50 protein-coding genes (2 of these 50 cut by a window edge) are annotated in these 55,828 nt (G+C 70.0%); 36 read left to right on the forward strand and 14 right to left on the reverse strand.

Going from position 1 to position 55,828, the window contains the following annotated elements:
• From ACJ8AN_RS01175 to ACJ8AN_RS01190, 4 genes are all read left to right on the forward strand, one after another.
• Positions 1-1,057: the 3' portion of a mechanosensitive ion channel family protein gene (locus ACJ8AN_RS01175; protein WP_407753313.1), read on the forward strand. 569 nt of this gene lie to the left of the window's left edge; the window shows 1,057 of its 1,626 coding nt (coding positions 570-1,626); the start codon falls outside the window, past its left edge; it ends in the stop codon at positions 1,055-1,057.
• Between the two features lie 43 nt (positions 1,058-1,100).
• Positions 1,101-1,631, forward strand: coding sequence for a penicillin-binding protein activator LpoB (locus tag ACJ8AN_RS01180; protein WP_407753314.1), 531 nt, complete (start codon positions 1,101-1,103; stop codon positions 1,629-1,631).
• A gap of 114 nt (positions 1,632-1,745) precedes the next feature.
• Positions 1,746-2,504: a ZIP family metal transporter gene (locus tag ACJ8AN_RS01185; protein WP_407753315.1), complete on the forward strand. Its 759-nt coding sequence runs from the start codon at positions 1,746-1,748 to the stop codon at positions 2,502-2,504.
• Positions 2,505-2,647: 143 nt separating this feature from the next.
• A complete protein-coding gene (locus ACJ8AN_RS01190) occupies positions 2,648-3,055 on the forward strand; it encodes a CBS domain-containing protein (protein ID WP_407753316.1) in 408 nt (135 codons plus the stop codon).
• Between the two features lies 1 nt (position 3,056).
• Here the strand turns inward: ACJ8AN_RS01190 and ACJ8AN_RS01195 are convergent, their stop codons facing one another.
• Positions 3,057-3,539 (reverse strand): universal stress protein, encoded by a 483-nt coding sequence (locus ACJ8AN_RS01195; protein WP_407753317.1) that lies wholly within the window; start codon positions 3,537-3,539, stop codon positions 3,057-3,059.
• Positions 3,540-3,641: 102 nt separating this feature from the next.
• On the opposite strand from ACJ8AN_RS01195, the gene ACJ8AN_RS01200 reads away from it, so the two are divergent.
• From ACJ8AN_RS01200 to ACJ8AN_RS01210, 3 genes are all read left to right on the forward strand, one after another.
• Entirely contained in the window at positions 3,642-4,436 is a 795-nt protein-coding gene (locus ACJ8AN_RS01200; protein WP_407753318.1) for a class I SAM-dependent methyltransferase, read from the forward strand.
• A 127-nt stretch (positions 4,437-4,563) separates the two neighbouring features.
• Complete coding sequence (locus ACJ8AN_RS01205; RefSeq protein ID WP_407753319.1) at positions 4,564-9,903, forward strand: AAA family ATPase; 5,340 nt, start codon at positions 4,564-4,566, stop codon at positions 9,901-9,903.
• Positions 9,904-10,048: 145 nt separating this feature from the next.
• Complete coding sequence (locus ACJ8AN_RS01210) at positions 10,049-11,431, forward strand: alkaline phosphatase family protein (protein ID WP_407753320.1); 1,383 nt, start codon at positions 10,049-10,051, stop codon at positions 11,429-11,431.
• Between the two features lie 56 nt (positions 11,432-11,487).
• Here the strand turns inward: ACJ8AN_RS01210 and ACJ8AN_RS01215 are convergent, their stop codons facing one another.
• The 3 genes from ACJ8AN_RS01215 to ACJ8AN_RS01225 are packed head-to-tail and all read right to left on the reverse strand — an operon-like array spanning position 11,488 to position 14,059.
• Positions 11,488-11,994 carry a GDYXXLXY domain-containing protein gene (locus tag ACJ8AN_RS01215; protein WP_407753321.1) on the reverse strand — a complete coding sequence of 169 codons (507 nt, stop codon included), beginning with the start codon at positions 11,992-11,994 and terminating at the stop codon, positions 11,488-11,490.
• Entirely contained in the window at positions 11,994-13,067 is a 1,074-nt protein-coding gene (locus ACJ8AN_RS01220) for a DUF4401 domain-containing protein (protein ID WP_407753322.1), read from the reverse strand. Before ACJ8AN_RS01220 ends, ACJ8AN_RS01215 begins: the two co-directional genes overlap by 1 nt.
• A gap of 2 nt (positions 13,068-13,069) precedes the next feature.
• On the reverse strand, positions 13,070-14,059 hold the full coding sequence (locus tag ACJ8AN_RS01225) for a DUF2157 domain-containing protein (RefSeq protein ID WP_407753323.1): 990 nt from the start codon (positions 14,057-14,059) through the stop codon (positions 13,070-13,072).
• 50 nt (positions 14,060-14,109) lie between these two features.
• Between ACJ8AN_RS01225 and ACJ8AN_RS01230 the strand changes: the two genes are divergently transcribed.
• Positions 14,110-14,853: a DNA alkylation repair protein gene (locus tag ACJ8AN_RS01230; protein ID WP_407753324.1), complete on the forward strand. Its 744-nt coding sequence runs from the start codon at positions 14,110-14,112 to the stop codon at positions 14,851-14,853.
• A 36-nt stretch (positions 14,854-14,889) separates the two neighbouring features.
• Here ACJ8AN_RS01230 and ACJ8AN_RS01235 read toward each other — a convergent pair whose 3' ends face one another.
• The 3 genes from ACJ8AN_RS01235 to ACJ8AN_RS01245 all read right to left on the reverse strand — a co-directional run bounded on the left by ACJ8AN_RS01235 (position 14,890) and on the right by ACJ8AN_RS01245 (position 17,513).
• Complete coding sequence (locus ACJ8AN_RS01235) at positions 14,890-15,672, reverse strand: DNA polymerase beta superfamily protein (RefSeq protein ID WP_407753325.1); 783 nt, start codon at positions 15,670-15,672, stop codon at positions 14,890-14,892.
• Positions 15,669-16,973: a DNA polymerase beta superfamily protein gene (locus ACJ8AN_RS01240; RefSeq protein ID WP_407753326.1), complete on the reverse strand. Its 1,305-nt coding sequence runs from the start codon at positions 16,971-16,973 to the stop codon at positions 15,669-15,671. Before ACJ8AN_RS01240 ends, ACJ8AN_RS01235 begins: the two co-directional genes overlap by 4 nt.
• Positions 16,974-17,042: 69 nt before the next feature.
• A complete protein-coding gene (locus ACJ8AN_RS01245) occupies positions 17,043-17,513 on the reverse strand; it encodes a hypothetical protein (RefSeq protein WP_407753327.1) in 471 nt (156 codons plus the stop codon).
• Positions 17,514-17,641: 128 nt separating this feature from the next.
• Here ACJ8AN_RS01245 and ACJ8AN_RS01250 point away from each other — a divergent pair, with 128 nt between their 5' ends.
• Entirely contained in the window at positions 17,642-19,204 is a 1,563-nt protein-coding gene (locus ACJ8AN_RS01250; protein ID WP_407753328.1) for a hypothetical protein, read from the forward strand.
• Positions 19,205-19,215: 11 nt separating this feature from the next.
• A complete protein-coding gene (locus ACJ8AN_RS01255) occupies positions 19,216-19,848 on the forward strand; it encodes a pentapeptide repeat-containing protein (protein ID WP_407753329.1) in 633 nt (210 codons plus the stop codon).
• Between the two features lie 39 nt (positions 19,849-19,887).
• On the opposite strand, the gene ACJ8AN_RS01260 is transcribed toward ACJ8AN_RS01255, so the two are convergent.
• Positions 19,888-20,778, reverse strand: coding sequence for an alpha/beta fold hydrolase (locus ACJ8AN_RS01260; RefSeq protein WP_407753330.1), 891 nt, complete (start codon positions 20,776-20,778; stop codon positions 19,888-19,890).
• Between the two features lie 164 nt (positions 20,779-20,942).
• Between ACJ8AN_RS01260 and ACJ8AN_RS01265 the strand changes: the two genes are divergently transcribed.
• From ACJ8AN_RS01265 to ACJ8AN_RS01315, 11 genes are all read left to right on the forward strand, one after another.
• On the forward strand, positions 20,943-21,932 hold the full coding sequence (locus ACJ8AN_RS01265; protein ID WP_407753331.1) for an AAA family ATPase: 990 nt from the start codon (positions 20,943-20,945) through the stop codon (positions 21,930-21,932).
• A 30-nt stretch (positions 21,933-21,962) separates the two neighbouring features.
• On the forward strand, positions 21,963-22,844 hold the full coding sequence (locus ACJ8AN_RS01270; protein WP_407753332.1) for a DUF58 domain-containing protein: 882 nt from the start codon (positions 21,963-21,965) through the stop codon (positions 22,842-22,844).
• Complete coding sequence (locus tag ACJ8AN_RS01275) at positions 22,841-23,854, forward strand: hypothetical protein (protein WP_407753333.1); 1,014 nt, start codon at positions 22,841-22,843, stop codon at positions 23,852-23,854. Before ACJ8AN_RS01270 ends, ACJ8AN_RS01275 begins: the two co-directional genes overlap by 4 nt.
• Complete coding sequence (locus tag ACJ8AN_RS01280) at positions 23,835-24,848, forward strand: vWA domain-containing protein (RefSeq protein WP_407753334.1); 1,014 nt, start codon at positions 23,835-23,837, stop codon at positions 24,846-24,848. The genes ACJ8AN_RS01275 and ACJ8AN_RS01280 overlap by 20 nt, the downstream gene beginning before the upstream one ends.
• Positions 24,849-24,910: 62 nt before the next feature.
• Positions 24,911-25,924 carry a VWA domain-containing protein gene (locus tag ACJ8AN_RS01285; RefSeq protein ID WP_407753382.1) on the forward strand — a complete coding sequence of 338 codons (1,014 nt, stop codon included), beginning with the start codon at positions 24,911-24,913 and terminating at the stop codon, positions 25,922-25,924.
• The gene (locus ACJ8AN_RS01290; RefSeq protein WP_407753335.1) at positions 25,921-26,979 is read left to right on the forward strand and encodes a tetratricopeptide repeat protein; all 1,059 of its coding nucleotides are present in this window, start codon (positions 25,921-25,923) and stop codon (positions 26,977-26,979) included. Before ACJ8AN_RS01285 ends, ACJ8AN_RS01290 begins: the two co-directional genes overlap by 4 nt.
• Positions 26,963-28,855, forward strand: a complete 1,893-nt coding sequence (locus ACJ8AN_RS01295; protein WP_407753336.1) for a BatD family protein — start codon at positions 26,963-26,965, stop codon at positions 28,853-28,855. The genes ACJ8AN_RS01290 and ACJ8AN_RS01295 overlap by 17 nt, the downstream gene beginning before the upstream one ends.
• Positions 28,852-29,604 carry an SH3 domain-containing protein gene (locus ACJ8AN_RS01300; protein WP_407753337.1) on the forward strand — a complete coding sequence of 251 codons (753 nt, stop codon included), beginning with the start codon at positions 28,852-28,854 and terminating at the stop codon, positions 29,602-29,604. The genes ACJ8AN_RS01295 and ACJ8AN_RS01300 overlap by 4 nt, the downstream gene beginning before the upstream one ends.
• Positions 29,601-30,293, forward strand: coding sequence for an ABC transporter ATP-binding protein (locus tag ACJ8AN_RS01305; RefSeq protein WP_407753338.1), 693 nt, complete (start codon positions 29,601-29,603; stop codon positions 30,291-30,293). Before ACJ8AN_RS01300 ends, ACJ8AN_RS01305 begins: the two co-directional genes overlap by 4 nt.
• A gap of 15 nt (positions 30,294-30,308) precedes the next feature.
• Positions 30,309-30,797 carry a hypothetical protein gene (locus ACJ8AN_RS01310; RefSeq protein WP_407753339.1) on the forward strand — a complete coding sequence of 163 codons (489 nt, stop codon included), beginning with the start codon at positions 30,309-30,311 and terminating at the stop codon, positions 30,795-30,797.
• A 136-nt stretch (positions 30,798-30,933) separates the two neighbouring features.
• Positions 30,934-34,092, forward strand: a complete 3,159-nt coding sequence (locus ACJ8AN_RS01315; protein WP_407753340.1) for a poly(A) polymerase — start codon at positions 30,934-30,936, stop codon at positions 34,090-34,092.
• A 21-nt stretch (positions 34,093-34,113) separates the two neighbouring features.
• On the opposite strand, the gene fliB is transcribed toward ACJ8AN_RS01315, so the two are convergent.
• Positions 34,114-35,415 (reverse strand): flagellin lysine-N-methylase, encoded by a 1,302-nt coding sequence (gene fliB, locus ACJ8AN_RS01320; protein WP_407753341.1) that lies wholly within the window; start codon positions 35,413-35,415, stop codon positions 34,114-34,116.
• Between the two features lie 81 nt (positions 35,416-35,496).
• On the opposite strand from fliB, the gene ACJ8AN_RS01325 reads away from it, so the two are divergent.
• Positions 35,497-37,308: a DUF885 domain-containing protein gene (locus ACJ8AN_RS01325; protein ID WP_407753342.1), complete on the forward strand. Its 1,812-nt coding sequence runs from the start codon at positions 35,497-35,499 to the stop codon at positions 37,306-37,308.
• A gap of 24 nt (positions 37,309-37,332) precedes the next feature.
• On the opposite strand, the gene ACJ8AN_RS01330 is transcribed toward ACJ8AN_RS01325, so the two are convergent.
• Positions 37,333-39,060, reverse strand: coding sequence for a S8 family serine peptidase (locus tag ACJ8AN_RS01330; protein ID WP_407753343.1), 1,728 nt, complete (start codon positions 39,058-39,060; stop codon positions 37,333-37,335).
• Positions 39,061-39,314: 254 nt separating this feature from the next.
• On the opposite strand from ACJ8AN_RS01330, the gene ACJ8AN_RS01335 reads away from it, so the two are divergent.
• Entirely contained in the window at positions 39,315-39,764 is a 450-nt protein-coding gene (locus tag ACJ8AN_RS01335) for an inorganic diphosphatase (protein WP_407753344.1), read from the forward strand.
• Here ACJ8AN_RS01335 and ACJ8AN_RS01340 read toward each other — a convergent pair.
• Positions 39,745-41,439 carry a DUF885 domain-containing protein gene (locus ACJ8AN_RS01340; RefSeq protein WP_407753345.1) on the reverse strand — a complete coding sequence of 565 codons (1,695 nt, stop codon included), beginning with the start codon at positions 41,437-41,439 and terminating at the stop codon, positions 39,745-39,747. The genes ACJ8AN_RS01335 and ACJ8AN_RS01340 overlap by 20 nt on opposite strands.
• A gap of 95 nt (positions 41,440-41,534) precedes the next feature.
• Between ACJ8AN_RS01340 and ACJ8AN_RS01345 the strand changes: the two genes are divergently transcribed.
• Both ACJ8AN_RS01345 and ACJ8AN_RS01350 read left to right on the forward strand, forming a co-directional pair.
• Complete coding sequence (locus ACJ8AN_RS01345; protein WP_407753346.1) at positions 41,535-44,096, forward strand: ABC transporter permease; 2,562 nt, start codon at positions 41,535-41,537, stop codon at positions 44,094-44,096.
• A gap of 5 nt (positions 44,097-44,101) precedes the next feature.
• The gene (locus ACJ8AN_RS01350) at positions 44,102-44,491 is read left to right on the forward strand and encodes a PleD family two-component system response regulator (RefSeq protein WP_407753347.1); all 390 of its coding nucleotides are present in this window, start codon (positions 44,102-44,104) and stop codon (positions 44,489-44,491) included.
• A 37-nt stretch (positions 44,492-44,528) separates the two neighbouring features.
• Here the strand turns inward: ACJ8AN_RS01350 and ACJ8AN_RS01355 are convergent, their stop codons facing one another.
• Positions 44,529-44,855 carry a PilZ domain-containing protein gene (locus ACJ8AN_RS01355; protein ID WP_407753348.1) on the reverse strand — a complete coding sequence of 109 codons (327 nt, stop codon included), beginning with the start codon at positions 44,853-44,855 and terminating at the stop codon, positions 44,529-44,531.
• A 220-nt stretch (positions 44,856-45,075) separates the two neighbouring features.
• On the opposite strand from ACJ8AN_RS01355, the gene ACJ8AN_RS01360 reads away from it, so the two are divergent.
• The 11 genes from ACJ8AN_RS01360 to sctV all read left to right on the forward strand — a co-directional run bounded on the left by ACJ8AN_RS01360 (position 45,076) and on the right by sctV (position 54,078).
• Entirely contained in the window at positions 45,076-45,558 is a 483-nt protein-coding gene (locus ACJ8AN_RS01360) for a hypothetical protein (RefSeq protein WP_407753349.1), read from the forward strand.
• Between the two features lie 9 nt (positions 45,559-45,567).
• The gene (locus ACJ8AN_RS01365) at positions 45,568-46,065 is read left to right on the forward strand and encodes an ATP-dependent helicase HrpB (protein WP_407753350.1); all 498 of its coding nucleotides are present in this window, start codon (positions 45,568-45,570) and stop codon (positions 46,063-46,065) included.
• 10 nt (positions 46,066-46,075) lie between these two features.
• Positions 46,076-46,870 (forward strand): flagellar M-ring protein FliF, encoded by a 795-nt coding sequence (locus tag ACJ8AN_RS01370; protein WP_407753351.1) that lies wholly within the window; start codon positions 46,076-46,078, stop codon positions 46,868-46,870.
• A 20-nt stretch (positions 46,871-46,890) separates the two neighbouring features.
• Complete coding sequence (locus ACJ8AN_RS01375) at positions 46,891-47,475, forward strand: hypothetical protein (RefSeq protein WP_407753352.1); 585 nt, start codon at positions 46,891-46,893, stop codon at positions 47,473-47,475.
• A 115-nt stretch (positions 47,476-47,590) separates the two neighbouring features.
• Positions 47,591-48,745 carry a FliM/FliN family flagellar motor switch protein gene (locus tag ACJ8AN_RS01380; protein WP_407753353.1) on the forward strand — a complete coding sequence of 385 codons (1,155 nt, stop codon included), beginning with the start codon at positions 47,591-47,593 and terminating at the stop codon, positions 48,743-48,745.
• 8 nt (positions 48,746-48,753) lie between these two features.
• Positions 48,754-49,158 (forward strand): flagellar biosynthetic protein FliO, encoded by a 405-nt coding sequence (locus tag ACJ8AN_RS01385; protein WP_407753354.1) that lies wholly within the window; start codon positions 48,754-48,756, stop codon positions 49,156-49,158.
• On the forward strand, positions 49,155-49,880 hold the full coding sequence (gene sctR, locus ACJ8AN_RS01390; RefSeq protein ID WP_407753355.1) for a type III secretion system export apparatus subunit SctR: 726 nt from the start codon (positions 49,155-49,157) through the stop codon (positions 49,878-49,880). Before ACJ8AN_RS01385 ends, sctR begins: the two co-directional genes overlap by 4 nt.
• 4 nt (positions 49,881-49,884) lie before the next feature.
• On the forward strand, positions 49,885-50,154 hold the full coding sequence (locus tag ACJ8AN_RS01395) for a flagellar biosynthetic protein FliQ (RefSeq protein ID WP_407753356.1): 270 nt from the start codon (positions 49,885-49,887) through the stop codon (positions 50,152-50,154).
• On the forward strand, positions 50,151-50,945 hold the full coding sequence (locus ACJ8AN_RS01400; protein ID WP_407753357.1) for an EscT/YscT/HrcT family type III secretion system export apparatus protein: 795 nt from the start codon (positions 50,151-50,153) through the stop codon (positions 50,943-50,945). Before ACJ8AN_RS01395 ends, ACJ8AN_RS01400 begins: the two co-directional genes overlap by 4 nt.
• Complete coding sequence (locus ACJ8AN_RS01405; RefSeq protein WP_407753358.1) at positions 50,942-51,988, forward strand: flagellar biosynthesis protein FlhB; 1,047 nt, start codon at positions 50,942-50,944, stop codon at positions 51,986-51,988. Before ACJ8AN_RS01400 ends, ACJ8AN_RS01405 begins: the two co-directional genes overlap by 4 nt.
• Entirely contained in the window at positions 51,985-54,078 is a 2,094-nt protein-coding gene (sctV, locus tag ACJ8AN_RS01410; RefSeq protein ID WP_407753359.1) for a type III secretion system export apparatus subunit SctV, read from the forward strand. Before ACJ8AN_RS01405 ends, sctV begins: the two co-directional genes overlap by 4 nt.
• Positions 54,079-54,085: 7 nt before the next feature.
• Here the strand turns inward: sctV and ACJ8AN_RS01415 are convergent, their stop codons facing one another.
• Positions 54,086-54,427, reverse strand: coding sequence for an HU family DNA-binding protein (locus ACJ8AN_RS01415; protein WP_407753360.1), 342 nt, complete (start codon positions 54,425-54,427; stop codon positions 54,086-54,088).
• 125 nt (positions 54,428-54,552) lie between these two features.
• Positions 54,553-55,828, reverse strand: the 3' portion of a protein-coding gene (locus tag ACJ8AN_RS01420) for a YhjD/YihY/BrkB family envelope integrity protein (protein ID WP_407753361.1). It continues 128 nt past the right edge of the window; 1,276 of the gene's 1,404 nt are visible here — the last part of the coding sequence; its start codon lies beyond the right edge, outside the window — the gene reads right to left on this strand; the stop codon is at positions 54,553-54,555.

Here is a 55,828-nt window from a genome sequence, read left to right on the forward strand (position 1 = left end):
GGTGGGGGCGGTGCTGCTGAGCGTGGTGCTCGAGCGGCTGACGCTGGCGCTGACGGGGCGGCTGGCGAGGTGGACGGGGGTGACGTGGGACGACGCGCTGGTGTCGGCGGGGAAGGGGCCGCTGCGGCTGCTGTACTTCACGCTGCTGGGGGCGCTGGGGACGTCGGTGCTGCTGCTGCCGCCCACCATGAGGTTCCTGTCGACGCACCTCTTCACCACGCTCACGGTGGTGAGCGTGGCGTGGTTCGTCCTGCGCTTCCTGCGGGTGACGTCGCATGTCGTCCAGCAGTCGGTGACGAAGGGGACGAAGGACGCCGTGCGCGCCCGGGGGCTGCACACCCAGCTGGCGGTGCTGCGCTCGGTGTTCGAGGCGGCCACCTACATCATCGCGGCCGCGCTGCTGCTCATGCAGTTCGAGACGGTGCGCAACGTGGGCGTGTCGCTGCTGGCCTCGGCGGGCATCGCGGGCCTCGTCATCGGTCTGGCGGCGCAGAAGTCCATCTCCTCGCTGCTGGCCGGCATCCAGCTGTCCATCACCCAGCCCATCCGGATTGGGGACCAGGTGGTGGTGGAGAACGAGTTCGGCACGGTGGAGGAAATCACCCTCACGTACGTGGTGGTGAGGGTGTGGGACGAGCGGCGGATGGTCATCCCCATCGCGCAGTTCCTCGACAAGCCCTTCCAGAACTGGAGCAAGGGCGGGCAGTCGATGCTGGGCCCGGTGCGGCTGCTGGTGGACTTCTCCACGGACATGGACGCGCTGCGCGCGGAGCTGCGGCGCATCCTGGAGAACGAGGGCAAGGCGCTGTGGGACGCGAAGGTGGCCACCATCGTGGTGGAGGAGGTGCTGGACCGGACGCTGCAGGTGCGCGTGCTGCTGAGCGCCACGCCGGGAGACCTCTTCGACCTGCGGTGCCTCGTGCGCGAGAAGATGATGGAGTACCTGCGCACCCGGCCCCAGTGGCTGCCCACCACCCGCACCGAGTCCCGTCCGGCGGTGCCTCCCAAGGCGGGCGAGGAGTCAGGGCCCCCACCACCCACTCCTCCCCGGGCCTGAGCACCGGTCTCGATTGCGAAGGGAAGCCGGAGGGCGCTCCACCATGAAGACCCGTCTCATCGTGTCCGTCTTGCTCGCCGGGCTGCTCGCGGCCTGTGGAGCGCCGCGTGTCCTCTTCGGCGGCACCCACGGGGCCCCGGACACCCCCGAGACACCGCCAGCTCAGCTCGACGAGCACGGCCTGCGGCTCCTCGCCAGGAAGCTGGTGCGCTCGCTGGCCAACGTGCCGCGCTTCGCCCGGCCGGGCCCGCGGCTGCCGGTGGTGCGGGTGGGCCAGCTCGAGAACAGGACGTCCGAGTCCATCGACCTGGCCGCGCTGGGAGACGAGCTCCAGACGGGTCTGGCGCAGACGGGCCGCTTCTCCCTCTCCGCCGCCGGGGAGCCGGGCTCACAGGCCAGCGCGGACTACCTGCTCACGGGGGGGCTCACCTCCAGCGTCCAGCGGACCGGCAGCGATACGCTCGTCTATTACAGGGTGACCGCGACGCTGAACGACGTGCGCACGGGCCGCGTGGCGTGGAGGGACGAGAAGGAAGTGCGCAGGAAGTCCGAGAACGTGCCCGTCACCTGGTAGCGGCGCGTGGGGCGCGGCTGCGACTGGGAGTCCATCCGCCCGAGACTGCCGGGAGAGGATGACTTCCGCTGGCGCCAATCTGTGCTAGGTGTCCGGTCCCCAATCCGGACCCCCATGTCTTTCGCGGTAGCCCTCTCCTCCTATTCGCTGATCATCCTGCTGGGTGCCCTGGTGGGCGCGCTGGCGGTGGTGTTCACCCAGACGCCGACGAAGCTGGTGACGTTCCTGGCGTTCGCGGCGGGGGTGATGTTCGGAGCGGCCTTCTTCCACATGCTGCCCGAGGCCTACCACGGGGGCGGCTTCTGGGCCTTCGCGCTGGTGCCGGCGGGCTTCGTCTTCCTGATGGTGCTCGAGCGCTACGTGCTGACGCACGCGTGCGAGGAGCCGCCGGAGTGCGAGGAGCACGTGCACGGGCACGCGCTGGGGCTCACCGCGTTCCTGGGGCTGTCGGCGCACACGCTGTTCGACGGCATCGCGTTGGGCTCGGCGGTGAAGGAGGGCGTGGGGCTGATGGCGCTGCTGGCCATCACCTCGCACAAGATTCCCTCGTCGCTGTCGCTGGCCTCCATCCTCAAGGCCGAGGGGAAGAGCTCGGGCCGCATCCTGGGCTTTTCGATGCTCTACGGGCTGATGGTGCCGGTGGGCGCGGTGCTCTACTTCGCCTTCGACGCGGTGCTGGCCTTCGAGTCACTGGCCTCGAAGGCGCTGGCCTTCTCCGCGGGCACCTTCCTCTACGTGGCGGTGTCGGATCTGCTGCCGCACGTGAACCGGCACGGCAAGGACAACCGGGGGCGCAACCTGCTGGCGCTCGCGGCGGGCCTGCTGCTGATGCTCGCGCTGGCGCGGGTGATGGAGATGCCGGGGCACACCTGAGGCGCGTCCGTCGAGCGGACGGACGGCCACGCGGTGAGCAGCCGGCGGGAGCAGCCCCGGGTACGCCGGGCGTCGCGTGGGTGCAGGGAAGGCGCCGAAGGCCCACCCTGAGTCATGGACCCAGGAGCGAGCCGGAGGAGTCCATGCTCACCGTCGAGGAACTGATGACCCGGGACCTGGTCACCCTGAGCGAGGACGATGACCTCGTCCGCGGGGATGACCTGCTGGCCGAATACGACATCCGCCACCTGCCGGTGGTGAAGGAAGGGAAGCTCGTGGGGCTGGTGAGCCAGCGGGACCTGATTCGAGCGCTCGCCCGCCAGGAGAGGCTCCCCGGCAAGCCGCCGGTGCAGGTGCGGGAGATCATGACGCACGCGCCGGAGACGCTGCGGCCGAAGAGCTCGGTGCACGAGGCCATCCACAAGATGCTCGATCACAAGTTCGGCTGCGTCCCGGTGGTGGAGGACGGGGACCGGTTGGTGGGCATCCTCACGGAGACGGACCTCATCCGGCTCGCGGACCGCCTGCTGGAGAAGGAGATGCGCCACTGACTCACCCCACGGGCCGCGCCGCCTCCGGGGCCTGCGTCCCATGCACCGTGAGCACGGGACACGAGGCCCGGGCGGCCACCTTCTGGGCGACGCTGCCCATGAAGAGCCGGGCGAGCCCGGTGCGTCCGTGCGTGCCCATCACCACCAGGTCATACCCGCCCTCGGCGAAACGGACGATGGTGTCCGCCGCGGGCCCGCGCTCCAGATGCACGCGCATCGGCACGGGGCTGGACTGAAAACGCCCGGCCCAGGCATGCAGGAGGCGGCCCGCCTGCGCGAGCCCCGCCACTTCCAGCTGAGTCCCCAGGTCCCCGGGCACCAGGATGAGGGTCTCCGGCTCCATGTGGGCCGGGGGCTCCCAGACGTGGAGCACGTCGAGCGAGGCTCCCATCCGCTCGGCGAGGGAGAGGGCGTACTCGGTGGCGCGCTGCGAATGCTCCGAGAAGTCGGTGGGGACCAGGATGCGGTGGATGAGTGTGGCCATGGCGTCCTCCTCGCGGGCATGCCCAAGGAGAAGCTATGCACCGCTTGCTTTTCAGGCCGCAGCGCCGAGGATGCGCGCCGCCGCGAGCGCGGCACCCTGGCCATGCAAAAGCTCTCCGACTGGTACGACCATCCCGAGTATTACGAGGCCATCTTCGGCACGGACACCGCGAAGGAGCTGGACTTCCTGCTGGAGGTGGGGCGCCGGTACGGCACGGGCGGCAAGCAACTGCTGGAGCCCGCGTGCGGGGCGGGGCGGCTCGTGGCCGAGGCCGCGCGCCGGGGCTACCCGGTGGTGGGCTACGACATCTCCGAGAAGATGCTGGCCCATGCGCGGCGGCGGCTCACTCCGGCACAGCGCCGGAGGGTGAGCCTCCACGAGGCTCGCATGGAAACCTTCCACCGGCCCGAGCTGGAGGGGAAGGTGGACCTGGCCTTCAACCTGGTGTCCACGTTCCGCTACCTCGACAGCGAGCAGGCGGCGCTCGCGCACCTGGAGAGCACGCGGCGGCTGCTGCGTCCCGAGGGCCTCTACGTGCTCGGCTTCCACCTCACGGACTACGGGCGGAAGAAGCCGGAGCACGAGCGCTGGGTGGAGAAGCTCGGGAAGGACACGGTGGTGTGCAACACCCACGAGGGACTGCCGGATTCGCGCCTGAGGCGCTCGGAGATGCGCAACCGGCTGCGAATCACGGGGCCGGGGAAGGACCTGCTCATCGAGACGCACTGGTACTTCCGCACCTACGACCTGGCGCAGACGCGGCGCCTGTTCCGCCGGGCCGGGCTCGAGGTGCGGGCCATCTACGACTTCGACTACCAGGTGGACGTGCCGCGCAAGCGGGGCGAGGTCCGGCTCGACAGCATCTTCGTGCTGCGGCCCGTCAAGAACGCCGCGTGAGGCGGGCGCCACGCGCTGGAGGGGCCTCGATTCCTGCCGCTGTGGGGACCGGCTAGATTGACGCGCTGAGCTTCGGATGGCCTCCAGCGCCACCGGTTCCAGCAAGAGCGACAGGGGAGAACCCGACATGGTCACGTTCATGCCCGGCTATCGGGTGACGGAGCAACTCCACACAGGTCAGGGCTCGAACGTCTACCGGGGCATACGGGATTCGGACGGACGGGCGGTGGTGCTCAAGGAGCTCAAGCCCGCCTATCCACCTCCGGAGAAGATCGCCTGGTTCAAGCGCGAGTACGAGCTGCTCCGCGCGCTGGACACCCACGGAGTGGTGAAGGCCCACGAGCTGGGGACGAGCCAGTACCGCTGGGTGATGGTGCTGGAGGACTTCGGGGGCGAGTCGCTCGACCGCATCCTGCGGCGGCGCCGGTTGTCCCTGGAGGAAGTGCTCTCGCTGGCGATCGAGCTCGTGAACGCGCTGGGCCAGGTGCACCAGCGCGGCTTGATCCACAAGAACATCAACCCCGGCAACATCGTCTGGAACCCGGAGCGCCACGAGCTCAAGCTCATCGACTTCGGGATCGCGACGGAGCTCCCACGGCAGAGCGCGCCTCCGAGGAACCCAGAAGTCATCGAGGGAGTGCTCGCGTACATCTCGCCCGAGCAGACGGGGCGGATGAACAGGACCCTCGACTTCCGCTCCGACTTCTACTCGCTCGGCGTGACGCTCCACGAGCTGCTCACCGGCCAGCTGCCCTTCCAGGCCTCGGATCCGTTGGAGCTCGTCCACAGCCACATCGCCCGGCAACCCACGCCGCCCCACGAGCTCGACCCGTCCATCCCCAGGCCCGTCTCGCTGCTGGTGATGAAGCTGATGGCCAAGACCGCCGAGTCCCGCTACCAGAGCGCCTACGGCATCAAGGCCGACCTTCACGAGTGCCTGAACCCGCTCCGGGCGCGTGGGACGGTGGAGGACTTCCCCCTCGGGCGGCAGGACACCCGCGAGCGTTTCCAGCTTCCGCAGAAGCTCTATGGCCGCGAGAAGGAGCTGGAGCGGTTGCTCGCCACCTTCGACCGGGTCGCGGCGGCCCCGGGACGCGCCGGGCTGATGCGGGTGACGGGCCACCCTGGCATTGGCAAGTCGGTGCTCGTGCGGGAGCTCTACAAGCCGCTCACGGCCCGGCGGGGTTACCTCAGCTCGGGGAAGTTCGAGCAGCTCCAGCGGAACACGCCGTACTCCGCCGTGGCGGATGCGTTCCGGTCGCTGGTGAAACAGCTGCTCGGTGAGAGCGAGGCCCAGGTCAATCAGTGGCGGGAGCAGCTCCTGGCCGCGCTCGGCCCCAACGGGCGCGTCCTCATCGAGCTCATCCCAGAGGTGGAGCTCCTCATCGGCGCGCAGCCTCCTGTCGAGCAGCTCGGAGCGGCCGAGGCGCAGAACCGCTTCAACCTGGTCTTCCAGCGCGCCATGCGGGTGTTCGCCCAGCCTCAACACCCGCTCGTGCTCTTCCTCGACGATCTCCAGTGGGCGGACTCCGCCAGCCTGCAATTGATCGGGCTGGTGATGCGTGACGACGAGCTCCGCCACCTCTTCCTTATCGGTGCGTACCGGGACAACGAGGTGGGCCCCGCCCACCCACTGACGATGCTCCTCGACTCGCTGGATAAGGGGGGAACCGTTCTCGAGGAGCTGCACCTCGGACCGCTGAGCCTCGCCCAGACCGCGGAGCTGCTCGCCGACACGGTGGGGCAGACACCGGAGACGGTGAGCCCACTGGCGGAGCTCGTCCACCGCAAGACCGAGGGCAATCCCCTGTTCGTCGGTGAGCTGCTCAAGCAGGTCCATCAGGAGGGGCTGCTCACCTTCGACGCACGGGAAGGCCGCTGGCGCTGGGACATCGCCCTCATCGAGGAGAAGGGCCTGACCGACAACGTCGTGGAGCTGCTGGCCGGCAACCTGAAGCGGCTGGCAGTGCCGACGCAACAGGCGTTGACGCTCGCGGCATGCCTCGGACACACCTTCGACCTGCGCACGCTGGCCATCATCCAGGAGCGGACGCTCGTGGACACGGCGGAGCTGCTCGCCCCGGCGCTCCAGGCAGGCTTCCTCCTCATGGCTTCCGAGCCCGAGGTGCGGACCGGGCAGGACGGTGAGCCCTCCCTGCTCGTCCACGACTACAAATTCGTGCACGACCGGGTGCAGCAGGCGGCATACGCGCTCATCGGTGAGGACGAGCGCAAGGCGGTCCATCTGCGGATCGGCCGGTTGATGCTCGCGAACCCGGCGCGGCGGGAGCGCCGTGAGCAGGTCTTCGAAACCGTGCGCCAGTTGAACCTGGGGCGCACGCTGATGACCGATGAAGGGGAACGGCTCGCGCTGGTGCGGTTGAACAGGGAGGCCGCGATGAATGCCCGGGCCGCGATCGCCTATGCCTCGGCACGGGAGTACCTCACCGTGGCCATGGAACTGCTACCCGGCCGGGCCTGGGAAGAGCAATTCGAGCTGACGCTCCACCTGCACCAGGAGCTCGGCGACATCGAGTACCTCAACGGCAACCGCGACAAGTCCGAGCCCCTCCTCCGGCTGGCATTGGAACGTGCCCAGACGCCGCTCGACAAGGCCAACATCCACAACCTGCTGGTGCTCCAGCTTTCGATATGGGCCAGGTATCAGGAGGCGCTCCAGGATGCCCGGAAGGGCCTCGCGCTGCTGGGAATGGACCTCCCGGAGGGGGACGCGACAGCGGCCATGCAGGCGGAGTTCGCCCAGGTCCAGAAGCGCCTGGGAGGGTGTGACCCCTCCTCGCTGTTGCACCTGCCTCCGATGTCAGATCCCCATGCCCGACGCATGACGCGGCTCATCGGTGACGCCCTGCTCCCCGCGCTCATCGTGGATCAGCCGCTGTACAGGCTGATGATCTTCAAAGCCGTCAATTTGATGCTCCAGCACGGGCCCCATCCGGAGTCCCTGGAATTGTTCGCCGGCTATGGGTACTTGCTGGGCGCCATGACGGGCCAGCACCGCGCCGGTCACGAGTTCGGATTGCTGGGGCTGAAGCTGAGCGAGCGGTTCGGCAACCTCGCGAGCAAGTGCAGGGTCATCCGCTTCCTCGTCAACAACCTGGCCCCCTGGGTGGAGCACCTCCGGGACGCTTATCCCTTGCACGACGTCGGCTACCAGGCGGGGCTCGAATCGGGGGAACTGGGGTGCGCGAGTGCCATCCTCTTCTCCAAGCTGTTCTACCAGCTCTACGAGGGCATGCCGCTCTCCCAGGTGCGAGCGGACCTGCAACAGTTCATTCTCTTCGCGCAGAAGGTCAAGCATCAGTTCGGTGGGGACGTGATGCTGGGGATGAAGCTCATCGTGGCCAACCTGAGCGGTACAACGGCGGGCCGGCTCGACTTCAGCGCGGACGGTCTGACCGAGGAGACGTTCCTCGCACAATGCCAGACGAAAAAGAGCTTTCCAGCCATCAGCGCATTCTACGTCTTCAAGACCCTGGTGCTCTGTCACCACGGGGAGACCGCCGCCGCGCTCGAGGCCGCGAATCATGCGGAGAAACACATCCGTAACATCGCGGGCGCGGCGGTGGCCCAGCACAACTTCTACACCTCCCTGTGCCTCGCCGCGGAGTCCGCGAAGCAGTCAGGAGAGGAGCAGCGGAAGTCCTGGGCCCGGCTCGAGGCCAATCAGAAACAGATGAAGCAATGGGCGGAGCTCTGCCCCGCGAACTACGCCCACATGCATGCCCTGGTGGCGGCGGAGATGGCGCGTCTGTCTGGCGAGCACTCCGAGGCGATGGGGCTGTATGAGCAGGCCATCGCGCTGGCCAACCAGCACGGTTTTCCCCACCAGGAGGCATTGGCCAACGAGCTGGCCGCGCGCTTCTGCCGGGAGCGAGGCCAGGAACAGCGCGCCCGCGAGCTGCTGGAGGCCGCCTGTTACCGCTACCGGCTGTGGGGGGCCGTTCACAAGGTGAAGGACCTGGCCGCGCAGCATCCCCATCTCCGCGGAGACCCGGTGCAAACCCGGACTGGCGGTGCTCCTTCCAGCAACGCGGGGCCGGGGGCTTCCGGTGCGCTCGATCTCATCAGCATCGTCAAGGCCTGCCAGGCGATCTCCAGTGAGATCGTGCTCGACAAGCTCCTCTCCAAGCTGATGGGCCTCGTGATTGAGAACGCCGGAGCCCAGCGGGGTGTCCTCCTCCTGGAGGAAGACGGGCAATGGATGGTTCACCTCGACGCGGGCCTGGAGGCGGGGAGCCCTCCCGGCGCCCAGACGATCCCCACGGCGGCCGAGGGCTACCCGTCCATCGCGCGGGGCCTCATCAACTACGTCGCTCGGACGAGGGAGAGCATCATCCTCAACGACGCGCTCCACGAGGGAGCTTTCACGCGGGACCCGTACGTCACCCGCGCCGAGCCCCGCTCCATCCTCGGCACGCCCCTCATCAACCAGGGGCAGATGGTGGGCATCCTGTACCTGGAGAACAACCTCACCACCGGCGCCTTCACGCCCGAGCGGCTCGAGTTCTTGCGGCTGCTGTCGCATCAGATCGCCATCTCCATCCAGAACGCGCTGCTCTACGACGAGATGGAGAAGAAGGTGGAGAAGCGGACCGAGGAGCTACGGGCCCGCAACACGGATCTGCAGTCCGCGCTCCAGCACCTCCGGGAGACGCAGCTCCAGCTCGTCCAGGCGGAGAAGCTGGCGTCGCTGGGGCAACTGGCCGCTGGCATCGCGCACGAAATCAAGAACCCACTCAACTTCATCAACAACTTCGCCGAGCTCAATGTCGAGCTCATCCGGGAACTGTTCGATGAGCTGAAGAACAATTCCTCGCTCTCTTCGAGAGACATCGAAAGCCTGCTCACGGATGTGAGGACCAATGAGGAGCGGATCCTCCAGCACGGCAAACGCGCCGACGACATCGTCCGCGGCATGATGCAGCACGCGAGAGGGGCCTCCGGCGAGCGCCAGCTCACGGGCGTCAACGCGCTGGTGGACGAGTACGTCGAGCTGGCGCGGCACGGCCTCAAGGGGCTGGAGGCGAAAGGCGGCGTGGTGCTCGAGCGGGCCTATGACGGGGCCGCCGGCAAGGCCGAGCTGGTTCCGCAGGACATCGGGCGTGTGCTCGTCAACCTGCTCAACAACGCCTTCTATGCCGTTCGCGAGCGCCAGCTCTCCTCGCCCCATGGACAGTACGTCCCCCAGGTCGCCGTCCGCACCCGCGGGCAGGGCCAGAACGTGGAGATCCTCGTCGAGGACAACGGTGTGGGTATCCCGGCCGCCTCGAAGAGCAGGATCTTCGAGCCCTTCTTCACGACGAAGCCTCCCGGCGCCGGGACGGGGCTGGGCCTGTCCCTGAGCTACGACATCGTGGTGCAGGGGCATCGCGGGATGCTCCGTGTCGAGAGCCAGGAGGGCCAGGGGGCGACCTTCATCGTCTCCCTGCCGTCCGCCGGCGAATAGGGCGCAGAGGCGGCTGGCGCCTGTTCAGCCGTCAGCGTTCCGCCGTGCTCCCGTCACGTCTGGTGTTGAGGTGGCCCCCCGGGTCCTGCTCACGTAGGCCAGGCGGAGCACGGGTGCGCGTGCTCCGCCGAAAGGCTCCTCCGCGATGACTCTCTCCGTTCCCATCCGCCGGCTCACGCTGCTCACGCTCTCCGTTGCTTCCCTGGGATTGCTCTCCTGCGACGACGAGCCCACCCCCCAGGAGCAGTTGAGGAAGAAGATCAACCACGTGGTGGTGCTCTTCCTGGAGAACCGCAGCTTCGACAACCTGTATGGCGAGTTCCCTGGCGCCGACGGGCTGGCGAACGCGGTCAACGCGCCTCCCCAGGTGGGCCCGGATGGCAGCCCGTACGCGGTGCTGCCGCAGCCCATGAACACGTCCGTGAGCCCCGCCGTTCCTGACAGCCGCTTCCCGGCGGACCTGCCCAACGCGCCCTTCAACATCGACCAATACGTCCCGGCGGACCAGGCCACGGGCGACCTCGTGCACCGCTTCTACCAGGAGCAGCGGCAGATCAACGGCGGCAGGATGGACAGGTTCGCCCAGGTCAGCGACGCGAAGGGTCTGGTGATGGGCTACTACCACACCGAGGGCCTGCCCGTGGCCGCCGAGGCCCGGAAGTACACGCTCTGCGATCGCTTCTTCCACGCCGCTTTCGGGGGCTCGTTCCTCAATCACATCTGGCTCATCGCCGCGGCGAGCCCCGTGTTCCCCGGCGCGCCGGCCAGCATGGTCGCCCAGCTCGACGCCCAGGGGAACCTGGTGAAGGACGGCGCCGTCACCCCCGATGGGTACGTCGTCAACACCGCGTTCACGGTGAATGCACCACACCCCTCGACCACGGCCGCCGAGCAGCTCGTGCCCAACCAGACGCTACCAACGATTGGTGACAGGCTTTCGGAGGCGGGCCAGTCCTGGGCCTGGTACTCGGGTGGCTGGAATGACGCCATCGCGGGGAAGCCGGATCCCAAGTTCCAGTTCCACCACCAGCCCTTCGCCTACTTCGCGCCCTACGCGGATGGCACGCCGGGCCGGGCCGAGCACCTCGAGGATGAGCAGGACTTCCTGGCCGCCGCCCACGCGGGGACCCTGCCCGCGGTGTCCTTCGTGAAGCCGCTCGGTCCCGAAAACGAGCACCCCGGCTACGCCAACATCATCGACGGCGAGCAGCATGTGATTGAGCTCATCAACGCGGTGCGCTCGGGGCCGCAATGGAACGACACGGCCATCATCATCACCTACGACGAGAACGGCGGCCTCTGGGACCACGTGGCGCCTCCCACCACGGACCCGTGGGGCCCCGGCACGCGCATCCCGGCCATCGTCATCTCGCCGTACGCGCGCAAGGGATTCGTGGACCACACCCCGTATGACACGACCTCTGTCCTCGCGTTCATCGAGCATCGCTGGGACTTGAAGCCGCTCGGCACCCGGGACGCCGCCGCGGCTGATTTGACCGCCGCCTTCGACTTCGACCAGAAGCCCTGACGGAGGCCCGAGAAGGGGCCTCCCAGCAGGGGGGCTGCTGAATCAGGAGCGGTGCTTCACGGCACCGCGCGGCCGAGCGGCTGACGCGCGGCGTTGCGCAGGCCCACGAGCACGCTGGAGCCATCACCGGCCACGCGCAGCTCGCCGTACTTCGCTCCAGCGTAGAGGTCCGACTGGCCTTCCTGGAAGAAGAAGGACTCGGCGCCCAGGCGGACGCGATACTTGCGGACCTTGTAGCGCAGCAGCAGCTCGCCCGGAGCGAGCGGGGTGCCGGGCGTGTCGAAGCGGACGAAGCGTCCCACGCCGTTCTCGTCGCGCCGGAGCACCAGCCGCCCGTCTTCCGCCTCCGCGCCAGCGCTCGCGGAATCGAAGGAACGCACCTCGCGGCTGACGGCGTAGTCGAGCACCATGTAATCGCCCTGCATGAGCGAGCGCGGATCCACCGGGGCGAGCTCCAGCAGCACGGGCGTGCCCTGGGCCAGCACCTGCTCCTTGCGGACGACGAGCACCACCAGGGCCACCACCACGAGGGCCAGTCCGCCGAAGATGACGCGGGCGCGCATCAGCGCACCTCCTCGGCCGCGGGGAAGCGGCGCAGGATGAAGAATCGCAGGCCGAGCAGCACCAGCCCACTGCCCAGCAGCGCGAGCGACTTGGCCAGCAGCGACAGCTGGAGGTCGTAGTAGTAGCCCACGCCGAACACGAGGATGAAGACCACGGCCATGCCGAGCAGCACCACGCTGCGCCGGTGGAAGCCGAGCAGCAGCACGCCCGTGGCGGCGATGACTCCGGGCGTCTGGAGCGTGAGGACGGCGAGGAGCCCGAGCGCGGCGAAGGCCGTCACGCCCGTGGCGCCTCCGGGGTTGGAGTCCGTCTCCTGCAGCACGCGCCAGGCCGAGTACAGCGTCACCACGGCGAGCCCCAGCGTCAGCACACCGGGCGGCAGCTCGGCGGTGCCTTCGCGGAAGAGGCTCACGTAGGCATCATGGAGCCACGAGCGCATCAGCAGCGAATACAGGAGCGTGGTGACGAGCCCGAAGGCCGCGGGCGTCACGAGCTCGCCCCGGGCCCCTCGCTGGAGCCGGCCCTGGTTGAGGAAGAGCAGGTGCGCGAGCACGGTGAGGCCCACCAGCGCCACGTCCATCAGCACCCCGGCGTCGAGCAGGCGCAGCAATATCAGCAGCGCGAGGCCGCCGAACAGCGAGGACAGGAAGCGTTGAGTGGTATCCGGGTAGACGAAGAGAAGCACCGCCTGGAGGACGAGGGTGGCCATGGCCGCTACCTCCGGGCTCTCGGAGAGGACGCCCACGCCGCCGATGAAGAGCCCCTGTCCCGCTAGGCCGGTGGCCAGGGCGAGCTGGGTGAGGAACACGTTGTTCCCCAGGCGCCGTACGGTGATGGCACCTCCGATGATGAGCAGGCCGAGGATGATGGCCCCCGCCTCCTGGCCCACCAACATCCCGAGCGACAGGAAGGCAATGAGGAACAGGGAGGCCACCCAGGCGCCGAATCCGGTGAGGATGCGCACGAACCAGGGAGTGCCCGCGGCCGCGTCTTGGAGGGAGACGAGCGTGGCACGTGCCGGGTCATGGGTCGCGGCGGGCAGGACGTCGCGGAGCGAGGGTTTGAGCGCCATGGCTATGCCTCCTCCGCGCCACGGGCCTCGGCGCGCAGCCACCAGACGGAGAGCCCCACCTCGCCGATGATGAGCGCGGCCATCACGAAGAAGATGCCCACCTCGAAGCCGTCCAACTCGAAGAGGGCGCGGCCGATGAAGGTGGTGAGCAGCGTCATCACGCACACCGCGTCCAGGGTGAGGAGGAAGAGCTCGCTGTGCACCCGGTGGTGGAAGACATACGCCGCCACCATAACTCCCCCGAGCAGCCCGAGCGCCACGAGGTTCTCGGGGTCCGCGTTTCCGGGCGACAGCATCAGGTCCTCCGCCAGCACGAGCAGCGGCCCGAGCGTCATCACCGCCAGCACCCGGGGCAGCCACCGGCCGTTCAGCCACGAGACGCGCCTCGCGAGGAGCTCGTGCGCCAGCCAGGCCCCGCCGTTCACCAGCGCGAGCATGAGTAACAGCATGGTGTCCCGGCCCTCGGCGACCTGCTCCCCGTAGAGAGCCAGGCCAGTGTCCACGAGCAGCAGGAGGAGCAGCCACAGGGGCCCGAAGCGCGCGAGCGCCACCCAGGGCAGCACGAGCAGGCTCCACCCGAGGAACAGCTCATAGGGGTCCGCGCCCGTCTGGTACGCCTGTCCGTAGACGGCGAGCAGCGGGCCCACGAGCACCGCCGCGAAGAGAAGGGCGAACTGTCCGGCGAGTCCCTCGCCCAGGCGCCAGGCCGCGACGCAGGCCCCGACGAGGGCCACCAGCAGCAGTCCCATCTTCCCGAAGCGGTGGAGGGCCGCCCAGTTGTAGGCGAAGAAGTAGATGACGCCGGAGAGCACCAGCAGCGAGCCGAAGCCCAGCAGCACGGCGGACAGGAAGCGCCGCCAGGCGGGCCTCCCGGGCGTGGCGACCGCGAGCTCCAGGGCGAGCTCGAGGCCGGCGGGGGTCAGGACACCGGCATCGGCGAGCGCGCGGAGGCGCTCGGGCGTGGCGGCGAGGTCGAGGAGATCTTGGGACACGGCGGGCGAGGCTATCCTCTCGGGCCCCGTTCCGGCCAGACTCCCCCCCCGTGAGCACCCCTTCCGCCCAGAGCATCCAGGACGAGCTGGCCCGCGCGGCCGACCCCGAGAAGGCCACCTTCTATCCCAAGTTCTTCAAGACGGGCCCGGGGGAGTACGCCGAGGGGGACGTGTTCCTCGGGGTGACGGTCCCGGAGCAGCGGAGGATCGCCCGGAGGAACAAGGCCCTGCCCCTGGAGCAGGTGCGCGAGCTGGTGCACAGCCAGGTGCACGAGCACCGGTTCACCGGCTTCGTCATCCTCGTGGAGCAGTTCGAGCGCGCGGACACGCCCGGACGTGAGCGCCTCTTCGCCTTCTGCCGCGAGCACCTGGCGAGGCTGAACAACTGGGACCTGGTGGACACGGTGGCGCCGAAGCTGATCGGCCCGTACCTGCTCGAGCACCCCGGGCTCGAGCCGCTGCTCCACGAGCTCGCGCGCTCGCCGGTGCTCTGGGAGCGGCGCATCGCCATCCTCTCGACGCTGGCCTTCATCCGGAAGGGCCGATTCGCGGACACGCTGAAGCTGGCGGAGGTGCTGCTCCACGACGAGCACGACCTCATCCACAAGGCGGTGGGGTGGATGCTGCGCGAGGTGGGCAACAAGGACCTGGCGAGCGAGGAGTCCTTCCTCGACCGCCATGCCTGGGAGATGCCGAGGACGATGCTGCGCTACGCCATCGAGAAGTTCCCGAAGGCGAGGCGCGAGCACTACATGAAACCCTCTCCCTCGCCCTCCGGGAGAGGGACGGGGTGAGGGGAGCGAGGACCCCGATTTCCCCTCCGTGCTGCCTCAGAACCGCGAGCGCCGCAGCTCGAGCAGCCACGCCTCCAGCTCCTCGGTGCCCACGGGATCCTCGGGCAGCACCGAGTGCTCACGCGCCGCATCGAGCCGCTCGAAGGCCCGCTCCACCTCACCGCGCCAGTGCTCGGAAAGCCCCTCGGGCAGCTCGCTGCGCTCTCCGCGCCGCTTCCAAGCCACGAGCTCGCCCGCCGCGCTGAAGCCATACCGGTCCATCAGCGCGGTGAGGTCCATCACCACCTCGCCAGTGAGGAGTGCATGCGTGCCGGTGAGCGTCGTGCGCAGCACGTAGAGGAGCTTCTTGGTGGAGCGGAAGCCCGTCTTCTCCCACTCGCGCAGCTGGCCGTGGGCGAAGCCGCGGTAGTGCCGGTGCAACCGCCGCGAGAGCACACCGCGCACCACGGGACGCAGGGACTCCAGCTCGGCCGAGCCGCGCAGCGTGTTCGCCCCGAGCAGCCGCTCCAGGTAGTTGCCATTGCCCTGCAGCACGCCGAACAGCACGGGGCCGACCTCGTTGGACGAGTAGTCCACCTCGACGCCGTCCACCATCTCCAGCCGCTCGGCGTTGGCGCCGCCGCGCTGCTCCAACCGGAGCAACTGCGTGGTGGGGGTGATGTGGATGCACTTGAGGTCCAGGTCGCTGTCGGGCGAGGGAAAACCATACGCGTGCGCGCCCGAGAGGGACACGACGAGGTGCTCGCGCCTGGCGGACTCCTCGTCGAGCGCACGGTGGGCCACGCGCCGCTGGTGCTCCGTCATCAGATGGTCCGTCATGACTCTTCTTCCTTCCATTCGACGGCGGGAGGCGCCGGGGCCTCATTGCCGAAAGGCCCGGGCACCTGGTGCACCCAGCGCCGCGCGAGCTCCTCGCCCACGCGCCGCAGCAGCCGGTCCGCGCGCCCGTAGTCCGGGAGCTGCGGCAGTGTGCTGGTGCGGTGGGCCTCTTCCAGTTCCGGTGCGAGCGCCTCGGCGTCCCGCAGCACCTCCTCCAGCGGGACGCGTCCGGCCTTGATCTCCAACATGCGCGCCTTGTAGGTGCCGGTGACCTCGAAGGTGGGCACCCCCTCGCGCAGCCACCCGGTGGCGAGCACCACCAGGCGCAAGAGGTTGTAGGCGTTCTTTGGCCGCAGCTCGCGAGCGCTGGGCGGACGCTGGCCGCCTCCGCGCGCATAGCGGGTGAGGGCGGCGAAGTCGTTGGCCTCGATGAGGCCCTGGTCCCACAGCGAGCGGTAGAGCTGCTTGAGGTACGTCTTGGCCGCGAGCAGCGCGTCCTCGGGCGAGGGCGCCTGGCGCGGGGAGATGGCCGCGAGCCGCCGGGCCACCTCGTCCAGGTTCGGCGCGGGCTCCTCGCACAGCCACTCGAGCACCAGGTCACGGTGCTCGGCGAGCCGCTGGCTGCGCGTGAGCTTGTCGAGCTGGCTCATGGCGTACCGGCCGAAGCTGCCGAAGATGGCCTTGGACACGAAGGCGTCGCGCTCGGAGAGCAACCACTCGCCCAGCTCGTCCGAGGCGCGGGCACTGGGGACGAAGAGCATCTCCAGGGTATTGGGGTCGGCGCGCAGGGCCTGCTCCACGGCCTTGGAGAGCTCCCAGTACGTGTGGCTGCCATCGGCGCTGACGAGGTCGCGCGCCTTGTCGGCGAGGCCGAAGTGCCAGGGGAGGGGCAGGCCGAAGACGCCGCGCAGGTCGACGTCGGAGGCCTCGTTGGCGAGGCCCCAGGCCTGCGAGCCCACCACGGTCTCCAGCACCACGCAGGGGCGCAGGGCGTCCCAGGTGGCGGCGCGCCGGAGCGCGAACTGGAGCTGGCCCGGCTTGCGAGGCACGAGCTCGTCGCGGGCGTACCAGAGCTCGCCCACGCCGACCACCTGCACGTCGAAGCCACCGCCGCGGGCGCGCACCACGCGGCCCACCACGCCCTGGGGGACGCGCCGGTCACCGGCCACGCGCTCCACGCGCGTCGTCACCTCGGTACCGTGGGGCAGGGGGACGGAGAGCCGGTCCACCTGCTCGTAGCCACGAAGACGGGCCGTTCCCTCGGTCGAGTCCTGCTCGGGAGTCTTGTGTCCGCGGGTCATGGGCGTCTCCGGGTGGGGAGTACAGGATTCCCATGGACGTTACTGGCGGGGACTCCTGACGGCCATCCGTCAGAAGGTCGCGAGCGACAGCACCGGGCTGCGGCGGACCACGGCCTTGTGTGCGAAGGACACGAGGTTGGAGAGGGTTTCGCGCAGCTGCTCCGGCTCGAGGTTCTCCTCATCGATGCGCTCCTCCCAGGCGTCGGCGAGGCCGGGCAGGTTCTGGTCCGTGACCTGGGCAAGCGCCTGGATGAAGGAATCCGTGACGCGCGCGATGATGAGACCGTCCTCCTCGCGGAAGATGAGCGGTTTCTCCAAGGTGCGCTCTGACGTGAGGTCTTCGGTTTTCCGGAGCGCGGCGGAGAGCGCCATCAATTCCATCTCGATGAGTGGAAGCTCGATGTATGTCCAATCCTCAGGCGAGTGCTCCTCGGTCGTGACGATGGACTCGATCGCCTCCGCCTCGTCTTCTTTCGCGATGAACCAGGTCGTGATCTGCACGATGGGCTCCGATGCGCTTGTCCGGCGCGACCCTATCATCCCATGACCTCTTGAGTAGACAGCTGACCTGGAAGTGAGGGGCGCGGGGAGAGACCGCGAGCATCGTTCCTCGTGGCGGCGTGCTTCTCTACTCTGTCAGGTCGGCCATTCCACACGGGAGGTGGGCCATGGCATTGCGCCAAGCTGGAGCCGCGCTGCTGATCTTGCTGACCGCCTGCGCGAGTGCTCCCCGAGTGCACTCTCGTGGCTCGCCTCCGAGCGATGCCGTGGATGCCCGGCAGTACGACGTAGCGGTCATCGAGCCGGGAATGGTGGCCACCCGGCCGGTGCCGGTGGACAAGGCCGCATTCCAGCGCACCTTCCAGCGGCTCGTTCGTGAGGTGCAGTTGAATGGGAAGACACCCCGGCAGGCCGCGCTCGATTTGTTGAAGGAGCAGATGGCGCAGCAGGGTACGAGCCTGGAACTGAGTGGCACCTGGCTGGCGGAGGTGAGCCGGGGTCGAGTTCTCACCCTGGTGCCCGTGGACGAGAGCAACCTCCTCACGCCCCAGGCGGATGCTGCATTACGTGCCAGGTACGAAGACTGGTGCAGGCCCTGGGGCGGGGGTGACTGCCTGGGTTTCTTCGACGACGGGCCCTACCTGCACGCGGACGACCGATACACGCTGGCGCTCGCGCTGGCCTTTGGCTCGGTGCTGGACGAGACGCGCGAGGCGCTGGGGCGGGAGCTCAATCCCCGCGCGCTGATGGCCATGTGCGTGTGGACCGTCGGTTTGTACCTGACGTCCTGGCTGGTGCCCGAGCCGACCACCAAGCTGCTTGCCGCAGGACTGACGGTGATTCTCGTGGCGTGGTTGGGCGTGGACACGCTGTGGGGGTTGCTGGATGGGTGGGCTCTCCTGGTCACCCGGGCGCATGAGGCCACCACCTTCGCGGAGTTGCGTGAGGCGGGCGCGCGGTTCGCCAAGGTTCTGGGCACGGACGCGGCGAGGGCGATGATTCTGGCGGTGGGGGCGCTCACGGGACGCACGCTGGGCGAAGTGGCCGTGCGGGTGAAGTTACTGCCGGGCTTCAGTCTGGCGGGAACTCAGTGGGAGGCACAGGGCGGGGCTGCCGTGTTGGCGCCCGAGGTCGCAATGGAGGGCGTACTGGCCCAGGAGAGCGCACTTGCGCGGGCAGTGGCGGCAGTGGAAACGGTAACGGTCTCGCCCCAAGGCCCGCTCGCGGTGGTGATGCTCAAGAAGGGTGGGGTTGGTGGGCCGACTTCGGGAGGACGCGGCTCCACCATTGTCATGCGCCATCGGGGTGGCAACATGCAAGTGGAGCTTGCCAATGGACAACGCTGGCACCTCCCACGCGGGAAGTCCCTCGCGGACATCCCGGTCGAGGACAAGGTGGGGGACATGCTCCAGGAAGCTGTCACCCGCGCAGCCAACGAATGGGGGCCCGACAAGCTCTCGCGTAATGAGCGCAAGGCCATCGACGAGGCCGTCAAGAAGGGCGAATACTGGCTGGCTCGGTTGTTGGAGCGCGAGGCCCGGGGGCGCTACGTACAAGTCAGGGTGAAAGAGCAGTTCGAGCTCCTCTACGACTTCAGCCTGAGCAAGGGCGTCGACGTGGTTGACCCGGCAACGGGCACCCGGTACGAGATTCTCTCCGGATCGGCGTCGAATCTGGCGCGGCATGGTCGGCGCATGGCGGGCGAGTTCTTCCGGATGCTCACCTTCTGAAAGGGGCAGCGATGGACTGGCTCGGTAACGTCGTCTTCAAGGACCGGGAAATCGAAAACGAGCGGCTGGAGCTGACGGACAAGAAGGCGAACTACATCCTCGGCCCCAACCTGACGCTGAAGAACTGTACCCTCGTGCTGAAGGTGTCCGCTCGGCACCTGAGTCTCAAGCAGCCCCGCTTCATCGACTGCACCTTCGAGGTGAGGCAGGAGTTGAAGAATTACCAGAGCTGGGTGGCCGCGTCCCTGAAAGGCTGCCGGTTCAAGGGTCGGCTGTCAGGGTGTGACTTCGGCCACTGGCCCGAATACAGCAGCCTGCCGTGGTATCAGCACGGTTTCATCGAGGGCTGCGACTTCACCGAGGCCCGCCTCGACGGCTGCCGCTTCATGGGTTGCGACCCCACGACCCTGCGCTTTCCCAAGTGGCCCGGCTTCACCTTCTTGGACCCCATTGGCAGGAGCCAGGAACTCGACCGCATCCAGTGGCCGGGAAGCTTTCGCCCCATCGTAGTGGAGGGCCAGTACAGGGACCCGCCCTCCACGATGGCCGTGTCGCTCTTCGCTCCGATGGAGGCGAAGCGGTGCGGAACCACCGAGGATGAACTCAAGGCCGCTATCGAGAAGTGCGAAGGCGTTGTCTACTGACGCATTGTCTTGATGGGGCTGTGAAAGTGATGGAAACCTTTACGCAATCGCTTGCGTTTCGAGTACAGCCTTCAACTCCGTGAGGGTGCGGTCCAGTTGCTCCAGGTGAGGGCTGTGCCCGGCCGGCACCCTCACGAGCCTCGCCTCCGGCATGACCTTCACCGCGGCCTTGGCCAGTGACACGGGCAGCACCGTGTCGTGCTCGCCCCAGTAGAGCAGGGTGGGCAGTTTCACCTCGCCCAGCCGCTCGAAGCGGTGGAACACGCCGCCCGTGAGCGGCACCAGCGTGTTGAAGGCCCGCGTGGCTTCGGGTCTGCCTCCGGGCACCGTCAGCAGCTCGTAGGCCAGCGCCTCCAGCCTCCGGTTCTCCGGCGTGTCCGGCAGCGGCGCGAGGCGCCGGAAGCGCTTCGGCCCCAGCACTCGCGCCACACGTTCGGGACCCACGCGGAAGAACAGGCGCGCATCCCATGCCATCTCCGGGCCCAGGCCCATCGCGTCCACCAGCACCAGCCGCTTCACCGGCACCCGGCGTCGCAGCGCCAGTTCCAGCGCCACCAGCCCGCCCAGCGAGTGCCCCACCAGCGTCATCGGCCCCGGCGCCAGCCCGGACAGCAGCGCCTCCACCGGCTCGACGAAGAAGCGCAGCCCGTCCTCGGCCGTCCTCAGTGTCCCTTGGGGTACCGAGGAGCACCCGAAGCCCGGCAGGTCCACCGCCAGCACCCGGTGCCTCCGGGCCAGCTCCGGGAGGAGTGGCAACCACATGCTCGCCGCGTTCCCCCGCCCGTGTAGCAGCACCACCGGCGAGCCCTCTCCCCCCTCGAGCAGCCGCAGCTCCCCGCCTCCCGGCACGGGGCACCTCCGGGCGGCCAGCTCGGGGGCCCACGCCTCCAGCATCTGCCACTCCACCGGCCCCGGCTCGCGAGGGCTCACGGGGCTACCCCGTGCGGGTTTCTCGTTCCGGCCATTCCGCCTCCCTCCGAGGGGTGGTACAGACTCCCGAAATTACAGGAATGCGCGGCGTACTGCGTTGTTGAGCCGCGTACCTACACCCCCTAGGCTGCCCGCCTCCTCCAGGGACAGTCGAGACGGCACATATGAACACGGACATCCGGGCGCTCACCGAGCGCGTCCAGCAGGAGAGCAGCTTCGTCGAGGTCCTCAACCACGAGGTCGGCAAGGTCATCGTCGGCCAGCGCTACATGCTGGAGCGCATCCTCATCGGCCTGTTGTGCAACGGCCACGTCCTGCTCGAGGGCGTGCCCGGCCTGGCCAAGACGCTCACGGTGCGCACCATCGCCGACAGCATCAATGCCTCGTTCATGCGCATCCAGTTCACGCCGGATCTGCTGCCGGCGGACGTGGTCGGCACGATGATCTACAACCAGCAGGCGGCCAACTTCACCGTCCGCAAGGGTCCCGTCTTCGCCAACGTGGTGCTCGCGGACGAAATCAACCGCGCCCCCGCCAAGGTGCAGTCCGCGCTGCTCGAGGCCATGCAGGAGCGCCAGGTCACCATCGGCGACCAGTCCTTCCCGCTGCCCTCGCCCTTCCTCGTGCTGGCCACGCAGAACCCCATCGAGCAGGAGGGCACCTACCCGCTGCCCGAGGCCCAGGTGGACCGCTTCATGCTCAAGGTGAAGGTCGGCTACCCCACGCGCGAGGAGGAGAAGGTCATCATGGACCGCATGAGCGGCGGCAAGCCCCCGCAGGCTCAGAAGGTCATCGGCCTGGAGAACCTCGTGCGCGCCCGCGAGCTCGTCCACTCCATCTACATGGACGAGAAGGTGAAGGACTACATCCTCAACGTCGTCTTCGCCACGCGCGAGCCGGGGCGCTACGGCCTCAAGGACCAGGCGGACTACATCCAGTTCGGCGCGAGCCCTCGCGCCACCATCGCGCTGAGCCAGGCGTCCCGGGCCCACGCCTTCCTGCGCCATCGCGGCTTCGTGACGCCCGAGGACGTGAAGGCCGTGGCCTTCGATGTGCTCCGCCACCGCATCGCCCTCACCTACGAGGCCGAGGCGGAGGAGCTCACCACCGAGAAGCTCATCCAGCGCGTCTTCGACCGCGTCGAGGTTCCATAACCGGGTAGGGGAGAGGCCAGGGGGCGCGCCGTGCTCGCCAAGGACATCATCCGCCGCATCCGCAAGCTCGAAATCCGCACCCGCAAGGTGGTGTCGGACATGCTCGCGGGCCAATACCACTCGGTCTTCAAGGGCCGGGGCATGGCCTTCTCCGAGGTGCGCCAGTACCAGCCCGGTGACGAAATCCGCATCATCGACTGGAACGTCACCGCGCGCATGAACGAGGCCTACGTCAAGGTCTTCACCGAGGAGCGCGAGCTCACGGTGATGCTCCTGGTGGACGTGTCGGCCTCGGAGGAGTTCGGCTCGCGCGAGCGCTCGAAGGCCGAGGTGTCCGCCGAGGTGGCCGCGCAAATCGCCTTCAGCGCCATCGCCAACAACGACCGGGTGGGGCTCATCCTCTTCTCGGACCGGGTGGAGAAGGTGGTGCCGCCGCGCAAGGGCCGCTCGCACGTGATGCGGCTGGTGAGCGACATCCTCACCTTCCAGCCCAAGGGCAAGGGGACGGACCTGGCCGCGGGCCTCACGTACCTCAACCGCGTGGCGCGCCGCAAGACGGTGACGTTCCTCATCTCGGACTTCCTCACCCAGGGCTACGAGCAGCCGCTGCGCCTGGTGGGCCGCAAGCACGACCTGGTGCCCGTGGTCGTCGCGGATCCGCTCGAGCAGGAGTTTCCCCGCCTGGGGCTGGTGGAGCTGGAGGACCCGGAGACGGGCGAGCGCTTCGTGGTGGATACGAGTGATCCGCTCGTCCGGGGCCGTTTCGCCCGCGCCATGCAGGCGCAGCGCGAGGAGCGGCGCAAGCTCTTCAAGAAGCTGGAGTTGGACCACGTGGAGCTGAGCACGGGCGATGACCATGGCATGGCCCTGGTGCGCTTCTTCCGCGCCCGCTCCCGGAGGATGGCGGCATGAGGTGGCTGGCTCTTTCCGCGTTGCTCCTCGTGCCGCCGGCCCTCGCCCAGGCCCCGGCCGCGCCGGCTCCCGCCGCGGCTCCGTCGAGCGCGAAGCTGCCAGACGTGGAGCCCCAGGGCTTCCAGGCCAGCGTGCAGCCCGAGCGCGTCGTGGTGGGCGAGCCCTTCGTCTACGAGCTCGTCATCACCCACCCCTCCGAGCAGCGCTACGAGCTGGAGCTGCCCTCGGAGCTGGGGGACTTCGAGGTGCTGTCGCAGTCGCGCACGCCGCCTCAGACGGGCAAGGAGCCGGCCGTCACCGTGTTCCGGCTGAAGATGTCCGCCTTCAACCTGGGCATGCTCACGCTGCCCAACCTCTCCTTCCTCGTGTCCTCGCCGACGGAAGGCCCCAAGCGCTTCGTGGCCCCGGGCCGCACGCTCGAGGTGGGCTCCACCCTGCCCGATGACGCCGACGCCAAGGGCGAGGACCTGCACGACATCCAGCCGCCCACCGAGGTGGCCATCCGCTCCTGGGCGCTCGTGTTCTGGGTGCTGGGGCTCGTGGCCGCCGCGCTGCTGGCCGTGGCGGCGGTGCTGCTCTTCAAGAAGTACCGAGACCGTCCCAGGGCGCTGGTGCAGCCGCTGCAGCCGCTGGACGTGCGCACCCGCCGGGCGCTGGACACCCTCATGTCCGAGAACCTTCCCGCCCAGGGCAAGGTGAAGGACTTCTACTTCCGGCTGTCGGAGGTCGTCCGCGGCTACCTCGGCGAGCGCTATGGCTTCGACGCGCTCGAGTGCACCAGCTCGGAGCTGATGGCGCAGCTGCGGCGCCTCAATCCCCCCGGCCTGCCCGAGGACGCGCTCATGCGCTTCATCTCCGAGTCGGACCTGGTGAAGTACGCCCGGGCCGAGTCCTCACCGGACATGTGCAGCCAGTCGCTGTCCTTTGGTTACGAGTTGCTGGCGAAGACCTGGCCCCCTCCACCGCCTCCCGAGGCGGCCCCCGTGTCCCATGTTTCTGGACCTCGATAAATACAACAACCCCGAGTACCTCTGGGGGCTGCTGATCGTGCCGGTCCTCTTCGTGTGGGCCTGGCTGGAGCGGCGCTCCCGGGCCGCGCTGCGCTTCTCCGCGGCGACCCTGCTCGCCCGGCAGGGCCGCGGGGCGCGCACGTACATGCTGCCCCTGCTGCCCCTCATGCGCGCCTTCGCCGTGGCCGCCGCCATCTTCGCCATCGCCCGGCCCCAGTCGCGCGACGCGCGCGTGCGGGACATGAGCGTGGAGGGCATCGACATCGTCGTGGCGCTCGACCTGTCCACCTCCATGGAGGCCGGCGACTTCCGCCCGCAGAACCGCCTCCACGTGGCCAAGGAGGTGCTCAGCGAGTTCATCACCAACCGCGTCAACGACCGCATCGGCCTGGTGGTGTTCGCCGGCGCGGCCTACACGCAGGCGCCGCTGACGCTCGACTACGGCGTGCTCAAGGAGGTGCTGCGGCAGCTGCGCACCCGCGTGCTCGAGGACGGCACCGCCATCGGCGACGCGCTCGCCACCGCGCTCAACCGCCTGCGCGACTCGGAGGCCAAGAGCCGCGTGGTGGTGCTCATCACCGACGGCGACAACAACGCCGGGAAGATTTCCCCCCTGGACGCGGCCAGCATGGCGAAGTCGTTGCACATCCCCATCTACACCATCCTCGTGGGCAAGGGCGGCAAGGTGCCCTTCCCCCAGGGCACGGACCTGTTCGGCAACACCGTCTGGCGCGAGACGGAGATTCCCATCAACCCCGAGCTCCTCCAGGACATCGCCGACTCCACCGGCGGCGAGTACTACCGCGCCACCGACCCCGAGGGCCTCAAGCGGGGCCTACAGAAGGTGCTCGACTCGCTGGAGCGCTCCAAGCTGATGGAGGGCGGGGCCTCGGCCAACTACCACGAGGACTACCAGCCGCTCCTGCTGGCGGCGTTCGCACTCGCGGCGCTGGAGCTCCTCCTGCGCTCCACCTTCCTGAGGGTGTTCCCGTGATACTGGCGGACCTCTGGAAGACGCTGTCGGAGCCCTGGCGCTTCACCCTGCTCGGCTACCAGATGGGGTTCGCGACGCCCCTCTACCTCGCGCTGGGCGTGGTGGGCGCGCTGGTGGGTACCCTGGCCCTGGTGTCGGCGCTGCGCCGGCGCACCCGCGTGGGCGCGCTGCTCCACGCGCGGCTCGTGGACAAGCTCGCCCCCGGCACCTCGCGCTGGCGCCCGGCGGTGCAGGGCGGCCTCCAGGGACTCGGGCTGCTCCTCTTCGGGCTGGCGCTGGCCCAGCCCCAGTGCGGCACCAAGAGCGAGCTGACGAAGCGCCGCGGCATCGACGTGGTGGTGGTGCTGGATGCCTCCAAGTCCATGCTCGCCAAGGACGTGCAGCCCAGCCGCCTGGAGCGCGCCAAGCTGGAGCTCACCGCGCTGCTCGACGAGCTGAAGGGAGACCGGGTGGGCCTGGTGGCCTTCGCGGGCGATGCCTTCGTGCAGTCGCCCCTCACCTCGGACTACTCGGCGGTGAAGCTCTTCCTGCGCGCGGTGGACCCCGAGCAGATGCCCCAGGGCGGCAGCAACATCGGCGAGGCGCTCATTCTGGCCAAGCAGGTGCTGGAGAACGCGGACCGCGGCGCCAAGGAGCGCGTGGTGGTGCTGCTCTCGGACGGCGAGGACCTGGTGGGCGAGGTGGACGAGGCCGTGGGCGCGCTCAAGGAGGCCAACGTCCAGGTGCTCACCGTGGGCGTGGGCTCGGAGCAGGGCGAGCCCATCCCCGTCTACAACCGCCGCGGCGAGTTCGTGGACTACAAGAAGGACAGCAGTGGCGAGACGGTGATTACCCGCCTGGATCGCGCGGGCCTCACCCGCATCGCCGAGGCCACGGGCGGCGCCTTCTTCTACCAGCCGCGCGGCGTGGCCATGGCCGAGGTGCTCGAGCGCGTCGAGAGCATGCAGAAGAGCGAGCTGGAGAGCCGCGTCACCGTCCGCTACGACGAGCGCTACCAGTGGTTCGCCATGCCGGGGCTCGCGCTGCTGGTGCTGGGCATGTTGTTGCTGCCATCCTCGCGCCGGAGGTCGTCGTGAGCAGGGGAGTCATGGGCATGCGCGTGGGTGCGCTGGTGCTGCTGGCCCTGGGTCTGGTGCTGCCGTCCGGGGCCCGGGCCGCGGGGCTGCTGGAGAAGGAGCACCCGCTGATTCAGCAGGGGCGCCAGGCGTTCGACGCCGGCCGTTACGAGGACGCGCTCTCCGCCTTCGAGCAGGCGAAGAAGGAGCGCCCGAGCGACCCCGCGGTGGAGTTCAACCGCGGCGATGCGCTGATGAAGATGGGCCGCCTCGATGAGGCGAAGCAGGCCTTCCAGAGCGTGGCGGACGCCAACAGCCGGCCGGACCTGCGCGAGAAGGCCACGTACAACCTGGGCAACCTCCACGCGCAGCTGGGCGACACGCGCGAGGCGCTCAAGGCCTACCGCCGCGCGCTCACCATGGACCCCTCGGACGAGCAGGCCCGGCACAACTACGAGGTGCTGCTGCGCAACCTGCCTCCGCCGAAGGGCGGGACGGATGGTGGCACCGATGGAGGCCAGGACGCCGGGCAGGACGGGGGCCAGGATGGCGGCCGCCCGGACGCTGGCCCGGATGCGGGTCCGGATGCGGGTCAGAAGGATGGGGGTACGCCAGCGGATGCGGGCCAGGACGGCGGCACCGATGGGGGTTCCGATGGGGGCCAGGACGGTGGGCAGGATGGAGGCCAGGACGGTGGGCAGGATGGCGGCCAGGGCGACGGCGGCCAGCAGGATGGAGGCCCGGGTGACGGAGGCCCGGGTGATGGCGGCCAGGACGACGGAGGCCAGCAGGATGGGGGCGCCGACGCGGGACAGGATGGCGGGCCGGGCGACGGTGGCGGCCAGGGGGACGGGGGCCAGAGCGACGCGGGTGAGGGCGAGGACCAGGGCCACGAGTCGGACGGTGGCACCGAGGGCGAGGCCGACGAGGTGGATGCCGGTGTCAACCCCGCGGACCTCAATCGCCAGGAGGCCGAGCGCCTGCTGGATGCGATGAAGCAGAACGAGAAGAATCTCCAGCTGTGGCGTTTCCAGCAGAAGAAGCGGCAGAGGAATCCCAATGAGAAGGACTGGTAGCGGCCTCGCGGCACTGGCCGCGCTTGCCCTGCTGATGGCGGCCCTGCCGGTGTGGGCGGCGGGCATCGAGTTCTACCAGACGGCGGATCGCACCGAGGTGGGCACGGAGGACGTCTTCCAGCTCACCGTGGTGGTGGTGGATCCGCCGGACACCGCGCAGGTGCAGTTCCCCGCGCCCGAGGACTTCGAGGTGCTGTCGTCCTCGCAGAGCACCCAGCGCTCCATCGAGATGAGCGGGGGCGGGCCTCCCGTCATCCAGACGGTGCGCAAGCACGTGCTGCTGATGCGGGCCAACCGCCCCGGCGCCCTCACCATCCCCCCGGCCGTGCTCACCGCCGGAGGCCGCACCTGGCGCACCGAGCCCGTCAAGCTGTCGGTGCGCAAGGGCCACGTCGGCGGCGCCGCGCAGGCCCAGCGCCAGCCTCCGCCCGACCCCTTCCGCAACTTCCCGGGCCTCGGCGGCATGCAGGACCCGTTCGCCGACGAGGAGGACGACGAGCCGGGGGGCCGCACGCAGGAGGACATCCGCATTCCCCGAGGGGACTCGGACCTGTTCCTGCGCGCCACCATCGACAAGAAGCAGGTGTACGTGGGCGAGCAGGTGACGCTCTCGCTCTACATCTACTCGCGCGTGGACCTCTCCAGCGTGGACGCCGTCACCATGCCCAAGCTGGAGGGCTTCTGGAGCGAGGACGTGGAGAGCCCCACCCAGCTCTCGGGCGAGCAGCGCATCGTCAACGGCATCCCCTACCGCACCTACCTGCTGCGGCGGCGCGCGCTCTTCCCCATGAAGGGCGGCACCCTGCCCATCACCGCCGCCGAGGCGGACATCACCACCGGCTTCCTCTTCGCCGGCCACCGCGTGCACCGCGTCTCCAACACCCTGGAGGTCGAGGTGAAGCCGCTGCCGCCCGGCGGGCCCAAGGGCCTGTCGAGCGCCAACGTGGGCGACTGGAAGCTGTCCATGGAGGTGTCCCAGACGAAGGTGGAGCTGGGCCAGCCCGTCACCGTGCGCGTCATCCTCGACGGCTCGGGCAACGTGAAGAACGTCACCCCGCCCCGGCTCGAGGCCCCCGCCGCGCTCAAGGTGTATGACCCGACCACCACCGACAAGGTGGTGCCCAACAAGTGGCGCATTCAGGGCCGCCGGGTGCAGGAGTACCTGGTGATGCCGCAGCGCACGGGCTCGTTCACGCTGCCCGCGCTCGAGTTCCCCTACTTCGACCCGAAGGTGGGCCGCTACGAGGTGTCCCGCACCGAGCCCGTGGAAATCCTCGTGGAGCCGGGAGCGGGTGGGGTGGCGTCCTCCTCGGGGTCCACGGCCTCGCCCTCGGGGCTGACGGACGCCGCGTCCGAGCAGAAGAACGTCCTCACCGCGAGCGGCCTGCGCCCGCTGCGCTACCAGGCACGCTTCGAGGAGCCCACGGCCGCGGTGTGGCAGCGTCCCTTCTTCGTGCCGGCGGTGCTGACGCCGGTGGGGCTGCTGATGGCGCTGGGCCTGGTGGGGCTGGTGCGCGGGCGGCTGTCCACCGAGGACGAGGGCAGCCGCAACCGGCAGCGGGCCAAGGCGGCGCGCAAGCGGCTGGCCGAGGCGGAGAAGCTGCGCGGAGGCAGCTCCAGCGCCTTCTACGGCGAGGTGGAGAAGGCCGTGCTGAACTTCCTGGAGGCCCGGCTGCACGCGCCGGTGGGTGGCCTCACGCGCGACGCGCTGGACGCGAAGCTGGCCGAGGCCCGGGTGGATGCCGAGCGCCGCCAGCGCGTGCGCTTCGTGCTCGAGGCCTGTGACGCCGGACGCTTCGCCCCCGGTGCCGAGCCGGCCGCCCGCGAGCGCATCCTGGATGACGCCGAGGCCGTGATGGAGGGTTGGGACAAGTGAGCGCCGCCGTTACCGCCATCCTCGTGGCCACGCTGCTGGGGCAGGGGTACTACTCGCCCGAGGAGGCGCAGACCCTCTTCCAGCAGGCCAACGAGGCCTTCCTCGAGCAGGACTACACCGCCGCGCGCGAGGGCTACGAGAAGCTGCTCTCGCACGGCTTCAGCGGCCCGGACATCCAGTACAACCTGGGCACCACGTACCTGGCGCAGGGAGACCTGGGGCGCGCGGTGCTCGCCTTCGAGCGCTCGCGCCGGGCCGGTGGCGAGGGCCCGGACCTGGAAGCGAACCTCTCGCTGGCGCGGGCGAAGCAGCTCGACAAGGTGGTGGGCAACGCGCCCGAGGAGCCCTTCCAGCACCGGATTGTCGCCGCCACGAGCGGCAACCTGGTGGCGTGGCTGTTCCTCGGGACGTGGGGGGCGGCCTTCGCCTTCCTGCTGCTCTTCCGCGTGCTGCGCCCGGGCCGGCGCGCCTGGGCAGCGGTGGTGGGCGTCCTGCTGCTGGTGGCGTCGGTGCCGTCCGGCGCGCTGCTGGCGTTGCACATCTGGGTGCACGAGACGCTGCACGAGGCCGTGGTGGTGGCGCCCACCCTGCGCGCACGCGAGTTCCCCAAGGAAGAGGCCAAGGTGTCCTTCGAGGTGCACCCGGGTCTGAAGGTGCGCGTGATGGAGGAGACGGGGCGTTACGTGCGCATCCGCCTGCCCAACGGCCTCGAGGGCTGGGCCGAGCGCGACGGCGTGGCGGAGATATGATCGAAGCGCTCGAGGTGATGAAGGTGTACCGGCGTGGGCGCTCGGAGGTGCGGGCGCTCGCGGGGGTGTCGCTGAGCGTGCCGAGGGGCGAGTTCCTCTCGGTGATGGGGCCGTCGGGCTCGGGGAAGAGCACGCTGCTCAACCTGCTGGGCGCGCTGGATGTGCCGGGCTCGGGATCGCTGCGCATTGACGGGCGCGAGCTGTCGAAGATGAAGGACGACGAGCTGTCCGCCTTCCGGCGCGAGCGGTTGGGCTTCGTGTTCCAGTTCTTCAACCTGATGCCCACGCTGACGGCGCTGGAGAACGTGATGCTGCCGGGCCTCTTGTCGGGGCGGGCGCAGGCGGAGCTGCGGCGGCGGGCCGAGGTGTTGCTGGAGATGGTGGGCCTGGGAGGACGGGCGCACCACCGGCCGGACGAGCTGAGCGGTGGAGAGATGCAGCGCGTGGCGGTGGCGAGGGCGCTGCTGATGGAGCCGGCGGTGCTGCTGGCGGACGAGCCCACGGGGAACCTGGACTCGCGCACGGGTGCCGAGGTGCTGCGGATGTTGCGCGAGGCCACGCGGGAGCGCGGGCTGACGGTGGTGATGGTGACGCACGATCCAAAGGCCGCGGCGGTGGGAGACCGCATCGTGCGCCTGGCGGACGGGCGCATCGTCGGCGACGAACGGGTGCAGGATCAGGCCGCCTGAAAACGAGCCGAGTACATGTCAGGGCCAACTCAGGAGTACGGTTTCTCCTTCTCGTCCGACCTTCGAGCGCCGCCCGAAGAGGTCTGGTCCCATGCGACCGACATGCGGGGCGTCAATCGGGAGTTCTTCCCGCTGGTCCGCATGAGCTGTCCCGTGCCGGATGGCCGGCTGCCTTCGTCCCCGCCACTTGGCCAGCGGTTGTTCCGGAGTTGGATCCTGCTCTTCGGACTGCTGCCCATCGACTACGACGACCTCTCTTTCGCCGAGTTCGAATCCGGCCGCCGCTTCCTCGAGCGCTCGGTGATGCTCTCGCAGAAGCAGTGGGTCCACGAGCGCATCCTCACCCCCACCGCGACGGGGTGCCGGCTCACGGACTCGGTCCGGTTCATCCCGAGGCTGCGCCTGCTCGGGGCACTGCACCTCGCTGTCTTCCGGTTGGCCTTCCGCTGGAGGCATCGCAACCTGCGGCGGTTGTTCTCTCGTGGCCAGGAGCAGGCGGCCTGAGCCTCTTGTCAGGCCCGGCACGGGCGTCGCGTCAGGTGGGGCGCGCGAGGTCCACAACACTCGTGCTTACTCGGCTGCTCCCGCCCTGAATCCGAGGGCCCTCCGAGTCTCCATTCGTTTCGCGAGGGCCACCGCCATGTCTCAGGACAGATTCCAGACCAGCCGCGAGGTGTACCACCGCATCCGGTGGGACTCGCGGCTCGACGCCCACGAGTTCGTCATCGGCTACGACGCCCGGGGCGAGCAGATGGAGGAGGTTCCCTTCGCGGCCTTCGTCCCCGATGGGGACATTCCCTGGCACCGCGTCTGGTACTTCCGGCGCGGCCACCAGAAGGTGTGGGACCGCCGCGAGCGCATCGACCGGACGGACTCGCTCACGCTCGAATCCCCGGTGGCGTCCGTGAAGCCGCCGCCGCCGCCGCCTCCTCCTCCTCCTCCGTCTCCGTCTCCGTCTCCGTCTCCCTCTCCCTCTCCCTCTGCCGAGGGCACTCCGCGCTTCACGCCCCTGCCTGTCTACCGGTACGACGCGCGGACCCATGCCTGGGTCGAGGCGGAACGGCCGGCCCGTGGCTCCGAAATCCATCCCGCTCCCGCGGAGCTCTCGGTCGCCACGTTCAACGTCCTGTTCGACCTGTACGACCCGGAGTTGCTCGCCACCCGGAGGCGCACCGCCGCGGCGCTCTCCCTGCTGCGTTCGGTGGATGCCGACGTCATCGCCCTGCAGGAGGTCACCGAGCCCTTCCTCCACGCGCTGCTCGAGAAACAGTGGGTGCGCGAGCACTACTTCGTCTCGGAGGGGCCGGCCGCCTCCACCGTCGAGCCCTATGGCCAGGTGCTCCTGTCCCGCTTCCCGTTCGCCTCGCTGAGTCAATGCGTCTTCACCCGGGACAAGCGCATCATCGCGGGCGAGCTCGCGCTTCCGGGCGGCTCGCTGTGGGTCGCCACGCTCCACCTGACGAGCAATCGGGTGGCTTCAGGCGGTGCGGCTCGCGCCACCCAGGTCCAGACACTCCTCGATTGGGCCCGGTCTCTCGAAGGGCAGGGGAGTGGTTCGCCCGAGGTCGCGCTCGTGGGGGACTTCAACTTCGGCGACGACGCGCCCGAGCTCCAACTCTTCCAGCGCGCCGGTTTCGTCGATGCCTGGGCGGCGCTGAAGCCCGGTGACGCGGGGTATACGTTCGACCCCTCGCGCAATGCTCTCGCCGCGTTCACGACGACCTCCGGTAAGCGCCAGCGGCTCGATCGCGTCCTCGTGCGCTCGGCTTCGGGACGGTTCGTTCCGCACCAGGTGGGCCTCTTCGCCGAGGAGCCCCTCCCAGGTGCCCCAGCCCCTGGCGGGGATGCGCTCTTCGCCTCGGACCACTTCGGGCTGAGTTGTGTGCTGCGCCGTGGCACTTCGTCCCTCCGAGCCCCGGCGCCCAGGCCCGTCGAGGCCGCGCCCCGGGAGCTCACGGCGCCGCTCGTCCACCAGTCGGTCGTGGTGCTCATCCCTCCCGAGGAGCTGTGGGCTCCCATCCAGGCCCTGCGCTCGGTGCACGACTCGAAGTTCGAGCGCTGGATGCCCCACGTGACGCTGCTCTACCCCTTCGTGCCCGAGGAGCACTTCGCCGAGGCGGAGGTGCTCATCACCGAGGCACTCCGGGACCTCGAGCCCTTCGAGGTAACGCTCTCGGGTTTCGGCTACTTCGAGCACCGCTCGGAGGTGACGGCGTGGCTCCGCCCGGATGCCCACCCGCATGGCGCGGTGAAGGCACTGCACGCCGCGCTCGAGGGAATCCTCCCAGGCCAGGGCAGGCATGGCCGCGAGTTCGTCCACGACTTCATTCCGCATCTGACGGTCGGGCAGCTCCCGCGCGCGGCGGCCGCGGACCTCCGGCGCACGCTGGCCGCCTGGGAGCGGGATTGGCGTCCGCTCCGCTTCGAGGTGGGCGAGGTGTGTCTCGTCAGCCGGCGCGGTGATGGGCCCTTCGAGGTACGTCGGCGCGTGCCGCTCGGAGGACGGCCACGCCGGCCGACTCCCGAGAAGCTCGAGAAGAAGGACGCGCTCCGGGCCGTGCTGTCGGCTCGCGGAGAGTGTTCCTCCGAGGAGACCCGTGCCGCGCGCGAGGCGGTGGTGGGCCGGCTCGGAGCCCTCTGTGCCCGGCTCGGAGCGGAGCTCCACCCGTATGGCTCGTACCTGCTCGGTACGGACACTGCCAGAAGCGACGTGGACGCGGTGGCTGTCGGGCCCGCGAGCCTGTCCCGCGAGGACTTCGCTCGGGCGCTCATCGGCCTCCTTTCCGAGCAGCGGGGACCCGCGAGTGGGCGCTTCGTGGCGGATGCCGCGCTTCCCATGGTGAAGCTGTCGCTCGAGGGCGTGTCTTTCGACCTGTCCTATGCGAGCCGTCCGGAAGGCGTGGAGCCCTGTCCTCCGGCGGAGTTGCTGGCGCGCCATGGCGAGCGGCTGGACACCGCCAGTTTCCGAGCGCTCAACGGCTGGACGGACACGCGGGCGCTGCTCGACTGCGTGGAGCGGGAGGGGCCGGGGCCCGAGCGCTTCCGCACCGTGCTGCGTGCCGTGCGCTCGTGGGCGAAGGCTCGCGGCGTGTACTCGCACGCGCTCGGGTACCTGGGCGGGTTGTCCTGGGCCGTGATGGCGGCCTGGGCGTGTACGCGCGCTCCCCGGGAGGCGGCGGGCTCCGAGGGCGGGTTGCTCGCGCACTTCTTCGAGACCTTCTCCGCCTGGTCCTGGCCCAAGCCCCTGACGTTGACCGCGGAGACGGCGCACTACCCGCTCGGCAACAAGCGGGACGTCATGCCGGTGGTGGCGCCCACGCTGCCCATGCGCAACTCGGCTCGCAACGTGTCGCGCTCGACGCTCCGGGTGCTGCGCGAGGAGCTCGCCCGGGCTCGCGAGGTGGTGCGGAGGGCTCGTGCCGAGGGCTCGGTGGCGGCCTGGGAGGCGCTCTTCGAGCCCGCGGACCTCGAGCGCGAGCTACCCGTGCGGCTGGTGATCTCCGTCGAGGCACCTTCGCCCGAGGCGCGCGAGAGGGCCTCGGGTTGGGTGCTCGGGCATCTCACGGCGTTGGTGTACCGGATGGAGGCCGACCGCGGGCTCTTCGCCCGGCCCTTCCCGGGCACGGAGAGCCCCTTCGTCATTGGCCTCGCCTCACTGGGGGCGGGGGGCGGCGAGGCGCTCTCGATGCGGCCGGGGAGCGCGCTCGCGCGGACGGTGGAGGAGTTCCGCGCGTCCTTCCTGGAGTGGAGCCACCGCCCGCCGGGCACGGCGCTCTCCGTCGAGCGCGTCTCTCGCTGACGGCGGTACGCGCCCCGGCGCTCAGAACGTGGCGAACACGAGCACCTTGCCCAGCGTGTCCGCGCCGCGTCCCGTGCCCGAGAGGCCCTCGGCGAGCGAGAGGAATTCCGGCGCCTGCTCCACGTGCTTCGCCACGAGCTGGAAGGTCTCCACCGCCGCGAGGTCCAGTTGCTCCCGGGCCTCACTGGTGGAAGCGGGCTCGGGGCAGAGCGCGGCCACCCGGGGATGGCCCGCGAGCGTCAGGCGTAGCAGCCCCACCTTCAGGGCCAGGCGGAGCACGTAGGCGAGCAGGCTCGGCGAGTCGGTGAACGGGCTGCGCCAGAGGTGGTGGAGGGCGGCGTTGTGGAAGTATTGGCGCACCCGCTCGCCGTGGTGGGTCTCCAGGTGTTGCCACCGCTCCACGTAGATTCGCCAGGCCGCCTCCGGGCCGCTCGCGCCACCGTCCTCGAGCTGGAGTGATTCCAGGACGCCCCGCACCCACGTGGTGAAGCGCTCGCCCCGGCCCGTCGCCCCCCGCGCCTTCAGCACCGCGCTGAACAGGCCCACGCAGGGCCCTCCCGGGAGCGACAGCCCGGTGAAGTCCTCGTGCACCGCGTCCAGCACTTCTGGGATGTCGAAGCGCTGGAGCTCCTCTTTCAACCGGGCCCGGGCACTGGCGCGCTCCGCTCCCCGGAAGGACTCCGTGCCCCGGAAGTAGAAGCCGTCCAGTCCGTAGGCCAGTTGCCCGAGCATGGCGAGCCGCGAGGCGAGCGGGTATTGGCTCTGTCTCAGCAGCCGGAGCATGGCGTCGCGGAGCGTCTCCGCATGCAGGCAGTAGGCGTCCTCCGAGTTCACGGGAATGGGCCTCGCCACTTCCGGCCGGGGCACGAACGTGGACGTCGAGTCCACGGGCACTGGCTCCAGTGCGTCCTCCGCCAGCAGGCACAGGCGCGCCACCTCCGGGCAGGCCAGCGTCCCCGAGACCTCCAGCCGCTCGCCCCACCGCGTGAGGATGCGCGGGAAGTTGGCGCAGATGTCCGGCAGCACGGCCTCCCCGTGGCGGCGCTGGAGTGAGCAGAGCCGCTCCGTGTCCAGGAAGGGGCAGTCTGCGTGCAGGGGAACCTCGATGAAGGCTCGCTCCGACGAGGCTCCGCCAGGATTGAGGGAGACGTGCTGGCGCAGGCGCTCGGCGTGCTCCGGGCTCCCCGACTCCGCCGCCTGTAGCCGCTGCCACTGGGACTCGCTCACCGGCACCTTCATCCCCGAGCAGCAGGAGTCCTCACAGCGCTCCGCGATGCAGCGGAAGCGCGTCATGTAGCGCGGCAGGGTGGGCAGGGAAGGCATGGCTCATCGGGACACTACCCTCATCCGTCCCCTCCTCGGGAGGGTGGGGGTATGCTGGCCGCCACACAGAGAGGACGGTCCATGCTGCAAGCAGTCCGGCGACTCGCCGTGGGGCTCATCGCGACGCTCCCCCTCACCGCCGAGGCGAACAAGAAGAACACCGCCACGGCCACGCTCCACGCCCTGATGGATCGCGAGTGGCAGTACCAGCTCGAGCACAGCCCCACCTATGCATCGGTGCTGGGTGACCGCCGCTGGAACGGCCGCTGGGACGACCGGAGCCTCACCGCCATCGAGGCGGACCACCAGCACAACCTCCAGATTCTCGCGCAGCTCCAGAAGCTGGAGCGCACGCAGCTCCCGCCCGCGGACCAGCTCAATTACGACCTGTTCCGCCACGACTACGAGCTGTGGATCGAAGAGCACCGGTTCAAGTGGTATCTGCTGCCCACGAACCAGTCGGGCGGGCTCCCGGAGGGCGTCAAGCAGCCTCCGGGCATCCAGACGGCCTACCAGCTCGCCGATACGCTGCGCTTCTCGACGGCGAAGGACTACGAGGAGTGGATTGCCCGGCTCGAGGGCTTCGGCACCTACGTGGACCAGGTGATGGCGCTCATGCGCGAGGGCATGCGTGAGCGGCTCATGCATCCCAAGGTCGTCCTGCAGCGCATTCCGCCCCAAATCGCGAAGCAGCTCGTGGACGATCCCACGCAGAGCGGCTTCTACAGCCCCTTCACGCGCTTCCCCGCCAGCATCCCCCCGGCCGAGCAGCAGCGGCTGTCCGAGGCCGGCCGTGCCGCCATCGCGCGAGGCGTGCTGCCCGCGCTCACGCGCTTCCATCAATTCCTGTCAGCCGAGTACCTCCCCGCCGCGCCCGAGCAGGTGGGCATCTGGCAGTTGCAGCAGGGGCAGGAGCTGTATGGCTTCTTCGCTCGCAAGTACACGACGACGAACCTGACGCCGGACCAGATTCACGAGCTCGGCCTGTCCGAGGTCCAGCGCCTCCGCGCCGAGATGGAAGCGGTGAAGGCGAAGACGGGCTTCCAGGGCTCGCTCCACGAGTTCTTCCAATTCCTGCGCACGGACTCCCGCTTCTATTGCAAGAGCGGCGAGGAGCTGCTGCTGCGCTACCGCGGTCTCGCCAAGCAGATAGACCCGCGCCTGGTGAAGCTATTCAAGACCCTGCCGCGGCAGCCCTACGGCGTCGAGCCGACCCCGGATGCCATGGCCCCGGATGTCACCACCGGCTTCTACTACCCCGCCGCGTCCGACGGTTCCCGCCCCGGCACGTACCTGGTGAATCTCTATCGTCCCGAGACGCGGCCCGTCTGGGAGATGGTGCCCCTCACTCTGCACGAGGCCGTGCCCGGGCATCACCTGCAGACGTCGCTCGCCGCCGAGCAGAGCCAGCTCCCCGACTTCCGGCGCTACGGCTACCACGTGGCCTATGGCGAGGGCTGGGCCCTGTATTGTGAGACGCTCGGGGACGAGCTCGGCCTGTACGACGACCCGTACGACAAGTTTGGCCAGCTCGCCTACGACATGTGGCGCGCCGTCCGGCTCGTGGTGGACACCGGCATGCACGCCCGGCGCTGGAGCCGGCAGCAGGCCATCGACTACTTCCTGGAGAACTCGCCGCGCCAGCAACTGGACGTCGTCAACGAGGTCGACCGTTACATCGCCTGGCCCGGCCAGGCCCTGGCCTACAAGGTGGGGCAGCTCAAGATTCGCGAGCTGCGCACCCGCGCCGAGCGCGAGCTGGGGGCGCGCTTCGACGTCCGCGAGTTCCACGACGTGGTGTTGCTCGACGGCTCGCTCCCGTTGGAGCTCCTCGAGCGGCGCGTCGACGCGTGGATTGTCAGGACGCGCGCCTCTCCACCGCCAAGGCAGTAGGACCCGGAGCCGGCCCGGGGGTGATTACGGCGCGGGCGCCTGGACCGGCGGGAGCGCGTCGAGCGCCGCCTTGGCCTGCACCAGCCCGTAGCCGTAGCGGGGGTCATGTCCCGACTCGCCCAGGTCCTTCGCGGTGCTCTCCAGCACCGTGCGCACCTCGGTGGCCGTCATCGACGGGCGCGCGCTCCACACCAGCGCCGCCACTCCCGTCACATGCGGCGTGGCCATCGAGGTGCCCGGGAACCACGCGTAGTCCACCCCGCGCAGGTTCACGTGCACCTGCTGGCCCAGGGTCTGGAGCACGGCCGCCCGCGACTCCCGGCCCACCGCCACCGTGGGCACCCACTTGCGCCCCGGTCCGTCCAGGCCGATCAGCCACGGCTCCGTCTCCGACTTTTCGATGCCGAAGATGATGGCCCGCGCTCCCTGCTTCATCACGTTCTGCGCGATGGCGTTGAGCCGGTACGTGTCGGACAGCCGCACGTAGGCCACGAAGCCCGCGCACGTGCCGCCCTTGCACGCTCCGGACTCGCCCTGGCCGCAGTCGATCAGCTCGCCGGTGAAATCACCCGCCGGCGCGAAGAGCAGCGAGCGCGAGGTGAAGTGCTGCCCGCCCGCTTCGATGTCCGGCGTGGTGGCCCCCTGCATGCTGATGGTCGAGTACACGTTGGCGCCGGGCGCCACCAGGCTCAATCCCGCGCCGCGGTTGGAGAAGAAGGCCAACTGGCCGCCCGTGTCCACGGCGCCCACCGCCAGCACGGACGGGTAGGCCGCCGGGAAGCTCAGCGGGGCCTCGTGGCCCACTTCGCTGTCGTTGCCCGCCGCCGCGACGATGAGCATTCCCCCGTCCCGGGCCGCCTGGAAGGCATCTCGCGCGGTGCGCCCCATGTCCATCGACGTGCCCAGCGACAGCGAGGCGATGTTCGCGCCCTGGCTCTGGCACCACTCGAGCCCGGAGAGCACGTCGCTGATGCTGGCCGTCTCGTGCACGTTGAGCACCCGGGCGATGAGCAGCTCCGCGCCGGGCGCCACGCCCACCATGCCGCCCCGGCTCATGTTCGGCCAGGACGCGCCGCCCGAGCCGAGCTGCGCCGCGATGATGCCCGCCACGTGCGTGCCGTGGCCAATGCCCCTCACGCCGTTGGTCTCGTCGCTCGGGTCCTCGTCGTTGTCCACGAAGTCGTGGCCGGCCGCGTAGGGAATGGCGAGCTCGGGGTGACGCCGGTCGAGGCCACTGTCGATGATGCACACGCGGATGCCCGCGCCGGTGGGCGCTCCCGTGTCGAGCACGCCGTCCTCGTTGGCGTCCCACACCTTGGGGGCCTGCACCATGCGCACCGCGTCCGTGTACTCGTCCACGGAGCCGGCCGCCACCGGCATGCCGAGCGCGTGCACCTCCACGTCCGGCTCGATGCTCTCCACGTCGGGATCCGCGGCGAGCCGGGCCCGCTCCTCGGGCGTCACGCGCGCGGCCACGGCCGGGACGAGGTGGTACTGGGCCTTCACCTGGCCCCCGAGGCGCTGTACCGCCGCCGCGCTCACCCGGCCCTTGGCGCGGTAGCGCACGAGCACGGCCTCGCGGCCCTCCGTGGCCTGGGCGCGCTGGATGTCGAACGGACTGCGCTGTGCTTGCTCGGGAAGGGCGCCCGCTTCCACACCGTCACATTCTTCGTGCTGCTGCTCCTCGACGGAGTCCTTACCGCCCGAACACGCCGCCAGGGCCAGGAGCCCGAGTTGTGCCCACCGCCGCATCGTCGCCCTCCTTCTTCCACCTGCGGGCAGAGGTGCGCAGGCAGAACGCGAGAAGCCAGGGGAAGCCGAATTTTCCAGACGTGGGGACGTGCCCGGGTGCACAGAGCCCGGCGGCTTGTGTGGAGCACTCCCCAGCACGAGCGTCCCCTCGCGGACGGTGGTGGGAAGGCGCTGTGGGAGAGCCGGGGTGCGCAGGAGTGCCGCTCCCCTGGTTGCTGGACGAGCGGGGGTGCACTTCGTGCTACACAGGCCGGGTGTCCGAGTTCTCCCTTCCGCCCGAGCTTCCGAGCGAGCCCGAAGTCCTGGTCGAGTTCCCGCGCTGGTCCGTGGTGAAGCGGCGCGCGGACGGGAGCGTGGACTTCATCTCCCCGCTGCCGTGTCCCTACAACTATGGCTGCATTCCCGGGCTGGGCTCGGGGGATGGGGACCCCTTGGACGTGGTGGTGCTGGGCCCGCGGCTGCGCCGGGGCGAGCGGGTGCGGATGCCGGTGGTGGGCGTGCTGGCCTTCCTCGACGCGGGCAGCGAGGACCCCAAGGTCATCTGCAGCACGCGGCCGATGCGCGCGGTGGACCGGGTGGGGCTGGAGACCTTCTTCCGCGTCTACGCGCTCTTCAAGCGGGTGCTGCACCTGCTGCGCGGCAAGCGGGGCGGGGCCACGCGCTTCGTGGGGTGGTTGCCCGGCTTCACGCGTCCGCCAGCATGAAGCGGCGCAGGAGCGCGGGCGGCACCGGGCCGTAGGAGAAGAGCTCGTCGTGGAAGGCGGGCTCGTCGAAGCGGCTTCCGCGCTCGCGCCGGCAGTCCTCTTCCAGTTGCTCGAGCTCGAGCGCGCCGAGCAGGTAGGTGATGGCCTGCATGGGGATGCGCTTGTAGCGGAGGATTTCGCGGCGCGCGTTGGGCTCGGGCATGCAGGCGTGGCGCATGAGGTAGCGCACGGCGGCCTCGTCATCCATGCGCCGGGTGTGCAGGCCGAGGTCCACCACCACGCGCACGGCGCGCAGGGCGCGGGCCATGAGTGCGGTGAGGGCCTCGGCGGGCGAGTAGAAGCCGGCGCGGCGCATGCGCTCCTCGGCGTAGGTGGCGTAGCCCTCGATGTTGAGCATGGGGCCGAAGTGGCCACGGGCCATGGCGACGTGGTCCGTGACGAGGAGGAAGCGCACGGGGGCGGGGTGCTGGGAGAAGGCGCGCTGCCAGGCGACGCTCTGGAGGAAGTGGCCGGGGATGCCCTCGTGCACGGCGAGCAGCGCGGCCCAGACGGTGGGGTGCGCGGGGGCCATGGGGGCCAGGACGAACCAGCCGGGCTTGCGTGGGTCCAACAGGGGCGCGGGCCAGTTGGTGCCGCGCACGTCCACCATGCCCGGAGGCAGTGGCTTGAGGCCCAGGCGGCAGCCCTCGGGGACGTTGAAGAGCCCATGCTCGTGGACGAAGGCGTCGGCGCGGGCGATGAGCTGGCGGTAGAGGGGGATGACGTCCTCGTCCCGGGCGGGGTGCTCCGTCTCCATCCGCGCGAGCAGGTCGCGGGCCTCGGCGAGGTTGGAGAGGGGCGCGGAGAGCTGCGCGGCGAGCAGCACGATGGAGCCCTCGGTGCGGGCGAGCACCTCCTCGGCCTGGCGCACGAGCTCCTCGGGGGAGGCGGTGAGGCCGAACATGTGGCGCAGCCGCCAGCGGTACTCGTCGTCGCCGAGCACCCTGCCGGGGCGCGCGCGGGGCAGCACGCGCTCGCGCAGGAAGCGGTGGTGGGCGGCGAAGGCCTCGCGGGCGGCGTGGGCGGCGTGCTGGAGGGCGCGGGCCTCGGCGTGGGAGAGCGTCACCCCGTGCGCGTCGGGGAGGGCCGGGAGGTGCTCGTAGTAGCGGACGATGACGGGGAGCTGGTCCTCGGCGAAGTCCTGGACGACGTGCACGTCCGGCACCTCGCCGGTGGCGAGTCCCTCGGTGAGCAGCGCCTCCTGCTGCTGGAGGAAGGTGGGGATGCGCGCGGCGCGGCTGGCGAGGGCGGACCAGTCCCCGGCCGTCTCGGCCTGGCCGATTTGGTACTGCAGCATGGTGTGCGGATAGGTCGACAGCTCGACATTGCTGCGGAGGCCGCGCAGGTCCTCGTGGGCGTGGACGTGGAAGCGGGAGACGCCGAGCATGGCCAGCCGGTCGAGCTGGGCATCGGGAGGGAGGGCGTCGTGGGGGAGGCTCTCCAGCCAGGCGAGGGTGTCGCGGTGGAGGGCGTACTCGTCGCCGAGGGCGGACGGGGAGAGGTCCTTGAGCCGGTCGTCGAAGTCGTGGCGGCCGAGCGTGGTGGCCTCCTCGGGCTGGGTCTGGAGGTAGCGCTCGAAGAACGAGGCGCGGAGCCGGACGAAGGCGTCGAGGGTGGGGGGGGAGGCCTTGCTCATGTCCCTCGGAAGGTAGTCATCGCCCCTTGGGAGGGCTTGCCTGCCCGGCATCCAGGCCCCCCAGGTCACCTCGGAGGGGATAAGGTGCGCGCGTCATGCTCGCGCTGCTCCGGCTCGTCTCCCTGAGGCACCTGTTGGGTGCGCCGCTGCGCACCGGTCTCACGGTGCTCGGCGTGGCCGTGGGCGTGGCGACGATGGTGGGCGTGATGTCCATCAACGGCTCGGTGCTGGAGGCGTTCCGTTCCACGGTGGATGCCATCTCCGGGAAGGCGGACCTCACGGTGGCGGGCGCGCAGACGGGCTTCGACGAGTCCGTGCTCGAGCGGGTGCGGGCGGTACCCGGGGTGGCGCATGCCTCGGGGGCGATGACGGTGATTGCCCCGGTGCGGGGCGCGCCGGGCGAGCGCCTCTACGTGATGGGGGTGGACCTGCTGGATGACGGCCACTTCCGCACGTACCAGGGGGTGGACCGGGACGTGGGCTCGCTCGCGGACGACCTGGAGTTCCTCAACTCGACGGACCGGATGCTGGTGTCGGAGCGCTTCGCGCGCGAGCACGGGCTGAAGGTGGGGGACGGCTTCCAGCTCATCACCGGCGGCGGGCCACGGGACTTCGTGGTGCACGCCCTCATTCGCGAGGCGGGGCCGGTGAAGGCCTTTGGCGGCTCGGTGGGAGTGATGGACGTGGCGTCGGCGCAGGCGGCCTTCGGGCGCGAGCGGACGCTGGACCGGATCGACGTGGCGGTGGACCCGGCGGTGGGCGTGGACGCGGTGCGGGAGCGGCTGCGAGCGGCCCTGGGCGGAGCCTTCGAGGTGGAGCTTCCCTCTCGCCGGGGCGGCACGGTGACCACCATGGTGCGCAGCTTCCAGATGGGGCTGAACCTGGGCTCCGGGGTGGCGCTGCTGGTGGGGGTGTTCCTCGTCTACAACACCATCGCCATCAGCGTGGTACAGCGGCGGCGGGAGATTGGAACGCTGCGAGCGCTGGGGGCGACGCGCCTGCGCCTGCGAGCCCTCTTCACGCTGGAGGCGCTGCTGTTGGGCGGGGTGGGCACGGTGCTGGGGCTGCCGCTGGGCGTGCTCATCGGCCGGGGGGCCATCCTCTGGGTGTCCCGGGCCATCTCCAGCCTCTACGTGCAGGTGAACGCGCGGGACGTGACGGTGGGCCCGCTGGAATTGGGATTGGGCGTGGCGCTCGGGGTGCTGGGCAGTGGCCTGGCGGCGCTGCGTCCGGCGATGCGGGCCTCGAGCGTGGCCCCGGTGGAGGCGCTGCGCCGGGACGCGGCCCAGGGCGCGGAGGTGGGGGGCTCGCGCCTGCCCACGGTGCTCGGGGTGGGGTGCCTGCTGCTCGTCTACCCGGCCTCGTGGCTGCCGCCGCCGCTGGAGAACCTGCCGGTGGGGGGCTACCTCTCCGTCTTCCTGGTGCTGATGGGGACGACGCTGCTCGCCCCGCCAGTGCTGCGGGTGCTGTGGCGCCTGTACCAGCGCCCGGGCGAGGCACTGCTGGGGGTGAGCGGCCGGCTGGCGGCGGACAACTTCGCGCGAGCCCCGGGGCGTACGGCGGTGCCGGTGTCCGCGCTGGCCATCGGCGTGGCCATGTCGGTGTGCCTCGCGGGCTTCGTGGGCTCCTTCCAGGCGGCCGCGCACCGGTGGCTGGACCAATCGGTGCCGGCGGACCTCTTCCTCACCTCGGCGGCGCGCATCGCGGGCAGCCGCAACCAGCCCATGGGGCCGGAGCTGGCGGACGAGCTCGCGGCGCTGCCCGGGGTGGCCGAGGTGGACCGGGTGCGGGTGCTGCCCCATGACGTGCTCGGCCTGCGCGCCTACGTCATCTCGCTCATCCCGGAAATCTACGAGCGCTACGGCCGGCCCGAGCTCCTCGAGGGCCGCCTGCCCACGCGCGAGGAGCGGCTGGCCGGGCGGGTCATCATCTCGGAGAACCTCTCGCGTCGGAGGACCCTGCACGTCGGGGACACCTTCGAGATGTCCACGCCCACGGGGGCGCGCACCTACACGGTGGGGGCGGTGGCGGTGGACTACACCTCGGACCAGGGGGTCGTCTTCCTGGCGCGCGAGGTGTACCAGGCGCACTTCCAGGACGACCGGGTGGACACCTTCGAGCTGTACCTGGCGGACCGCTCGCGCCTGGACGAGCTGCGCCGGACCATCACCGAGCGGTGGGGTGAGCGCCACCAGCTCTACGTGCTGAGCAACGCGGACCTGCGCCAGGAGGCCACGGCGCTGATCGACGACGCCTTCGCCATCTCCTACGCCATGGAGGTGGTGGCGGTGCTGCTGGCGCTGCTGGGGGTGGTGAACACGCTGCTGGCGGCGGTGCTGGACCGGACGCGGGAGATTGGCCTGCTCCGGGCGGTGGGCGCGGCCCGGTCCCACATCGTCCGACTCTTCGTCGGCGAGGCGGCCTTCATCGGGCTGTCAGGAGGGCTCATCGGCGGGCTGGCGGGCCTTTGGATGGGAGTCCTCATCACGGACGTGGTAGGGGGTCAAGCCACGGGGTGGAGCTTCCCCTACATCTTTCCCGTCCGGCTGGCAGTGTCGATGGGGGTCGCTTCGACCCTGTGCGCCATCCTGGCCGGGCTGTATCCTGCGCGTCGTGCCGCCGCCTTGAACGTGGTGGAGGCGCTCGCCTACGAGTGAGTCCCATGGGTGCCAACCTGCAGAATCCCTTCCACATCCTCCTGGTCGAGGACGAGCCCGTCATCCGGGAGCTCGTGCGTTCCATGTTGAGTGACGGGGCGGTGGAGGTGGTGTGCGCCGCCAATGGCATCGAGGGCCTGAAGCTGGCCAAGAGCCGCCCCTTCCAGCTCGTGCTGATGGACGTGGTGCTGCCCCAGCTCGATGGCATCTCGGTGTGCCGGATGCTCAAGAGTGATCCGACGACGTCGAAGGTGCCCGTGTACATGCTCACGGCCAAGTCCAAGAAGTCGGACATGGAGAGCGCCACGATGGCGGGAGCGGATGGCTACATCCAGAAGCCCTTCAAGGGCGCGGAGCTGATGGCGCTGGTGGACCGGTTGCGCCAGGTGGCCTGAGCCGTCGCCGGGGCGCGGAAGGCTCGCGAGGCCCGGCTCAGGGCAGGCGCGGGTGGAGGTAGCGCGCCAGCAGCAGGAAGTGGTCCCAGTCCAGGCCCACGAACTCGAGCGCCACGCCGTGCGCTTCGCGGCGGACGATGGCGCACGTCGTGGTGAGCTCGCCGATGCCGGGCAGGGGCAGCGTGAGGGTGAGCTGCTTGGTGGAGTCGGGCGGGTGGCCGAGCAGGAAGAGGCCAGCCATGGACAGGTCGTGCGCCTTGACGAGCACGATGCGCTCGCCAACGTGGACCTTGACCATCCAATTGGCCTCGACGCGCGGGTGGTAGCGCCCTGGGTTACGGGTGGGGCCGGTGGACGGCGTCATACGAGAGCTCCTCGGGGTGCGACAGGGAGCTACGAGTGTGGAGCAGGCCCGGGGGGTCGCAACTTTTCGTCCGGGACCGTCCACGCGCGTGGATGCGAGCTCCACCGGCGTGGAGGGTAGCCCGGGGGGAGTGGTGGCCAAGTGCCCGGGATGACTGCGCGAGCCGGCTGGCACGAGGGCTGAAGAAGCCCCGGCACATCCCAAGCGCAGGAGGCTTCACGTGGAGAACGGCAATCGGATTGGCACGCTGTCCATCACCCCGACGGTGGCGAGGCAGACGCCGCGGAACGATTTCGGCACGGTGTTGGCGCGCACGGCGCAGGAGGTGGTGAGGACGGGAGCGGGAGTGGTGGCGGCGATCGTGCCGGGGGGGCCGGCGGTGAGCGCGGCGGTGGCGAGCGTCAGCGCGGTGGTGTCGACGGCGGCTTCGTCGGCCCCATCGGTGCGGGGCGCCTCGGTGACGGCGGGGGGCACGGGCGGGACGGGGAGCGCGTCGGCCACGCTGGGCAGCACGGGGCAGGGGGAGCAGTGGGACTTGCTCGCGGCGCAGAAGGAGATGCAGGCCGAGGGGGCGAAGATGAACCTGGCCTACATGAACCTGCAGAACGAGATGCAGGCGGAGAGCCGGGCGCACAACGCCATCTCCAACATCATGAAGGTCCGCCACGACTCGGCGAAGGCCGCCATCAACAACATCCGATAGGGGCGCGCCATGGCCATCGACAAGGTGGGGGCGATTGGCGGGGCGGGAGCGACGCCCGCGCTGGAGCCCTCGGGGAAGGCGCGGTTCGGCGAGGTCCTGGAGGGGGTGAAGGGGCCGGCGAAGCAGCCGGGGCCCCGGGTGGCGACCGAGGGCGCCCCGCAGCTGGCCTCCGCGGAGCGGACGGAGGCGGCGCGCGGGACGTGCAGGGCGGAGGGGGTGGGGAAGGCTCCGGCGGGGACGTCGGAGGTGCAGGCGGGGGGACGGGTGGACTCGGTGCGGGGCGCGCGGTCGCAGCAGGCGGTGCAGATGCTGGACCGGGTGAGCGAGGCGCAGAAGCGGTTGGACCACGTCATGGCGCTGGCCGAGTCGGGCAGGTCGTTCTCGCCGACCGAGCTGCTCGCGCTCCAGGCGCACGTGTACCGGGCGACCCAGGAGCTCGATCTCGCCGGGAAGGTCGTCGAGAAGGCGACCGGCGGCATCAAGCAGGTTCTCCAGACCCAGGTGTGAGGAGTCACCCATGGACATCAGACGCTGTCTCTTCGTGCTGCTCCTGTGCGCCACCGGCTGCGGCGAGCGCATCCAACACGGCCTGGACGAGCGCCAGGCCAACGAGCTGCAGACGGTGCTCGTCGAGCGGGGGCTCGACGCGCGCAAGGTGCCCGAGACGGGCAAGAAGCCCACGTGGGCCATCGAGGTGAGCGAGGAGCAGTCCTCGGACGCGGTGCGCATCCTGGCCGAGCTGGGGTTGCCGAGGCCGGCGGAGGACGAGGGCTGCGACGTCTTCGGAGGAGGCGGGCTGGTGAGGACGCCGGTGGAGGAGCAGCTCTGCCGGGTGAGGGTGATGGAGCAGGGGCTGGAGAAGACGCTGCAGACGGTGGACGGGGTGCTGCTGGCGCGAGTGCACCTGGTGGTGCCACCGGCGCCGAGGCCCGGGCAGCAGCCGGTACCGGCGAAGGCCTCGGCGATGCTGCGCGTGGCGCCGGGCTACGCGGACACCATCAAGGGTTCGCGGGAGCTGCTGCGCTCGCTCATCGCCGGAGGGGTGGAGGGACTGTCGCCCGAAGCGGTGTCGCTCATGGTGGACGAGGTGTCCACGCGGGTGGTGGCTCCTCCACCGGGGACGTCTCCGCTGACGCGGCTGCGGGTGCTGCTGGCGGTGCTGTCCCTGGCTGTGACGGGACTGTCCGTGGGCTTGATTCTGGTGACGCTGCGCCTGCGGCACTATCGCGCGAGGGCGGAAGCGAAGCCGGCCGTTCCCCCCGCGCCCGCGCGACCCGTGGTGACCCCCGGGGCCGCGCGCAAGGTGGCGTGAGCCTCCTGGAAGGGTGAGACATGGAGGCGACGCGCAACGAGCGTCCCGGTGAGAAGACGCCGGGACCGGAGCAGACGGTAGCGGGGCGGGCACCGAGGAGCTCGCCGCCCGAGCCATCGGCGAAGGTACCGGGACCGGAGCAGATGGTGGCGGGCCGGGCTACCCGGGCGCCGCTACCCGAGCCCGCGTGGAAGCCAGCGAGCCCGGTGCCGATGAAGTCCCCGGTGCCAGTCCCGCTGCCCCTGGAGCGGATCGCCCTGGTGGCACTGGTGTTCGGCCGGGAGCGGGCGGGGGCATTGCTCGATGGCTTGAGGGAGCCCGACGCGATGCAGGCGAAGGCACACCTGGCCGGTTTCGCCGCGCTCTCGTCGGCGCGGCGGCAGGCGCGGGTGGCGGTGGATTTCGGAGTGAGGCCGGACGCGGCGGCGCGGCTGCGAGCGGTGATGGAGGAGGCGCCAGAGGTATTGCGGCGGGAGCTCTTCCGGAGGCTGCCGCCCTATCACCGCAGCCTCTTCCCGGAGCGCCAGGTGGAGCCGCCCGACGCGGTGGCCACCCCGGCGGTGTGCACGCTGGCCGAGCGGCTCCTCCGCGAAGCCACGCGGTGAGACTGCCGTCCAGACCCCGGACGCCCCCCTGAAGTGCAAACCCTTGTTTTCGCGGACGCGGCCGTTGGCATCGGCCGTGAACAGGAGTGGTGCGTCCCGCGGCACGGAGCCAACCATGCAGAGTCCTCTCGGAGAATCCTCGCAGTCCACGACGTTGAAGCCGATGCCATTGCGCCGGCTCGGTACACGCAGGCTGTCGCGAGCGCACGTGACGCTGAACGAGCGGCCCCAGGTGGTGCGGCTCGCGCGACAGGCGCTCGCGGTGGTGTGCGAGGCACTCGGCCGGGAGCTGGGGTGCGCCTTCCGGGCGGAGGCGCGGTTGTTGGAGGCAGTGGTGATGCCGGCGACGGGGCTGGCGCACACGGCGGCTTTCGCGCTGGTGGACCTGGCGGCCACGGGCGGGACGGCGGTGCTGGAGCTGGAACCGCCGGTGCTCTTCGCCGCGCTGGAGCGGTTGGCGGGGGCGGGGACGAAGCCGGGACCGCTCACGGACCTGACGCGCCTGGAGGAGGCCTCCTTCGCCTTCCTGGGCCTGTCGGCGCTGTACGCGCTGCGAGGGCAGGAGGAACTGCATCGGCGGTTCGGTCCGCGCCTCACCGGCGTGACGATGAATCGCACGGAGGCGCTGTCTCGCCTGGATGCCCGGCAGCGCCACCTGGGCGTGGAGCTGACGGTGACGGTGGGTCAGACGACGGCGGGCGGGCGGCTGCTGTTGCCCTCGGTGGTGCTCGAGGGGGCGCTGAAGGCGCTTCCGGCGGAGCGTGACACGGAGATTCGGCCCGAGGTGCTGGCGGCACGGCTGAGGGCCCGCTGCTTCATGGGTTGCACGTCGCTGTCCCGAGAGGCGCTGGAGTCGCTCGGGCAGGGGGACGTCATCCTCTTCGAGGGGCTGCGTTGGGAGGGCTCGCAGCTGTTGGGTCTGGGGCGACTGGTCATGCGCGGCTTCGAGCTGACGGGTGACTTCACCCCCGAGGGTTTCTCGCTGAACCGCGCGAGCAGGCGCGGACTTCTCCAGGAGTCGGACATGGTGACCGTGGTCGAGCGGAGCGAGGGGATGCCCCCGCTGCCGGTGGAAGTGGAAATCGAGCTGACGCGGCTGTTGCTGCCGCTCTCCGAGTTGGCGGGGCTGAAGCCAGGGGCGTTGCTGCCGTTGCGCATCAACGCGAGCGAGCCGGTGTTGTTGCGCGTGGGGGACCGGGTGGTGGCGAGGGCGGAGCTCGTGGACCTCGAGGGCGAGGTGGGGGCCCGGATCCTCACCCTTCAGCCATGAGCGCGCCCATGAAGACCCTGTTCGACTCCGCGTCTCCGCGGAACAAGCTGCTCCTGGCGGGAGGGCTCGTGCTCGGGCTGGCGGTGCTGGCTCCCTTGGGAGGTGCCTCGGTGACGTCGGTGGCCCGGGGGCTGCTGGGGGCCGCGGCGCTGGCGGGCCTGGGCTGGTGGCTCGTGCGGCGTGGCCGGCCCGGGTCCCGATTCGCGCTCACCGAGCGCATGCGGGTGGTATCGCGCACGGGCCTGTCGCAGCGCTGTGGGCTGGCGCTGGTGGAGGTGGAGGGGAGCCAATATCTGGTGGCCTTCGGGGACTCCTTCGCGGAGATCCGCCGGGCCCGGTCTCCGGTGCGGGTGAAGACCCGGTCGCGGCGGCGGGCCGAGGCGCCCATGCAGGAGAAGGAGGGCGTGTCATGAGGCGCGCATGGCTCGTGCTGGGAGTCCTGGCACCGGGGATGGCGTCGGCGGCGGAGACGTCGCTCTCGCAGATGTCCTTCGCGGGCAGCCCGCTGTCGATGATGGGGATGCTGGCGGTGATGTCGCTGCTGCCCTTCGCGGTGCTGATGCTGACCAGCTTCTCGAAGATCGCGGTGGTGTTGTCGCTGGCGCGCTCGGCGATGGGGACGCAGCAGGCGCCGCCCACCATCGTGCTCACCGGGCTCGCGGCGGTGCTGACGGGACACATCATGGCCCCGGTGATGGAGCGGATGTACGACGCGGGGCAGGCCGTCTACCAGGACGTCGGCTCCGGTGCGCAGATCATCAGCGTGGCGGGCAAGGTGACCGAGCCGCTGCGCGCCTTCCTCGTGAAGCACGGCAGTGCCGAGGAGCGGGCCCGCTTCCTGGACCTGGCGCGCGAGCTGCGGCCGCCGGAGGAGGCCGATCAGGTCCACGAGGAAGACCTCTTCGTGATCATCCCGGCCTTCGTCATCACCGAGCTGAAGGAGGCGTTCCAGATCGGCTTCCTCGTCTTCCTTCCGTTCCTGGTGCTGGACATGGTGGTGGCCAACGTACTGCTCGCGCTCGGGATGCAGTCGCTATCACCGAGCCAGGTGAGCCTGCCCTTCAAGATCCTCCTCTTCGTCGCCGTGGATGGCTGGTCGCTGCTCGCGCGCGGCCTGATCCTCGGCTACCGGTGATGCCATGACCCAGGATGTCCTGCTCGTACTTGGCCGCGAGGCGCTGCTCCTGATGGTCTTCGCGTCCCTGCCGCCCATCGGGGCGAGCCTGGTGGTGGGCTTCTTGATGAGCCTCTTCCAGGCGACCACGCAGCTCCAGGAGAGCACGCTCACGGTGGTGCCCAAGCTGTGCGCGGCGGTGCTGGCGTTGGTGGTGGCTGGACCGTGGATCGCCGGACAGCTCACCCTTTTCGCGCATCAGGTGCTGATGGTCATCGCGGAGGTGGGGGGATGAACCTCGAGATCCTTCGCGCGCAGCTCGACCTGCTGAGTCCGAGCATGGTGGCGGTAGCCCTGTGCTGTGCGCGCCTGCTGCCGGTGGCTTTCCTGTGCCCCTTGTTGGGAGGACAGGCGGCGCCGACGACGGTGAAGCTCGCCCTGGTGCTGAGCCTCGCGCTCTTCCTGCACCAGGTTGCGGGAGTGTCCCTGCCGGTGCCGGTGGAGACGCCGATACAACTGGCCGCGCTGGCGATGAAGGAGATCACCTACGGCACCTCCATAGGGCTGGTGGCGGCGCTGCCCTTCGACGCGGCGCGGATGGGGGGACGCTTCATCGATCTCTTCCGGGGCACTTCGGCGGAGGCGAGCCTTCCCGTGGCCGGCACGCGCGAGTCCGCCACGGGAGATGCGCTCTACCAACTGCTCGTCGGGTTGGTGGTGACGGGAGGATTGATGCCCGTCGTCCTGTCGGGGCTGGTGCGCGGCTTCGGGTGGGTGAGGCTCGGCGCGTACGTGCCCACCGAGGCGGCGGTGATGCACGTGGTGGGACTCGCTGGGGGAGCGATGGCCACGGGGCTCGCGGTGGGGGCACCCATCGCCGCGGCGGTGATGGCGGTGGACTGCCTGATGGGGATGGTGTCGCGCGCGGCGCCCCAGGTGAACCTCCAGGACATGGGAGCGCCGCTGCGCATCCTCGCGGGAGGTGCCTTGTTGTGGCTCGCGGTGGGCATCCTCTGTGAGCGGCTGCTCGCGGGCTTCCTCTCGGTGGAGGGGGCGCTGTTCCGGCTCGGCGAGGTGGCGCGGTGAGCGAGAAGACGGAACAACCCTCGTCGAAGCGTCTGCGCGAGGCCCGCCGCAAGGGGCAGATTCCGCGCAGCCGGCTGCTGACCTCGAGCGCGGTGACGCTCGGGGGGCTGTTGGGCCTTGGCGCGTCGGCGCCCGAGGGCTTCGTGCGGCTGAAGGACTGGACGGCCCGGCTGATGTTGCACCAGGAGCCCACGGGAGCGCTGCCGGAGGCGGGGAGGGTGCTGGCGCTCCTGGTGGGCCCCCCGCTCGGTGGCGCGCTGCTGGCATCCCTCGCGGTGTCCGTGGCCACGGTGGGCTTCGAGCTGAACGTGGAACACGTGATGCCGAAGTTCGAGCGTATCAGCCCGGCGGCGGGCCTGAAGAAGCTCTTCAGCGTGAAGCCGCTCATTGAACTGGGCAAGGCGCTGCTCGTGGCCGCGGTGGTGACGTGGATCGTCTGGAGCGCGGCCGTGGAGGCCGGACCGGACGTGCTCCGCACGGCCTGGCTGGAGGGGACGCTCGGGTTGGAGCACTGCGTGGGCCGGCTCGGGCCGCTCGCGCTCCGGCTCGCGTGGGTGCTCGTGGTGCTGGGCGTGGGGGACTACGCACTCGCGCGCCGACGGCACGTGAAGGAGCTGATGATGACGCGCGAGGAAGTGAAGCGCGAGCACAAGGAGAGCGAGGGCGATCCGCACCACAAGAGCCAGCGCAAGGCGCGGCACCGCCAGCTGGCCGCGGGAGGCGCGGCACGGGGGGTGCAGAAGGCGAGCGTCGTGGTCGTCAACCCCACGCACATCGCGGTCGCGCTCCGCTACGCCACGGAAGAGTGTGAGGCGCCCTACCTCGTCGCCAAGGGGCGCGAGGCGGACGCACTCGCGTTGAGACGCGAGGCCGAGCGGCTCGGAATTCCCGTGGTTCGGGACGTGCCGCTGGCCCGAGGCCTCATCCACTACGACGTCGGGGAGGAGATCCCCGAGGAGCTGTATCAGGCCGCCGCGGCGGTGCTCCGGGTCGCGCAGGAGTCGCAGGACGTGGACGACCATCCACGGAGGAAGACGTCATGAACAGGTTGGTGAAGATTCTCTTGAGGGCGCGCAAGTCCTCGGACGTGGTGCTCGCAGTGGCGATGGCCGCGGTGCTGGGTGCGCTCATCATCCCGTTGCCGCCCTGGCTGCTGGACCTGGGGTTGGCCATCAACCTGGCGGCGGCGGTGGCGCTGTTGGTGGCGGCGCTCTACGCGAAGGACGCACTGAAGGTGACGTCCTTCCCGACACTGCTGCTGTTCACCACGCTCTTCCGGCTCGCGCTCAACGTGTCGTCCACGCGGTTGGCGCTCGCCGAGGGACATGCGGGAGAGGTCATCCAGGCCTTTGGCGAGTTCGTGGTGCGAGGCGACTACGTCGTCGGCGCGGTCATTTTCGCCATCCTCACGCTCGTGCAGTTCCTCGTGGTGGCCAAGGGCGCCGAGCGCGTGGCCGAGGTCTCCGCGCGCTTCACCCTGGACGCGATGCCGGGCAAGCAGATGTCCATCGACGCGGACCTGCGGGCGGGAGCCATCGATCAGGCGCAGGCTCGCCGCCGTCGGCGTAACCTGGAGCGCGAGTCCCAGATGTTCGGTGCCATGGATGGCGCCATGAAGTTCGTGAAGGGAGACGTCATCGCCGGTCTGGTCATCGTCGCGGTGAACCTCCTGGGCGGCATCTGCATCGGCATCCTGCAGAACGGGATGACGATTGCCGAGGCGGCCTCCACCTACGCCCTCATCGCCATCGGCGACGGCCTGGTGTCGCAGATTCCCTCGCTGTGCATCGCGGTGGCGGCGGGCCTCGTCGTCACGCGTGTGGCCTCGGAGAAGGAGGACGATTCGCTCGGCGCGGAGATTGGCTCTCAGCTCTTTGGCGAGGCCAAGGCGCTCTGGGTGGTGGCCGCGCTCTGTGTGGCCCTCGCCGCGATGCCGGGGATGCCCCACCTGACGTTCCTCGGGCTGGGCGCGGCGTTGGGGGCGCTCGCTCATTCCCTGGCGCGCGTGAAGGCCGCCGCGGCGGAGGAGGATGCCGCCGAGGCCCAGGCCCAGGTCGAGGGCACGCCCGAAGCCGGAGCGGCTGCGCGAGGTGGGCCGGGTGCGCCTCCCGAGAGCACGGCGGCGCCGGTGGGAGTGGCTCCGTTGACGGTGGACCTCGCGCCGGACCTCACTCCGCTGGCACAAGAGCAGGGCGGTGCGTTCGTGCACCAGGTGCTCAACCGGGTACGGGATGAGGTCTTCTACGAGCTCGGAGTGCGAGTGCCCGGCATCCGGGTGCGCACCGAGGCCGCGTACCTCCCCGCGGGGAGCTACCGCATCCTGATCGACGAGGTCCCCGCCGGGATGGGACAGGTCCAGTCCGGGGCGCTCTACGCGCTGGCGCAGCCGGAGGAGCTGGCTTTCCTGGAGGTGAAGGCGGAGCCCGTGATGGACCCGTCCACCGGCAAGCCCATCAGCCGTGTGCCGGCCGAGGGGCGTGCGCGCCTGGAGCTGGCCCAGGTGCCGCTGCGGAGCGCCGGGGAGTTCATCGCCGAGCACCTGCGGAGCGTCATTCGTGCTCGCGCGGCGGGTTTCCTGGGCATCCAGGAGGTACAGGGGCTGCTGGACGGACTCGAGGCCCAGGCTCCCGCGCTGGTGAAGGAGGCGCTTCAGAAGGTCCCGCTGCCGCTGCTCACCGAGGTGCTGCGTAAGCTCGTGGAGGAGCAGGTGAGCATCCGGAACATGCGCGCCATCCTCGAGGCGCTGGTGGCCCCCACCACCGAGGGCGATGCCACGGCCCTGGCCGAGCGCTGCCGGCAGGCGCTGTACCGCTACCTCAGCCACAAGTTCGCCCCGTCCGGGCCGCTCTTCGCCTACCTGGTGGACCCGGACATCGAGGAGACGCTGCGCTCCGGTGGGCCGCGGGGGCCGGCGCCCTCGCCCGAGCGGGTGGCGGAAATCCTGGAGGGGGTGAAGCGCATCTCCACGGGAGGGCAGACGGTGCTGCTGACGGCGCCGGACGTCCGGCGGACCCTGCGCAAGCTGTGCGAGGGCTCCTTCCCGGACGTCGCGGTTCTCACTTACGGCGAGCTGGACATGAACCTGCAGATCCGCCCGCTGGGCCGCCTATCACCCGCGGCCCTGGGGCGATGAGCGGGGGCTAGTAGTTGGTGCCGCTGCCGCTCTTGGGGTCGAACGAGATGTCGGACTGAGGCGTCTGGGGCGCCGGCCGGTTCACCCGGTCGCGCAGCTCCTTGCCCGTGCGGAAGAGCAGGCCCCGCTTGGGCTTCACGGGGATGATCTGCCCCGTTTTCGGATTGCGGCCCTGGTAGCCCTGGTAGCTCTTCACGTGAAAGGCGCCGAGCCCGCGGATCTCGATGTTCTCCCCGCGGCACAGCGCATCCTTCATCGACTCGAAGATCGTCTCGACCGTGGCCTCGGCCTGTTTCTGCGTCATCCCCTTCTTGGCGACGAGGACGTTGATCAGATCGGACTTGAGCATCGCTCGCTCCCGCAAACCGCGTAACCCCTCGGAAACAGGGCGCGTGGCCCAGTGGTCGAATCCCGGAAACATAACAGATCGAATCCCGCGTGCAAGCCGCGAGGCGGGACAACTCCCCGGAAACGTTACGGATTTCCGCTTCCCGTCGCGGCCTCGGCCAGGACGGGGGCCACCGGCAGCTCCGCGAGCCCGGGGCGCACCAGGATGGCGAGGTCCAGCCACCGGGTCTGCCGCAGCACGTCCAGGCCCGCCCGGTCCGACTCGCGGAAGAAGGCGTCCAGGATTTCGAAGCCCGGGGCGCGCGGGCTGCTTCGGGTCCCGGGCTCGACGGGGTTGTAGACGCCGTGCACGGCGAGCGTCAGGTCGGCCAGGGTCAGCTCGGCCGGGGGACGGGCGGGCAGGAAGCCTCCCCGGCGATGTCGTTCGAGGAGCCTCGCCCGTTCCAGGTCGTCCATCACCTCGTGGACGAGCGACTCGGTGACCCGGAGGCGGCGCGCCAGCTCCCGGGGCAGGGGCGGCGTCCCGCCGTCGAGCCAGACCAGCGTGGTCTCCTGGGCCACCCGGGCGGCCACCAGCTCCCGGGCGCGCGGGTGGGCGCCGAAGGCCCAGAGCGAGTCGCGGAAGGTGGCGTGCTCCACCGCGTAGGAGAGGCGGGCTCCCACGAGGAAGATGAGCCAGTCCACGTACAGCCACGCGAGGAACATGGGCAGGGCGCCCAACGAGGCGTAGAGCGGGTTGTTGCGGAAGCTGTACGCGGCGGCTCCCGTGTACACGTGCCGCGCCACGCTCCAGGCCGCGCCCGCCACCAGTCCTCCCGCCAGCGCCGAGCGCAGGCGCAGGTGGGTGTTGGGCGTCACGTAGTAGAGCAGGGTGAGCCCGGCCGCCGCCGTGATGGGGGACAGGGCGCCGAACAGGAACTCGTAGAGGCCCAGCAGCGGGGAAGGGGTGCCTTCCAGGAGGGAGTGCACCACGCTCGTCCCGGTGAACGAGAGGGCCAGCATCAGCGGCCCCAGCACCAGCAGCCCCGCGTAGATGAGCGCGCGCACCAGCCACGGGCGGTGGTTCTTCACGCCCCAGATTTCGTTCAGCGAGACATCGATGTTCTGCAGCAGCGAGCCCGCTGAGAACAGCAGGCCGATGAAGCCCGCGCTCCCGATGGCCGTCGTGTGGCCCGGCTTCAGGAAGCGCTCGAGGAAGGCCGCTGACTCCTCGCGCACTCCGGGGGCGAGCACCGCGAAGATGATCTCCCGCAGGCGCTGCTGGAACGCCTGTTGGTGGTAGGCGCCCAGCAGGGCCAGCACCACCGTCAGCAGCGGAACCAGTGAGAAGACGCTGATGTAGGTGAGGGCCGCGGCCCGAAGGCGGATGTTCTCGCCCTGGAAGCCGCGCGCCAGGCTGCGC

Source organism: Archangium sp. (assembly GCF_045802675.1).
GTDB lineage: Bacteria > Myxococcota > Myxococcia > Myxococcales > Myxococcaceae > Archangium.

Excerpts from the sequence above, each read along its gene's own strand:
- ACJ8AN_RS01195 (WP_407753317.1), bottom strand. The coding sequence starts at position 3,539 with ATGGCCACACTCATCCACCGCATCCTGGTCCCCACCGACTTCTCGGAG.
- ACJ8AN_RS01345 (WP_407753346.1), top strand. The coding sequence starts at position 41,535 with ATGCTCGCGCTGCTCCGGCTCGTCTCCCTGAGGCACCTGTTGGGTGCG.
- ACJ8AN_RS01220 (WP_407753322.1), bottom strand. The coding sequence starts at position 13,067 with ATGGCGCTCAAACCCTCGCTCCGCGACGTCCTGCCCGCCGCGACCCAT.
- ACJ8AN_RS01315 (WP_407753340.1), top strand. The coding sequence starts at position 30,934 with ATGTCTCAGGACAGATTCCAGACCAGCCGCGAGGTGTACCACCGCATC.
- ACJ8AN_RS01370 (WP_407753351.1), top strand. The coding sequence starts at position 46,076 with ATGGACATCAGACGCTGTCTCTTCGTGCTGCTCCTGTGCGCCACCGGC.
- ACJ8AN_RS01310 (WP_407753339.1), top strand. The coding sequence starts at position 30,309 with ATGTCAGGGCCAACTCAGGAGTACGGTTTCTCCTTCTCGTCCGACCTT.
- ACJ8AN_RS01295 (WP_407753336.1), top strand. The coding sequence starts at position 26,963 with ATGAGAAGGACTGGTAGCGGCCTCGCGGCACTGGCCGCGCTTGCCCTG.
- ACJ8AN_RS01180 (WP_407753314.1), top strand. The coding sequence starts at position 1,101 with ATGAAGACCCGTCTCATCGTGTCCGTCTTGCTCGCCGGGCTGCTCGCG.
- ACJ8AN_RS01200 (WP_407753318.1), top strand. The coding sequence starts at position 3,642 with ATGCAAAAGCTCTCCGACTGGTACGACCATCCCGAGTATTACGAGGCC.
- ACJ8AN_RS01280 (WP_407753334.1), top strand. The coding sequence starts at position 23,835 with ATGTTTCTGGACCTCGATAAATACAACAACCCCGAGTACCTCTGGGGG.
- ACJ8AN_RS01380 (WP_407753353.1), top strand. The coding sequence starts at position 47,591 with ATGCAGAGTCCTCTCGGAGAATCCTCGCAGTCCACGACGTTGAAGCCG.
- ACJ8AN_RS01395 (WP_407753356.1), top strand. The coding sequence starts at position 49,885 with ATGACCCAGGATGTCCTGCTCGTACTTGGCCGCGAGGCGCTGCTCCTG.
- ACJ8AN_RS01305 (WP_407753338.1), top strand. The coding sequence starts at position 29,601 with ATGATCGAAGCGCTCGAGGTGATGAAGGTGTACCGGCGTGGGCGCTCG.
- ACJ8AN_RS01385 (WP_407753354.1), top strand. The coding sequence starts at position 48,754 with ATGAAGACCCTGTTCGACTCCGCGTCTCCGCGGAACAAGCTGCTCCTG.
- ACJ8AN_RS01185 (WP_407753315.1), top strand. The coding sequence starts at position 1,746 with ATGTCTTTCGCGGTAGCCCTCTCCTCCTATTCGCTGATCATCCTGCTG.
- ACJ8AN_RS01415 (WP_407753360.1), bottom strand. The coding sequence starts at position 54,427 with ATGCTCAAGTCCGATCTGATCAACGTCCTCGTCGCCAAGAAGGGGATG.
- sctV (WP_407753359.1), top strand. The coding sequence starts at position 51,985 with ATGAACAGGTTGGTGAAGATTCTCTTGAGGGCGCGCAAGTCCTCGGAC.
- sctR (WP_407753355.1), top strand. The coding sequence starts at position 49,155 with ATGAGGCGCGCATGGCTCGTGCTGGGAGTCCTGGCACCGGGGATGGCG.
- ACJ8AN_RS01240 (WP_407753326.1), bottom strand. The coding sequence starts at position 16,973 with ATGACCCGCGGACACAAGACTCCCGAGCAGGACTCGACCGAGGGAACG.
- ACJ8AN_RS01365 (WP_407753350.1), top strand. The coding sequence starts at position 45,568 with ATGGCCATCGACAAGGTGGGGGCGATTGGCGGGGCGGGAGCGACGCCC.
- ACJ8AN_RS01255 (WP_407753329.1), top strand. The coding sequence starts at position 19,216 with ATGGACTGGCTCGGTAACGTCGTCTTCAAGGACCGGGAAATCGAAAAC.
- ACJ8AN_RS01400 (WP_407753357.1), top strand. The coding sequence starts at position 50,151 with ATGAACCTCGAGATCCTTCGCGCGCAGCTCGACCTGCTGAGTCCGAGC.
- ACJ8AN_RS01350 (WP_407753347.1), top strand. The coding sequence starts at position 44,102 with ATGGGTGCCAACCTGCAGAATCCCTTCCACATCCTCCTGGTCGAGGAC.
- ACJ8AN_RS01340 (WP_407753345.1), bottom strand. The coding sequence starts at position 41,439 with ATGAGCAAGGCCTCCCCCCCCACCCTCGACGCCTTCGTCCGGCTCCGC.
- ACJ8AN_RS01265 (WP_407753331.1), top strand. The coding sequence starts at position 20,943 with ATGAACACGGACATCCGGGCGCTCACCGAGCGCGTCCAGCAGGAGAGC.
- fliB (WP_407753341.1), bottom strand. The coding sequence starts at position 35,415 with ATGCCTTCCCTGCCCACCCTGCCGCGCTACATGACGCGCTTCCGCTGC.
- ACJ8AN_RS01275 (WP_407753333.1), top strand. The coding sequence starts at position 22,841 with ATGAGGTGGCTGGCTCTTTCCGCGTTGCTCCTCGTGCCGCCGGCCCTC.
- ACJ8AN_RS01210 (WP_407753320.1), top strand. The coding sequence starts at position 10,049 with ATGACTCTCTCCGTTCCCATCCGCCGGCTCACGCTGCTCACGCTCTCC.
- ACJ8AN_RS01190 (WP_407753316.1), top strand. The coding sequence starts at position 2,648 with ATGCTCACCGTCGAGGAACTGATGACCCGGGACCTGGTCACCCTGAGC.
- ACJ8AN_RS01215 (WP_407753321.1), bottom strand. The coding sequence starts at position 11,994 with ATGCGCGCCCGCGTCATCTTCGGCGGACTGGCCCTCGTGGTGGTGGCC.
- ACJ8AN_RS01325 (WP_407753342.1), top strand. The coding sequence starts at position 35,497 with ATGCTGCAAGCAGTCCGGCGACTCGCCGTGGGGCTCATCGCGACGCTC.
- ACJ8AN_RS01330 (WP_407753343.1), bottom strand. The coding sequence starts at position 39,060 with ATGCGGCGGTGGGCACAACTCGGGCTCCTGGCCCTGGCGGCGTGTTCG.
- ACJ8AN_RS01355 (WP_407753348.1), bottom strand. The coding sequence starts at position 44,855 with ATGACGCCGTCCACCGGCCCCACCCGTAACCCAGGGCGCTACCACCCG.
- ACJ8AN_RS01235 (WP_407753325.1), bottom strand. The coding sequence starts at position 15,672 with ATGACGGACCATCTGATGACGGAGCACCAGCGGCGCGTGGCCCACCGT.
- ACJ8AN_RS01375 (WP_407753352.1), top strand. The coding sequence starts at position 46,891 with ATGGAGGCGACGCGCAACGAGCGTCCCGGTGAGAAGACGCCGGGACCG.
- ACJ8AN_RS01245 (WP_407753327.1), bottom strand. The coding sequence starts at position 17,513 with ATGATAGGGTCGCGCCGGACAAGCGCATCGGAGCCCATCGTGCAGATC.
- ACJ8AN_RS01205 (WP_407753319.1), top strand. The coding sequence starts at position 4,564 with ATGGTCACGTTCATGCCCGGCTATCGGGTGACGGAGCAACTCCACACA.
- ACJ8AN_RS01285 (WP_407753382.1), top strand. The coding sequence starts at position 24,911 with ATGGGGTTCGCGACGCCCCTCTACCTCGCGCTGGGCGTGGTGGGCGCG.
- ACJ8AN_RS01250 (WP_407753328.1), top strand. The coding sequence starts at position 17,642 with ATGGCATTGCGCCAAGCTGGAGCCGCGCTGCTGATCTTGCTGACCGCC.